The organism is Bacillus sp. VA15, from assembly GCF_055721145.1.
In genome coordinates this window covers 1-57671 of record NZ_JBVQPQ010000010.1, presented here as the reverse complement: position 1 = coordinate 57671, position 57671 = coordinate 1, and the positions used below count along the sequence as shown (strand labels likewise).

General features: G+C 42.6%; 51 protein-coding genes, 5 tRNA genes and 3 pseudogenes (1 of these 59 running past the window's edge). 35 read left to right on the top strand and 24 right to left on the bottom strand.

What is annotated here, in order from left to right; translation table 11 throughout:
- From AC0DBE_RS19960 to AC0DBE_RS19910, 11 genes are all read right to left on the bottom strand, one after another.
- A protein-coding gene (locus AC0DBE_RS19960) for a FecCD family ABC transporter permease (RefSeq protein ID WP_072565644.1) crosses the window boundary here: on the bottom strand, nucleotides 1-829 show its 5' portion. Its footprint begins 176 nt before the window's first position; the window shows 829 of its 1005 coding nt (coding positions 1-829); its start codon is at nucleotides 827-829; the stop codon falls past the left edge of the window.
- A gap of 18 nt (nucleotides 830-847) precedes the next feature.
- On the bottom strand, nucleotides 848-1801 hold the full coding sequence (gene feuA / locus AC0DBE_RS19955) for an iron ABC transporter substrate-binding protein FeuA (RefSeq protein WP_242735078.1): 954 nt from the start codon (nucleotides 1799-1801) through the stop codon (nucleotides 848-850).
- A 90-nt stretch (nucleotides 1802-1891) separates the two neighbouring features.
- Entirely contained in the window at nucleotides 1892-3481 is a 1590-nt protein-coding gene (gene btr / locus AC0DBE_RS19950) for a bacillibactin transport transcriptional regulator Btr (RefSeq protein WP_472963501.1), read from the bottom strand.
- Nucleotides 3482-3670: 189 nt separating this feature from the next.
- Nucleotides 3671-4915 carry an exo-beta-N-acetylmuramidase NamZ family protein gene (locus AC0DBE_RS19945; protein ID WP_079288269.1) on the bottom strand — a complete coding sequence of 415 codons (1245 nt, stop codon included), beginning with the start codon at nucleotides 4913-4915 and terminating at the stop codon, nucleotides 3671-3673.
- Between the two features lie 13 nt (nucleotides 4916-4928).
- On the bottom strand, nucleotides 4929-6857 hold the full coding sequence (locus AC0DBE_RS19940) for a glycoside hydrolase family 3 protein (RefSeq protein ID WP_014112441.1): 1929 nt from the start codon (nucleotides 6855-6857) through the stop codon (nucleotides 4929-4931).
- A 27-nt stretch (nucleotides 6858-6884) separates the two neighbouring features.
- Complete coding sequence (gene amiE / locus AC0DBE_RS19935) at nucleotides 6885-8210, bottom strand: N-acetylmuramoyl-L-alanine amidase (protein ID WP_014112442.1); 1326 nt, start codon at nucleotides 8208-8210, stop codon at nucleotides 6885-6887.
- Between the two features lie 55 nt (nucleotides 8211-8265).
- Nucleotides 8266-9633, bottom strand: coding sequence for a PTS transporter subunit EIIC (locus tag AC0DBE_RS19930; protein ID WP_014112443.1), 1368 nt, complete (start codon nucleotides 9631-9633; stop codon nucleotides 8266-8268).
- Between the two features lie 25 nt (nucleotides 9634-9658).
- Complete coding sequence (locus AC0DBE_RS19925; RefSeq protein WP_014112444.1) at nucleotides 9659-10510, bottom strand: MurR/RpiR family transcriptional regulator; 852 nt, start codon at nucleotides 10508-10510, stop codon at nucleotides 9659-9661.
- A gap of 13 nt (nucleotides 10511-10523) precedes the next feature.
- Nucleotides 10524-11441 carry an N-acetylmuramic acid 6-phosphate etherase gene (murQ, locus tag AC0DBE_RS19920; protein WP_114151478.1) on the bottom strand — a complete coding sequence of 306 codons (918 nt, stop codon included), beginning with the start codon at nucleotides 11439-11441 and terminating at the stop codon, nucleotides 10524-10526.
- Nucleotides 11442-11550: 109 nt separating this feature from the next.
- Nucleotides 11551-12033 carry a GNAT family N-acetyltransferase gene (locus tag AC0DBE_RS19915; protein ID WP_003223640.1) on the bottom strand — a complete coding sequence of 161 codons (483 nt, stop codon included), beginning with the start codon at nucleotides 12031-12033 and terminating at the stop codon, nucleotides 11551-11553.
- A gap of 13 nt (nucleotides 12034-12046) precedes the next feature.
- Complete coding sequence (locus tag AC0DBE_RS19910) at nucleotides 12047-12502, bottom strand: 2-thiouracil desulfurase family protein (RefSeq protein ID WP_472963494.1); 456 nt, start codon at nucleotides 12500-12502, stop codon at nucleotides 12047-12049.
- A 180-nt stretch (nucleotides 12503-12682) separates the two neighbouring features.
- Between AC0DBE_RS19910 and AC0DBE_RS19905 the strand changes: the two genes are divergently transcribed.
- The 20 genes and pseudogenes from AC0DBE_RS19905 (at nucleotide 12683) to skfG (ending at nucleotide 30322) form a co-directional block, all read left to right on the top strand.
- Nucleotides 12683-12757 (top strand) — tRNA-Glu (locus AC0DBE_RS19905).
- 3 nt (nucleotides 12758-12760) lie between these two features.
- Nucleotides 12761-12836: transfer RNA gene (locus tag AC0DBE_RS19900), tRNA-Val, on the top strand.
- Nucleotides 12837-12840: 4 nt separating this feature from the next.
- A tRNA-Thr gene (locus AC0DBE_RS19895) sits at nucleotides 12841-12913 on the top strand.
- A 20-nt stretch (nucleotides 12914-12933) separates the two neighbouring features.
- Nucleotides 12934-13018 (top strand) — tRNA-Tyr (locus tag AC0DBE_RS19890).
- Between the two features lie 4 nt (nucleotides 13019-13022).
- A tRNA-Gln gene (locus AC0DBE_RS19885) sits at nucleotides 13023-13094 on the top strand.
- A gap of 228 nt (nucleotides 13095-13322) precedes the next feature.
- Nucleotides 13323-13886, top strand: a complete 564-nt coding sequence (gene sigW / locus AC0DBE_RS19880; RefSeq protein ID WP_003223646.1) for an RNA polymerase sigma factor SigW — start codon at nucleotides 13323-13325, stop codon at nucleotides 13884-13886.
- Nucleotides 13887-13899: 13 nt separating this feature from the next.
- A complete protein-coding gene (gene rsiW / locus AC0DBE_RS19875) occupies nucleotides 13900-14526 on the top strand; it encodes an anti-sigma-W factor RsiW (protein WP_014112447.1) in 627 nt (208 codons plus the stop codon).
- A 160-nt stretch (nucleotides 14527-14686) separates the two neighbouring features.
- Entirely contained in the window at nucleotides 14687-15508 is an 822-nt protein-coding gene (gene cdaA, locus AC0DBE_RS19870; protein WP_003223651.1) for a diadenylate cyclase CdaA, read from the top strand.
- A complete protein-coding gene (cdaR, locus tag AC0DBE_RS19865; RefSeq protein WP_072565650.1) occupies nucleotides 15501-16955 on the top strand; it encodes a CdaA regulatory protein CdaR in 1455 nt (484 codons plus the stop codon). The genes cdaA and cdaR overlap by 8 nt, the downstream gene beginning before the upstream one ends.
- 18 nt (nucleotides 16956-16973) lie before the next feature.
- Complete coding sequence (glmM, locus tag AC0DBE_RS19860) at nucleotides 16974-18320, top strand: phosphoglucosamine mutase (protein ID WP_014112449.1); 1347 nt, start codon at nucleotides 16974-16976, stop codon at nucleotides 18318-18320.
- 431 nt (nucleotides 18321-18751) lie between these two features.
- A complete protein-coding gene (gene glmS / locus AC0DBE_RS19855) occupies nucleotides 18752-20554 on the top strand; it encodes a glutamine--fructose-6-phosphate transaminase (isomerizing) (protein ID WP_472963487.1) in 1803 nt (600 codons plus the stop codon).
- Between the two features lie 924 nt (nucleotides 20555-21478).
- Nucleotides 21479-22996 (top strand): NADH dehydrogenase subunit 5, encoded by a 1518-nt coding sequence (locus AC0DBE_RS19850; RefSeq protein WP_472963484.1) that lies wholly within the window; start codon nucleotides 21479-21481, stop codon nucleotides 22994-22996.
- A gap of 14 nt (nucleotides 22997-23010) precedes the next feature.
- The gene (locus AC0DBE_RS19845; RefSeq protein ID WP_472963482.1) at nucleotides 23011-25635 is read left to right on the top strand and encodes a DUF2309 domain-containing protein; all 2625 of its coding nucleotides are present in this window, start codon (nucleotides 23011-23013) and stop codon (nucleotides 25633-25635) included.
- A gap of 54 nt (nucleotides 25636-25689) precedes the next feature.
- Nucleotides 25690-26224: pseudogene (locus AC0DBE_RS19840) on the top strand (carbonic anhydrase).
- A gap of 59 nt (nucleotides 26225-26283) precedes the next feature.
- Nucleotides 26284-26574 (top strand): DUF6407 family protein, encoded by a 291-nt coding sequence (locus AC0DBE_RS19835; RefSeq protein ID WP_014112454.1) that lies wholly within the window; start codon nucleotides 26284-26286, stop codon nucleotides 26572-26574.
- A gap of 55 nt (nucleotides 26575-26629) precedes the next feature.
- Nucleotides 26630-27004, top strand: coding sequence for a Na-translocating system protein MpsC family protein (locus AC0DBE_RS19830; RefSeq protein WP_014112455.1), 375 nt, complete (start codon nucleotides 26630-26632; stop codon nucleotides 27002-27004).
- Between the two features lie 567 nt (nucleotides 27005-27571).
- The gene (locus AC0DBE_RS19825) at nucleotides 27572-27874 is read left to right on the top strand and encodes an ArsR/SmtB family transcription factor (protein WP_014112457.1); all 303 of its coding nucleotides are present in this window, start codon (nucleotides 27572-27574) and stop codon (nucleotides 27872-27874) included.
- Between the two features lie 129 nt (nucleotides 27875-28003).
- Entirely contained in the window at nucleotides 28004-29176 is a 1173-nt protein-coding gene (locus AC0DBE_RS19820; protein WP_061186956.1) for an MFS transporter, read from the top strand.
- Nucleotides 29177-29308: 132 nt separating this feature from the next.
- Nucleotides 29309-29549: pseudogene (locus tag AC0DBE_RS19815) on the top strand (glutamine--fructose-6-phosphate transaminase (isomerizing)); the annotation flags it as partial.
- Between the two features lie 257 nt (nucleotides 29550-29806).
- Nucleotides 29807-30322, top strand: a complete 516-nt coding sequence (gene skfG / locus AC0DBE_RS19810; RefSeq protein ID WP_472963479.1) for a sporulation killing factor biosynthesis/export protein SkfG — start codon at nucleotides 29807-29809, stop codon at nucleotides 30320-30322.
- Nucleotides 30323-30533: 211 nt separating this feature from the next.
- On the opposite strand, the gene AC0DBE_RS19805 is transcribed toward skfG, so the two are convergent.
- On the bottom strand, nucleotides 30534-31529 hold the full coding sequence (locus tag AC0DBE_RS19805; protein ID WP_472963477.1) for a serine hydrolase domain-containing protein: 996 nt from the start codon (nucleotides 31527-31529) through the stop codon (nucleotides 30534-30536).
- Nucleotides 31530-31534: 5 nt separating this feature from the next.
- Complete coding sequence (locus AC0DBE_RS19800; protein ID WP_014112461.1) at nucleotides 31535-32365, bottom strand: MerR family transcriptional regulator; 831 nt, start codon at nucleotides 32363-32365, stop codon at nucleotides 31535-31537.
- A 135-nt stretch (nucleotides 32366-32500) separates the two neighbouring features.
- Here AC0DBE_RS19800 and AC0DBE_RS19795 point away from each other — a divergent pair, with 135 nt between their 5' ends.
- The 4 genes and pseudogenes from AC0DBE_RS19795 to AC0DBE_RS19780 all read left to right on the top strand — a co-directional run bounded on the left by AC0DBE_RS19795 (nucleotide 32501) and on the right by AC0DBE_RS19780 (nucleotide 35455).
- Entirely contained in the window at nucleotides 32501-33478 is a 978-nt protein-coding gene (locus tag AC0DBE_RS19795; RefSeq protein WP_242735055.1) for an alpha/beta hydrolase, read from the top strand.
- 1 nt (nucleotide 33479) lies between these two features.
- Nucleotides 33480-34151 (top strand): two-component system response regulator YbdJ, encoded by a 672-nt coding sequence (gene ybdJ, locus AC0DBE_RS19790; protein WP_072565656.1) that lies wholly within the window; start codon nucleotides 33480-33482, stop codon nucleotides 34149-34151.
- On the top strand, nucleotides 34148-35134 hold the full coding sequence (ybdK, locus tag AC0DBE_RS19785) for a two-component system sensor histidine kinase YbdK (RefSeq protein ID WP_472963475.1): 987 nt from the start codon (nucleotides 34148-34150) through the stop codon (nucleotides 35132-35134). Before ybdJ ends, ybdK begins: the two co-directional genes overlap by 4 nt.
- Nucleotides 35135-35192: 58 nt before the next feature.
- A pseudogene (locus AC0DBE_RS19780) lies at nucleotides 35193-35455 on the top strand (hypothetical protein).
- Here the strand turns inward: AC0DBE_RS19780 and AC0DBE_RS19775 are convergent.
- Nucleotides 35440-36210, bottom strand: a complete 771-nt coding sequence (locus tag AC0DBE_RS19775; protein WP_061186963.1) for a serine/threonine protein kinase — start codon at nucleotides 36208-36210, stop codon at nucleotides 35440-35442. The pseudogene AC0DBE_RS19780 and the gene AC0DBE_RS19775 overlap by 16 nt on opposite strands.
- A gap of 108 nt (nucleotides 36211-36318) precedes the next feature.
- Entirely contained in the window at nucleotides 36319-37176 is an 858-nt protein-coding gene (locus tag AC0DBE_RS19770; RefSeq protein WP_061186964.1) for a hypothetical protein, read from the bottom strand.
- Between the two features lie 131 nt (nucleotides 37177-37307).
- Here AC0DBE_RS19770 and AC0DBE_RS19765 point away from each other — a divergent pair, with 131 nt between their 5' ends.
- The 4 genes from AC0DBE_RS19765 (at nucleotide 37308) to AC0DBE_RS19750 (ending at nucleotide 40771) form a co-directional block, all read left to right on the top strand.
- Nucleotides 37308-38492 carry a DUF4885 domain-containing protein gene (locus AC0DBE_RS19765; protein ID WP_457895617.1) on the top strand — a complete coding sequence of 395 codons (1185 nt, stop codon included), beginning with the start codon at nucleotides 37308-37310 and terminating at the stop codon, nucleotides 38490-38492.
- A gap of 323 nt (nucleotides 38493-38815) precedes the next feature.
- Nucleotides 38816-40204 carry an amino acid permease gene (locus AC0DBE_RS19760; RefSeq protein ID WP_072565660.1) on the top strand — a complete coding sequence of 463 codons (1389 nt, stop codon included), beginning with the start codon at nucleotides 38816-38818 and terminating at the stop codon, nucleotides 40202-40204.
- Nucleotides 40205-40316: 112 nt separating this feature from the next.
- Nucleotides 40317-40565: a sigma-G-dependent sporulation-specific acid-soluble spore protein CsgA gene (gene csgA, locus AC0DBE_RS19755; protein WP_014112471.1), complete on the top strand. Its 249-nt coding sequence runs from the start codon at nucleotides 40317-40319 to the stop codon at nucleotides 40563-40565.
- A gap of 14 nt (nucleotides 40566-40579) precedes the next feature.
- Complete coding sequence (locus AC0DBE_RS19750; protein ID WP_041521120.1) at nucleotides 40580-40771, top strand: DUF5370 family protein; 192 nt, start codon at nucleotides 40580-40582, stop codon at nucleotides 40769-40771.
- A gap of 26 nt (nucleotides 40772-40797) precedes the next feature.
- Here the strand turns inward: AC0DBE_RS19750 and blaOXA are convergent, their stop codons facing one another.
- Nucleotides 40798-41601 carry a class D beta-lactamase gene (blaOXA, locus tag AC0DBE_RS19745; protein WP_472963470.1) on the bottom strand — a complete coding sequence of 268 codons (804 nt, stop codon included), beginning with the start codon at nucleotides 41599-41601 and terminating at the stop codon, nucleotides 40798-40800.
- 172 nt (nucleotides 41602-41773) lie between these two features.
- Here blaOXA and AC0DBE_RS19740 point away from each other — a divergent pair, with 172 nt between their 5' ends.
- A complete protein-coding gene (locus AC0DBE_RS19740; protein WP_326201872.1) occupies nucleotides 41774-43027 on the top strand; it encodes a cytochrome P450 in 1254 nt (417 codons plus the stop codon).
- Between the two features lie 39 nt (nucleotides 43028-43066).
- Here the strand turns inward: AC0DBE_RS19740 and AC0DBE_RS19735 are convergent, their stop codons facing one another.
- Nucleotides 43067-43327, bottom strand: a complete 261-nt coding sequence (locus AC0DBE_RS19735; protein ID WP_014112476.1) for a hypothetical protein — start codon at nucleotides 43325-43327, stop codon at nucleotides 43067-43069.
- A gap of 372 nt (nucleotides 43328-43699) precedes the next feature.
- Here AC0DBE_RS19735 and AC0DBE_RS19730 point away from each other — a divergent pair, with 372 nt between their 5' ends.
- Nucleotides 43700-45328 carry a Na/Pi cotransporter family protein gene (locus AC0DBE_RS19730; protein ID WP_472963467.1) on the top strand — a complete coding sequence of 543 codons (1629 nt, stop codon included), beginning with the start codon at nucleotides 43700-43702 and terminating at the stop codon, nucleotides 45326-45328.
- A 25-nt stretch (nucleotides 45329-45353) separates the two neighbouring features.
- Here the strand turns inward: AC0DBE_RS19730 and AC0DBE_RS19725 are convergent, their stop codons facing one another.
- Nucleotides 45354-46244, bottom strand: coding sequence for a glycerophosphodiester phosphodiesterase (locus AC0DBE_RS19725; protein WP_061186970.1), 891 nt, complete (start codon nucleotides 46242-46244; stop codon nucleotides 45354-45356).
- Between the two features lie 98 nt (nucleotides 46245-46342).
- Nucleotides 46343-47677: a glycerol-3-phosphate transporter gene (glpT, locus tag AC0DBE_RS19720; protein WP_014112479.1), complete on the bottom strand. Its 1335-nt coding sequence runs from the start codon at nucleotides 47675-47677 to the stop codon at nucleotides 46343-46345.
- A 293-nt stretch (nucleotides 47678-47970) separates the two neighbouring features.
- On the opposite strand from glpT, the gene AC0DBE_RS19715 reads away from it, so the two are divergent.
- The 3 genes from AC0DBE_RS19715 to AC0DBE_RS19705 all read left to right on the top strand — a co-directional run bounded on the left by AC0DBE_RS19715 (nucleotide 47971) and on the right by AC0DBE_RS19705 (nucleotide 50479).
- Nucleotides 47971-48219 (top strand): YbeF family protein, encoded by a 249-nt coding sequence (locus AC0DBE_RS19715; RefSeq protein WP_079288282.1) that lies wholly within the window; start codon nucleotides 47971-47973, stop codon nucleotides 48217-48219.
- Between the two features lie 92 nt (nucleotides 48220-48311).
- Complete coding sequence (locus AC0DBE_RS19710) at nucleotides 48312-49229, top strand: bifunctional helix-turn-helix transcriptional regulator/GNAT family N-acetyltransferase (protein WP_472963464.1); 918 nt, start codon at nucleotides 48312-48314, stop codon at nucleotides 49227-49229.
- Nucleotides 49226-50479 (top strand): MFS transporter, encoded by a 1254-nt coding sequence (locus AC0DBE_RS19705; RefSeq protein WP_014112483.1) that lies wholly within the window; start codon nucleotides 49226-49228, stop codon nucleotides 50477-50479. The genes AC0DBE_RS19710 and AC0DBE_RS19705 overlap by 4 nt, the downstream gene beginning before the upstream one ends.
- 31 nt (nucleotides 50480-50510) lie before the next feature.
- Here AC0DBE_RS19705 and AC0DBE_RS19700 read toward each other — a convergent pair whose 3' ends face one another.
- The 5 genes from AC0DBE_RS19700 to AC0DBE_RS19680 all read right to left on the bottom strand — a co-directional run bounded on the left by AC0DBE_RS19700 (nucleotide 50511) and on the right by AC0DBE_RS19680 (nucleotide 55776).
- Nucleotides 50511-50939, bottom strand: a complete 429-nt coding sequence (locus AC0DBE_RS19700) for a hypothetical protein (RefSeq protein WP_472963461.1) — start codon at nucleotides 50937-50939, stop codon at nucleotides 50511-50513.
- Between the two features lie 63 nt (nucleotides 50940-51002).
- Entirely contained in the window at nucleotides 51003-53183 is a 2181-nt protein-coding gene (locus tag AC0DBE_RS19695; RefSeq protein ID WP_472963459.1) for a glycoside hydrolase domain-containing protein, read from the bottom strand.
- A gap of 73 nt (nucleotides 53184-53256) precedes the next feature.
- On the bottom strand, nucleotides 53257-54177 hold the full coding sequence (locus AC0DBE_RS19690; protein ID WP_472963457.1) for a DMT family transporter: 921 nt from the start codon (nucleotides 54175-54177) through the stop codon (nucleotides 53257-53259).
- Entirely contained in the window at nucleotides 54174-55001 is an 828-nt protein-coding gene (locus tag AC0DBE_RS19685; RefSeq protein WP_014112486.1) for an AraC family ligand binding domain-containing protein, read from the bottom strand. The genes AC0DBE_RS19690 and AC0DBE_RS19685 overlap by 4 nt, the downstream gene beginning before the upstream one ends.
- A gap of 634 nt (nucleotides 55002-55635) precedes the next feature.
- Nucleotides 55636-55776, bottom strand: a complete 141-nt coding sequence (locus AC0DBE_RS19680) for a hypothetical protein (protein WP_014112487.1) — start codon at nucleotides 55774-55776, stop codon at nucleotides 55636-55638.
- 474 nt (nucleotides 55777-56250) lie between these two features.
- Between AC0DBE_RS19680 and AC0DBE_RS19675 the strand changes: the two genes are divergently transcribed.
- Both AC0DBE_RS19675 and AC0DBE_RS19670 read left to right on the top strand, forming a co-directional pair.
- Complete coding sequence (locus AC0DBE_RS19675) at nucleotides 56251-56682, top strand: hypothetical protein (protein WP_014112488.1); 432 nt, start codon at nucleotides 56251-56253, stop codon at nucleotides 56680-56682.
- A 179-nt stretch (nucleotides 56683-56861) separates the two neighbouring features.
- Entirely contained in the window at nucleotides 56862-57107 is a 246-nt protein-coding gene (locus AC0DBE_RS19670; RefSeq protein ID WP_041520842.1) for a phage holin, read from the top strand.
- Nucleotides 57108-57671 lie beyond the last annotated feature (564 nt).

Sequence of the window (57671 nt, the reverse complement as noted above, 5' to 3'; positions counted from 1 at the left end):
TGTAATCAGAGCCGACGAGAAATCGCGTGATATGCGGAACAACCAATCCGACAAACGCAATTTTTCCGGCCAGCGCTACTGCACTGCCGGTTAAAATGATGACTGAAAACATCGCCATGATTTTAATGGTCTTTTTCTTTTGCCCCAGACTTTTAGAAATGTCGTCGCCTAATGATACAGCGGTCACCTTTTTGCTGAGAGAAATGGCCATTACAATGCCAATTAGGAAAAACGGAGCGGCTAGCTTCAGGAAATCCGGACTCATTTGGTGAAGTCTGGCGCTGTACCAGAAACTGAGATCCTGTGAAATTTGAAAATATATCGACATGGCCGCTGATAAACTGCTGAGCAGCATGCTTGTGACTGTGCCGATGATGGCAAGCTGTACGGGGGAAAACCCGTTAGGCATCATGGCGGCAAGGCTGAATACTAACACAGCTCCTAATGCTGAGCCGATAAAAGAGTAAATGATCATTTCAAACGAAGACGATTGCGGAAGCAGAACCATACAAAGCGTGATGATAAACGCGGAACCATCCGAAACGCCCATAATGGAGGGCGAAGCTAAATAATTGCGCGTAATGCCTTGCATAAGCGCTCCAGAAACAGCAAGGGCTGCCCCTATGAGCAGAGCGCCGGCAGCCCTTGGAATCCGGGAATGCCATATAATTTGATGGTCTGTGTTTCCCGGATCAAAATGAATAAGAGATGTAAAAACAATATCTGTGCTTAGATGCTTTGCGCCATATAGGATCGAAAGCAGCAGCGACAGTGCAATAGCAAATGGAGAAGTAATCAATATGATACGTGTCCACTGTTTTGAATACATACAAAAACCTACTCTGAATTAGTTTTGTGTCAATTTTTCAGCAGCCGCTTTCAGGAAGCGGACTTTGCTCCAAGCTGTGCCGCCTTGTGCGAGAGGATCCACTGAGTTGACGTACACATGATCTTCCTTGACTGCTTTAAGGCTTTTCCAGATTGGATTTTTCTCTAAATCTTTTAAGGCATCAGGTTTGTCTGCATTTTCATCATCAGAAAATTGGACGAAGATATGGTCCGGATTCATTTCACTCAATTTTTCTAATGAAATCAGCTCTTGAGCTTTTGCAGCTTTTACTTCGTCCGGCGCTTTAAGGCCTAAATCACCATATAGTGTGGAGTTGAAGTACACCTGTTCAGGGTAAATGTAAATGTTGCCTTGTCTGATTCTGATGACAAGCGCTTTTGAATCTTTTGCTTTTTCGTTGATTTTTGTTTTTGTTTCTTTTAGATCCTGTTCATAGTCTGCAATGATTTTTTTCGCCTTTTTCTCTTTTCCAGTCAGCTGGGCAAGCAGCATCATGTTTTCCTTCCAGTATGAAGAGATATGAGAAACTGGGATTGTCGTGCCGGCTGTGCTGATTTTTTGCAGCGTTTTTTCCGGAAACTTTGTTGAAGCAAGGATTACATCTGGCTTCATTTCAAGAATCTTTTCAATGTTTGGCTCCATTTTTTCTCCGGTTGCTTCGGCTTTATCAGTGATGTCTTTGAACATATCAGGGAATTTGCCGGAGAATGAAATCGCGCCTTGCGGATGAACGTCAAGCAGTTTCGCGTCTTCCATTGATTCTACGCTTCCCGTAATGGCAATTTTGTCTGTCGGTACAGTTACTTCATATGTTTTATCCAGGTATTCAATTTTCTTCTTCTCAGACGCTGTGCCGCTTGCTTTACTGGCAGTCGATTCATTTTTGCTGCCGCAAGCTGCCGCCGTCAGCGCGAGAAGCAAGATTAATAAGGTAAGAGATATCTTTTTCATCTATAAAGCCTCCTGTTCAATTGATAACTATTATCAATTGGAATTATAGAGAATGAACAGATATAACACCATGGACAAATTCCAAATTTATCATGGACAATCACCGGATAGTAAAGAAATGGTTTGCTGAACGATCCGTTCGTGCCCGCAAGCTGAGTATTCATTCCAAGGGTCAAAGGATAGAAGATAAACACGGTTATTCCGTACCGCGCTTAGGTTTTGCCACGCCTCTGTCTGTAGCAATTGCTGGTAATAAGCAATGGTTTCAGGCTCTTTAAATAGAAAAAGCATTATGCAGTCAGCTTGGTAATTTGCGATATTATCTAACGAAATGGCTTGATCTGAAGACGTGTCTTCCATTTTTGCCGAACAAAATCCTAAATCTCCGAAGAAGACTTCACGGACGCTTCGAGTATGTGCCAGATAGAAGTTTTGCTTATGCAGCCTCAGAAAGAGAAAACGCAGCTCTTGGGTGTGCTGAAGTGTTTTTTTGGCGGCCGCCGCCTGCTGGTCATAAGCTGTGAGCCACTTTTCTGCTTCAGACTCTTCCTTTAAGAATGAGGCAGTTTGCAGAAAGTGAGTTCTCCAGCTTTCTTCTGAAGGAAGGTAAATGACTTCTGCGATGCGATTCAGGCAATTTTGTTCTTCTGGTGAAATAGAATCCATGCTGAAAATCACATCTGGTTCAGTCTGAGATAACGTGTTCAGGTTTTCTTCCCACTTTTCATTAAACCGGTATGCGCTGAGCTGGACGGGTATATCTGTCGAATAATGCTGATAGTAGTAGGACGTCCATTTTGGATGCAGCGCGGCCGCAAACGGTATGTGATTCAGAGGGATGAGATGGCCCATTGTGCCCCTTCCGTATGCAGCAATTTTTTTTCGGCGTTTTTTCATATAGCTTGTAGGTGAACAGCCTGTATGCTTTTTAAAGATTCTGCTGAAATAAAATTCATCTTGATAGCCTGTTTGGTGGGCAATTTCCTTCAATTTGCAGTTTGATCTTGCCATGAGCCGTTTTGCTCGGGTGATTCGCGTTTTTGTGATGAACTCTGTTACGCTCTGACCTGTCCATTTTTTAAAACTTTCGCTGTAGTGTTTAGCGCTGATTCCTGCCATTTGCGACAGCTGAGCAAGTGTAATTTTTGTATCGGCATGGGTTTCGATGTATTGTTTTGTTTTTTCGATTGCTGAATGTGTATCCGTCTGTTCAGATAAACTGGCAGTAAAGAGGTCATAAATCAGGCTTTGTACTTCAATCACACATTTTAGCTGAGAAAGCTGAGACGATTCATTCCATAGCACTGCAAGCTCTTGAAGCCGGACTGCAAGGTTTTCTATATGTGAAATATTCACAAGCTTCAGTTTGGCTAATTCCGTTTCTGTACAAGGTGTTAAGATATCTTGCCCGGTTTCCTTGACATAGCTTTGAAGCCTGATCAGACAGGCATCTATATGACCTTCGGCTGCAGGCGTAAAGCCAAAGGTCTCGTTAGGCGGACAAACATAAAGCGTCTTTTTTTGCAGAGGGCTGATGTTTGTTCCGATTGAAATATGGCCGTTTCCTTTTAAATGAAAGATCAGCACGAATGAATCGGCTAATTGCTGCTCTGAGAAGAGATCACTTGATTTTTTTAGATATTCAATTTGTATGGGATGATAAATCACTGTATGTTGCAAGAGTAGACCACCTTTTCAGAAACATTCAATTGATAATCATTTTCAATAAAATTGTACCAAATAAATGAAAGTTTTCCTATATAAAGCGGGTGGGTTTTTGTCATGAAAAAAACCCTTACTCAGATAGAAAAGTAAGGGTCTTTTGTTCGGTAAGAAAATGTTACACGTGTAACATACGATGCTTACGTCTTAATAGATAAGATATTTCTTTCTTGTTTTGCTGAATTGTTGGAGTGGTTTTTCATAGCTATCTATGATGTCTTCAATAGATGCACCGTTTTCTATTTTTGTCCTGATCCAGCCGTTGCCTGCCAGTTTATCAAATGAACCTGTTGATAGGAACTCAAAATGTTCAGGATAGAGGTCGTGTATTGTTTTAATGAGTGACAGTCCTGTTTTAACCGCTTCAAACTTTTCTCTGTCTGTCACATAGAGCTGCACACCGTGGCAAAGCGTTCCTTGATGTTTAGAAAATGTCGGCGTAAAGGAAGCTGCCCTGAATGTCACGCCCGGCAGATTGAGGCTGTTTAATGTTTCTTCAAGCTCTGTACTTTTGATAAAGGGAGCCCCAATCAATTCGAATGGCTTTGTTGTACCTCGCCCTTCGGATAGATTTGTTCCTTCAATCAGCCCGGTTGCAGGATAAACAAATGTGCTCTCCACCGTCGGCATGTTAGGTGAAGGGAGGACGAAAGGCAGTCGGGTATCGTTAAAATCCATTTTTCGTTTCCAGTGTTTCATTTTCACCACTTTCAGATCGGCATCGATGTCAAATTCCTTGTTGAACAGTAAAGCCAATTCGCCTATGGTCATTCCATGCTTTAACGGAATGGGATACAGTCCGACAAATGAGGCGTATTCAGGTTCTAAGACTGGTCCTTCAATATGACTCCCGCCTTGAGGATTCGGGCGGTCCAGCACCATAAAAGGAATGCCGTTTTCTTTAGCGGCTTCCATTGCGTATGCCATTGTATAAATGTACGTGTAGTAACGGGTCCCGACATCCTGAATGTCAAACATAAGAACATCGACATTTTTCAGCATCTCTGGAGTCGGTTTCTTCGTTTTTCCGTAAAGGCTATATACGGGAATCCCGGTTTTTTCATCAATGTAAGAGCCGACTTCGTCTCCCGCCTGAGCGTCGCCGCGGACGCCGTGTTCAGGACCGAATAAAGCTGTTAGTTTGATATCAGGGTTCTCGTAAAGAATATCGACACTGCTTTTCAGAGATGCGTTTACGCCGGTTGGATTGGTGATCAATCCGATTCGTTTTCCCTTGAGCTGTTTTTTATAATCCGGGAAAAGCGTGTCTATGCCGGTCTGGACTTTAGGTTTTTTAGCCGTTTGATTTTTAGAATCGGGTGATGCTGAGGCAGCTGTTATCGTTCCAATCATCATGAGCCCTGTGAGAAAAGCGAATATTGTTTTTCTCATGTGTCCCTCCTTATTAGAGCGGTTTTCCCGTTTTGATATTTAATCCGTAGCCATATGGATAAAGGATGTCTCCCGGTTTCGTGACTGACGGAATGTCAACTGGAAGTGTGCCTTTAGGTTTTGCCTGGCCGAATATCGCCATAACTCCGGCGGGAATATTTGGTTGTAGATAACGGCCATTCGCGTATCCTTTAAAGCCATAGACAGCAATGAGTGCCTTAGCTTCTTCAAAATTGGCGGCATCATATGGGTTGCGAAGGCTCATTAAGACAAATGGTTTGTTGTGCTGCAGTGCGGCTTTCATCACAGCTCTCGGAAATACGGTGGCCCACTTGCTTGAATCTGATATGGTATCGTCGATGACACCGTCGTTGACGACAGGGTCATTTTTCACGACATAGGAGCCGGTAATGATATAATCAGCCTCTTTTACTTGTTTTTCATGCTCGGCATTAAATACTTGGTTGGCAAAATTCATTTTGCTGAGGGACACGGGTTTGATTTTCTTTCGCTTGACGAGATCGCGAATGGTTTGTTCAATTGAAGCAGTTTGTTCTTCGTAGGGCGCGACAATTAAGATTCGGCTGTCTTTTTTAGGCTTGAACGGCAAGGTGTGCTGTTCATTTTTTAATACCGTCACTGCTTTTTCAGCTATTTTTTTCTCCGCTTTCAGGTGACGCTTGCTTCCTACGATTTTCTGGGCTTTGGCTATTTTTTCTTTTATGCTGTCGTCGTTTCGATCTGGATACATACCGCGTTTTATTTTCAGGGAAATGATTCTTTCAACCGATTTGTTGATTTGATGTTCAGGAATGTCTCCGTTTTTCACTGCTTCTTTTAAAGCTTGAATAACACGTGCGTATTTCTGTTCTTCTTTCAGAGAAGTAACTGAGGCAGGCATTAATGCAATATCGACACCGGCTTTTATAGCCATGACTACAGCCTCTTCCTGGCCGAAATGATCTGCGATTGCTTTCATATTGAGAGCGTCAGTAATGATGACGCCATTAAAGCCCATTTCCTGACGAAGAAGACCTGTCATCACTTTTTTCGAGAGTGTAGCCGGCACCAGAATGTCCGATCCATCGAGTTTGCTTTTGTATGTGGTGTCGTCAAAGGCAGGAAATTGAACGTGTGCTGTCATCACCATATCAGCACCGTCATCGATTGCTCTTTGAAAAGGATAGAGCTCGACCTCACGAAGCCGTTCTTGGCTATGGGAAACAAGCGGCAATCCGTAATGGCTGTCAACGTCAGTGTCTCCATGTCCCGGGAAATGTTTGAGGGCAGAGGCGATATCTTGCCGCTGCAAACCCTTCATCGTATATAAACCGAGTCGTGCTGTCAGTTCTCGATTAGAGCTGAATGACCGTACGCCGATTACCGGATTATCAGGATTATTATTAATGTCCATTACAGGGCTAAAATCTGTATTAATGCCTAAGGCAGAGAGCTCCTTTCCAATAAGGGTGCCGGTCTGATAGGCATTGATTCTGCTTCTGGCTGCGCCTAGCGCCATATTCCCTGGGAAATTAGTGCCCTCCCCTAATCTCGTTACGATGCCGCCTTCCTGATCAATACTCAGCATGAGCGGGATTTTAGGGCTCGCCTTTTGGTAAGCGTCTGTCAGCTGTACAGTTTGCCTCGTTGTTTTTACATTTTCTGCAAAAAGGATGACGCCGCCGAATTGATACTTCTTGATAAGGCCGGCGACTTCCTCATTCATTTCTGTAAGGGCTTGCGGAGAGGACTCGCCTTCCTTTTGCCAATTTCTGAAATCTGGCATCAGCATCTGGCCGAGTTTTTCATCTAACGTCATGTGATTGACAATCTGCTTGGCGTCGGCTGAGCCGCTGGATGAAGCGGCTTTTGTCTGACTGGTGCCAAAAAAACATGAAAGAAAGAGAACGGCTGAAAGGATAAGCGGAAATACAGGTTTCATATAAACTTCCTCCTATCGTCGAATCATTCATTCCATCGCTTCATAGATCGCGGTAATGACGCTCCCATAACTGCCTGTTGGAAATTGATCCCCCTCAAACACATTTGGATTTTCCTCTGGATCAGCAACTGGTGAATGCTTTTTGTTTGTTAATAAGGCAATGCCTAAATTGTATGTTGGATCAATGATAGTAACTGTCCCTGTCCAGCCGGTATGTCCGTAAGCATTTTCGCTGGCATAAGGGCCAAACATCCATTCCATGCTTTTACTTCCGTTTCGACGCCAGCCAAGAGCGAATGTCGGATCTGTTGCTGAAGGTGCTGTAAATAGGTCGGTTGTTTTCTGATCAAATAAAGAAACGTTTCGGTATGATCCTTTGTTTAACATGACCTGCAGCAGAATGGCCATATCATCTGCATTTGAGAACAATCCGGCATGGCCAGACACGCCATCCATTGAGTAAAACGCTTTTTCGTCATGCACTTCTCCTTGCAGCGTGTTTGTACGGATGCTAGGGAAATGAATAACGCCGTCCCGTGTATTGCCCATACGTTCAGTAGCTGCGAACTGCTTTGGTTTAAAGCCTTTTTGCAGCGGATTGTACAAGGTATGCTTCAGCTTCAACGGCTTGTAGAGCTCTTGCTCCGCGTAGACATCAAGCGGTTTGCCTGTGAGTTTTTCGACAATACAGCCGAGGAGCATATATCCAATGTCACTGTATACGTGTTTTGTTCCTGTTTGATAATCGAGCGGAATTTTCGTTAAATATTCAATCGTTTTGTCCCGCTCCTGAGAATAGTACATCCCGGCTTTTTCCGGCGTGTAAAAGTAAAAGCTTGAGGGGAGTCCTGATTGGTGCTGGAGGACATCAATGACTCGAATCTTGTCTTTTCCTTTAATAAGGTCTCCCGGCTGATCCTTGAAATCTGGCAAATATGCAGAAACCTTTTCATGAACATCGAGTTTTCCTTGGCTGACTAAGCGCTGCAATGCAAAATTAGTTGCGTACATTTTTGTATTTGAGGCCAAGTCAAACATCGTGCGGGTTTTCATTTTTGCCGGACGGCTCAGCAGTTCTGATCCTTCGTACTTTTTACTGTAGCCGTATGCTTCTTTTTTTATGATGCGGCCATCCTTCACGACGACAAGAACGGCGCCTGGAAATCCTGCTGCAATATCCCGTTCTATCATCTGATCAACCTTCCTTAGTTTCTTCGACGAGAATTGTGCAGTTTCTGCATTTATGGTTTTCGGCTCAACCAAGTTGTCTGCTGTTTGCGCGAAGGTTTCATTTGGCGTCAATATAGATAGGGTGAAAATGGCACTGAATAAGAACAGTATCTTTGTTTTCACTGGCTTGCTCCTTTCCGTGCTTCTATCCGTTTACTATCCCTGAAACAGAAACCATTTAATCGAACTGAGAAGCCATTTCTTCTTTATATCCGAATGCATAGGTCAATAAAAAGCCGGCCGCATAGGAAATAAAGAGTCCGATAATATATAGGATGATTTGCGAAGACAGGACGAGAAAGGAAAGCGGCAGCCCGGAAACACCAATGGCAATGGTGGCTACCTGAAAATAAGCTTGAAAGGCGCCGCCGATTCCAGCACCTAAGCACGCTGTTAAAAACGGACGGCCAAGTGGCAGCGTGACTCCGAAAATAAGCGGTTCACCAATACCAAGCAGCCCCGACGGAAGCCCACCGGCGATTGCTTTCCTCAATGTTGATTTTTTTGTTTTCACAAAGATGGCAAAGGCGGCGCCTACCTGTCCCGCGCCTCCCATAGCCAAAATAGGAAGCAGAGGATCATTGCCGATTGAATTGATCAGTTCCATGTGCACAGGCGTCAAGCCTTGATGCAGTCCGGTCACGACGAGAGGTAGGAAGGTAGCGCCCAGAATAAAGCCTGCAGCGATGCCGCCGATGTCCAGGATGGACAGAAGGCCGGATGTAATAGCATCAGAAATGAAGCCGCCTAAAGGCATAAATATGACATACGTTACGATTCCGGTGATTAACAGTGAAACGGTTGGGGTGACAATGATATCAAGTGATTGAGGAATAAAACGGCGGATAAATTGTTCGGTGTAAGCAATGAATATGGCTGCGAAAAGAACTCCGATCAGACCTCCCCTGCCCGGAAGAAGCTGTTCTCCGAATAAACTGATCTTTGCGATCTCCGGATTCATAATCAAGATCCCCGCCAGAGCTCCAAGAGCGGGTGTCCCGCCAAATTCTTTCGATGCATTAATGCCGACGAGAATGCCGAGATAAGTGAACAATCCTGATCCAATGACTGTCAGGATAACAGCGGTTTGTGATTCTGCAGAGAGCCAGCCGGCTTGAATGATTGCTTTGGTAATCCCAGTGATTAAACCGGAAGCGACGAGTGCGGGAATAAGAGGGATAAAGATGCTGGCAATTTTACGTAAGAAAAGTTTAAAAGGAGTGGCGTTTTTTCGGTTTATGTCGGCTTTCTTTTTGGCCGCAGCTTCTTTGACGTCGACACCTTCTTCTGCTGACACGAGCTTTGAGAAAGCGGCTGTGACATGGTTGACGACTCCTGTGCCGAGGATGATTTGTATGGTTTCAGCTTCGACGACCCCCAATACGCCGTCAAGCTCTCTTAAAGCCTGAGCATCTGCTTTGCTTTCATCGTAAGGCGTAATACGCAGGCGTGTCATGCAATGCGTATACGAGGAAATATTGGATTTTCCTCCGCATAGTTCAAGGATTTTCTTTGCGAGATGATCGTAGTTATTTTCTTTGCTCATCAAAACCCCTCCTCTTCCAGATGCCTTATTTTTTTCTCATAGATTGTATGGCTGCTCTCGTTTTATCGATATAGCCGGTTGTTTCTTCATACTGCTCAGCCGCCATGCCTAAAAACAAAACATCAATCATAAAAAGCTGGGCGAGGCGGGAGGAAGTGGCTGCACTTCGAATCAGGGCTTCGTTGGAGTGCGCTGTGTACAACGGGACATCAGCCAGCGCGGAGACGGATGTCTGGCTGAATTGTGTCAGACTGATCGTTGTGATGCCTTTTTCCTTAGCCATCGTGAGCAGTTCAATGATTTCCTGCGTCTCTCCCGAAAACGAAATAGCGAATACGATGTCATCCTTATCTGCATTTGCGATTAATGATGCCACAAGATGAGTGTCTGTGAACGCGGTTGCTTGTTTATGAATGCGAAGCCACTTTTGCTGGGCGTCCTTGGCGACAATGCCGGAAGCCCCGACCCCGATAAAATGCACGGTTTGAGCTTTGAGAAGCAGAGAAACCGCTCGTTCAAGCTCTTTGTAGTCCATCAGGTCTGAAGTATCCTGAATGGCTTGAATGGCATTGCCGGCCGCTTTTTCAGAAATGGAGGACAGCGGTTCGTGAGGCGCAATGTCCCGATAGCCTTGTACAGCTGGCTTTGCCAGATCGCCTGCCACTCTCATTTTTAAATCTTGAAATCCCTTTAGTCCGAGTGATTTGCAGAGCCTGATGACGGCAGCGTCACTTGAATTGGCTAAGGCACTGATTTCACTGACAGTGCTTTCTATAGCTTTGTGGGGATGAGTTAGGATGTAATCTGCAAGTTTACGCTCGGATGGAGGGAGCTTGTGCTTCATTGATTGGATGATCGCTAAACCGCCTGTTGCCATTCTTGGTCTCTCCTTATCTTGAATGGTAATTTTCGATTGCTTTGTCTATAAAACCGTTTGTTTCATCAAGCAATGTTTTAGCTTGTTCCTGATCTGTGCTTGTTTTGAGCATGACGATTGCTGTTTTGACGTGATGATTGGCTTGTTCCAGAGTGTGTCTGGCTGTGTCGTATGAAGCGTTTGTGAGGCTTTGGATAATGCTGATGGCTCGTTCTTTTAGTTTTTTGTTGCTGACATTGACGTCTACCATCAAGTTTTCGTAAACCTTGCCGATTTTGACCATGACTGTCGTGGATATCATGTTTAGAATCATTTTATGAGCAGTTGCGGCTTTCATACGTGTTGATCCTGTAATGGCCTCAGGTCCGACGACAACCTCGATGCTGTGATCCGCCTCCTTGCTGATGGCGGAATTTTCATTACAGGTAAGGGCGATGGTGTGGGCTCCGACTTTACGGGCGTATGTTAGGGCGCCTGCGGCATAAGGTGTACGGCCGCTTGCTGCGATGGCAATGACGGTGTCGTTTGAAGTGAGTTGTATGTTTTTTAAATCTTCGGCTCCTGCTTTTTCACTGTCTTCAATGCCCTCTGCTGCCTGCAAAAATGCTTTAGGTCCGCCAGCCATGATTCCGATAACCTGATCTGGGCTTACGCTGTAGGTGGGAGGACATTCAACAGCATCCATGACACCGAGTCTGCCGCTTGTACCGGCGCCTGTGTATATAAGCCGGCCTCCATTTTGAAACGAGTCGTAGGCGCAGTCTACAGCTGTTTTGATATCGGGGAGAACCTGCTGAACGGCGGCTGCGACTTTCAAATCTTCGTTGTTGATCATTTTGAGGATGCCGAGTGTGTTTGCTTTGTGGATTTCAGCTGTTTGGCTATTGCGTGATTCCGTTGTAAGACGGTGAAGGTTTAATGATTTTGACATGAGGAGGCCCCCTGTTTAAAAATAATATATCCCAATATTCAGTATATTCATTTCTGTTATGATATTTCAACTATGTTTTAAAATTTTTGAAATTTTATTTCACCCAAGACTATAAGAAGTAATGAAGGATCAGCTGCTCTCCAAGCGGTCCGATTCTTCGCCGTCCTTTATCAAGGAACCCGCTTTTCATATAAAGGTGCTTTGCGCGTGTGTTGAGATGATTGACGGCCAAAATAATTTCATCGCACCATGGAAAATAACCGCTCACAAAAGAGGGAAGCTGAAGCATTGCTTTTTTTGCATAGCCTTTTCCGTGATGCACTGCGTGTAAGGACAGGGAGCTGAGCAGTAAAGCAAATGGATTGTTAGAATACGGAGCAAGCGTTTCTTTTGATGTATGTAAAATGAAAAAACCGACTGGCAAATCGTCTTTTAAGATGACAACCGGATACCGGTCCCGTATGCTCAGGGCCTGAGTCAGCACCTCTTTGGGGAGAGAGGTAAAGCGTTTGTCATCGTTTTTTAGCGTAAATGATTGGAGCTCCGGCAAATGTTCAGGCTTATAGAAGGATAAAGAAATGTCTTGAGTCATGTGGTTGCCCTCCTTACAATATGTCGTCTAACTGGTTTTCCGAAATGACATGGTAGCCCGCTCGTTTTAACAGTGCGGCGGTCACTCCGCTGCCGGCGATTTTTTGGCCGGAGAAAGTGCCGTTATAGATAAAACTGCTTCCGCACGACGGACTGTTTTCTTTTAATATGACGGCAGAGGCATTGATTTCTTTTGCGTAAGCTAATGTTTTAGCGGCGCCTTCCATATATAATTCTGTTACATCTTCTCCTGAAGCTGTCACGATTTTTGCGGTTCCATTGAGAACATCCTCGCCGGTGCCTCCGATGATTTCTGCAGGTTCACGAGGAGTTGAAAAGCCGCCGAGAAGCTCAGGACAAGCCATGACTGCTTCATTTTCATAGATGAGTTTTCTGATTTTCTCTGATGCGGCGTGAGAGCCGTTATATCTGCATTCAATGCCGCCAAGGCAAGAGCTGACTAGTATCATATTGGTTTCTCCTCTCTTGATTCGCTTGTCTCTATCATAAAAGAAATGATAAATGTTGGGAGGCTTTTTCAGTTAAAAAAGGAGTTAAAAAGTTTGAAAATAAAAAATTTAATTTTTCTCTTTACAAAGGGGGTGTAACCTGTATATAATAACTTTTGTCAGCTCGACGAGAACACAAACGGCCCGTTGGTCAAGCGGTTAAGACACCGCCCTTTCACGGCGGTAACACGGGTTCGAATCCCGTACGGGTCACCATTTGGAGGATTAGCTCAGCTGGGAGAGCATCTGCCTTACAAGCAGAGGGTCGGCGGTTCGAGCCCGTCATCCTCCACCATCTTGCCGGTGTAGCTCAATTGGTAGAGCAACTGACTTGTAATCAGTAGGTTGGGGGTTCAAGTCCTCTTGCCGGCACTCTTTTCTTACATTAATATGGAGGGGTAGCGAAGTGGCTAAACGCGGCGGACTGTAAATCCGCTCCCTCAGGGTTCGGCAGTTCGAATCTGCCCCCCTCCACCATTATTGGGCTATAGCCAAGCGGTAAGGCAACGGACTTTGACTCCGTCATGCGTTGGTTCGAATCCAGCTAGCCCAGTCACAGACACCTTTGACCAAAAGGTGTCTTTTTTTCTTTTTAAAATCATTCCAACTTCTAACTGTTCAGTCTGTATAATAATTTTAAAAATATGTTAAGGTAGTTTATTCACGAATTACCATCTACACCCTGCCAAAAATTTGATAAACTTATTTTATAAAAAAATTGAAACCTTTTGAAACGAAGCTCGTATACATACAGACCGGTGAAGGCAGAGGTTAGATAAATATGGAAATGATGATTAAAAAGAGAATTAAACAAGTCAAAAAAGGCGACCAAGATGCATTTGCGGACATCGTAGATATTTACAAGGATAAAATTTATCAGCTTTGCTACCGTATGCTTGGCAATGTGCATGAGGCAGAGGATATTGCACAGGAGGCTTTCATCAGAGCGTACGTTAATATCGACAGTTTTGATATTAACCGGAAATTTTCAACTTGGCTTTATCGAATCGCGACCAATTTGACTATTGACCGCATTCGCAAAAAGAAGCCGGATTATTACCTCGATGCAGAGGTGGCTGGTACGGAAGGCTTGACCATGTATTCACAAATCGCCGCAGATGGGGTTTTGCCTGAAGATGCAGTTGTGTCGCTGGAGCTCTCAAACACGATTCAGCAGAAAATTTTAAAGCTTCCTGACAAATACAGAACAGTTATCGTATTAAAGTATATTGACGAACTCTCATTAATTGAAATCGGCGAGATTCTGAACATTCCTGTGGGGACTGTGAAAACGCGGATTCACAGAGGCAGAGAGGCTCTCAGAAAACAATTAAGGGATCTTTAAGTGGGGTGATGAAATGAGCTGTCCTGAACAAATTGTGCAGCTTATGCATATGCATCTTGATGGAGATATCCTTCCAAAAGATGAACACGTATTAAATGAACATCTGGAGACATGCGAGAAATGCAGAAAGCATTTTTATGAGATGGAAAAATCTATAGCGCTCGTCCGGAGCACATCGCATGTCGAAGCCCCCGCGGATTTTACCGCTAATGTCATGGCAAAATTGCCTAAGGAGAAGAAAAGAGCTTCTGTGAAAAGATGGTTCAGAACCCATCCCGTTATCGCAGCTGCTGCGGTATTCATCATTTTGATGGGCGGAGGATTTTTTAACAGCTGGCATAATGACCAAAATTTCAGTGTGTCCAAGCAACCGAATCTTGTGGTGCATAACCACACTGTGATCGTGCCAGAAGGTGAGACGGTCAAAGGCGATGTGACTGTCAAAAACGGCAAGCTGATCATTAAAGGCAAAATAGACGGGGATGTAACTGTCGTAAACGGCGAAAAGTATATGGCCTCTGCTGGACAAGTCACCGGTCAGATTGAAGAAATCAATCAATTATTCGATTGGACATGGTACAAGATGAAGTCTGCGGGGAAAAGTGTAGTCAATGCATTAAATCCGAAAGGAAAAGAGTAAAGCGCGTCAGTCGCTTTGCTCTTTTTTTACGGGCTGAGAGGGCTGGCACATTTCACTTGCCAAATCGAAATGTGGTATAATGGGCTCGCTATGTAAAGTACATATGCGTAACACGTACAACACAAAATACGAAATGACTGAAATCTTGGAGGACGAGGAAATGGCTTTTGAGGATATCCCTTTTTTGCAGTACCTCGGCAATGCCGTTGATATTCTCCTTGTTTGGTATGTGATATATAAATTGATTATGGTGATACGCGGCACGAAAGCGGTTCAGCTGTTAAAAGGAATTGTAGTGATCGTGCTTGTTCGTATGGCCAGCCAATATTTGGGCCTCAGCACGCTTCAATGGCTGATGGACCAAGCGATAACATGGGGATTTTTAGCAATTATTATTATTTTTCAGCCTGAGCTGAGAAGAGCGCTTGAACAGCTTGGCCGCGGCCGCTTTTTTTCAAGGAGCGGCACGCCTGTGGAGGAAGCGCAGCAGAAAACAATTGAGGCCATCACAAAAGCAATCAATTATATGGCGAAACGCCGTATAGGCGCCCTGCTGACCATTGAGCGGGATACCGGTATGGGAGATTATATTGAGACTGGCATACCTTTGAATGCCAAAGTCAGCTCTGAGCTGTTGATCAATATTTTTATTCCAAACACTCCGCTTCATGATGGTGCAGTGATTATGAAGAATAATGAAATAGCCGCGGCCGCCTGTTATCTGCCGCTTTCAGAAAGCCCGTTTATTTCAAAAGAACTGGGGACGCGGCATAGAGCGGCTGTCGGCATCAGTGAAGTAACAGACAGTTTGACGATTATTGTGTCTGAAGAGACCGGCGGCGTCAGTGTGGCGAAGAACGGAGACCTTCACAGAGAGCTGACGGAAGAAGCGCTGAAAGAAATGCTTGAAGCCGAGTTTAAGAAAAACACCAGAGACACTTCTTCTAATCGCTGGTATTGGAGGGGCAAGAAAAATGGATAAATTCTTAAACAACCGCTGGGCTGTGAAAATTATTGCTCTGCTTTTCGCGCTCTTGCTTTATGTGGCGGTTAACAGCAATCAAGCACCGACTCCGAAAAAACCGGGTGAATCTTTCTTTCCGACATCAACAACTGATGAAGCAACACTGACCGATATTCCGGTCAAAGCGTATTATGATGATGAAAATTACGTCGTGACAGGTGTTCCGCAAACGGTTAATGTCACGATAAAAGGCTCGACAAGCGCCGTGAAAAAGGCTAGACAGACCAAGAACTTTGAAATATATGCCGACATGGAAAATTTAAAAACCGGCACACATAAGGTGGAGCTAAAGGCCAAAAACGTGTCAGACGGGCTGACAATCTCAATCAACCCGTCTGTTACGACAGTGACCATTCAAGAACGGACGACCAAAAGCTTTCCTGTAGAAGTGGAGTACTACAATAAAAGCAAGATGAAAAAAGGCTATTCTCCGGAGCAGCCGATTGTCAGTCCGAAAAATGTGCAGATTACCGGATCTAAAAATGTGATTGATAATATTTCTCTTGTAAAAGCTTCAGTGAATTTGGAAAACGCAGATGAAACGATTGAAAAGGAAGCGAAAGTGACTGTCTATGATAAAGACGGAAACGCGCTTCCTGTCGACGTAGAGCCTTCGGTCATCAAGATTACCGTTCCGGTAACAAGCCCGAGTAAAAAAGTGCCCTTTAAAATTGAACGGACAGGAAGCCTTCCTGACGGTGTCAGCATAGCGAACATTGAATCAAGTCCCAGTGAGGTAACGGTTTACGGCTCACAGGATGTGTTGGATTCTCTTGAATTTATTGACGGCGTCAGCTTAGATTTAAGCAAAATTAACAAGGATTCCGATATCGAGGCAGATATTCCGCTTCCTGACGGCGTCAAAAAAATCTCGCCGTCAAAGGTGACTTTGCATATAGAAGTAGATAGTGAAGCGGATCAGAAGTTTGAGAATGTCTCTATTAAGACTGTAGGGCTGAGCAGCTCGCAAAACATTGAATTTCTAGATCCTGAATCGCAAGCGATAGACGTGACGGCTAAAGGCTCTCCCGCCAATATAAAAAAACTGGAGAAATCAGATATTGAATTGTATGTGAATGTTTCAGATTTAGATGACGGGGAGCATAGCGTGAAGCTTGAAGTCAACGGGCCTCAGAATGTAACCTGGTCCTTGGGGCAGAAAAACGCCAAAATCAAGCTGACATCTAAAAAAAGCAATACATCAACTAATGACAACAGCAGCAATACATCAGGAAACCAGGATGACACAGATAAGCAAACGAATGATCAAAAGAACAACCAGCAAGAAGATACAACGAACACTGATAAAAACAGCAATGATCAAAAACAAGACGAAAATAAAGATCAAAACCAAGATCAGGATGAGGACGAATCCACTGCGGATTCGCAATCCTCATCAGAATAAAAAAGGAGCGATTATAAAATGGGCAAGTATTTTGGAACAGACGGTGTAAGAGGTGTCGCCAATAGTGAGCTTACACCTGAGCTGGCCTTCAAAGTCGGACGCTTCGGCGGATATGTGCTGACAAAAGACAAACAACGTCCGAAAGTGTTGATAGGCCGCGATACACGCATCTCCGGTCATATGCTGGAGGGAGCCCTTGTCGCCGGACTTTTATCCATTGGCGCAGAAGTCATGCGTCTGGGTGTCATTTCTACACCTGGTGTATCTTATTTAACAAAAGCGATGGATGCAGAGGCAGGCGTCATGATTTCTGCTTCTCACAACCCAGTGCAGGATAACGGCATCAAGTTCTTCGGGGGAGACGGCTTTAAGCTTTCTGACGAACAGGAGGCTGAAATTGAGCGCCTGATGGACGAACCGGAGGATAAGCTGCCAAGGCCAGTCGGAGCCGATCTTGGGCTTGTAAACGACTATTTTGAAGGCGGGCAAAAATATCTGCAATTCTTAAAACAGACTGCTGATGAAGATTTCACAGGCATTCATGTGGCACTTGACTGCGCACATGGTGCAACGTCGTCCTTGGCGACACACCTGTTTGCTGATTTAGATGCAGATGTTTCAACAATGGGGACTTCGCCGAATGGATTAAACATTAATGACGGCGTCGGATCGACTCATCCTGAAGCGCTCAGCGCGTTTGTCAAAGAGAAAAATGCCGATCTCGGCCTTGCGTTCGACGGTGATGGCGACCGCCTGATTGCTGTCGATGAAAAAGGAAATATCGTTGACGGCGACCAAATCATGTACATATGCTCAAAACACCTGAAATCAGAAGGCCGTTTAAAGGATGATACAGTGGTTTCGACTGTAATGAGCAACCTCGGCTTCTATAAGGCGCTCGAAAAAGAAGGCATCAAAAGCGTACAGACGGCTGTCGGTGACCGTTACGTAGTAGAAGCGATGAAAAAAGACGGCTACAATGTCGGCGGTGAGCAGTCAGGACATCTTATTTTCCTTGATTACAACACGACAGGGGACGGATTATTGTCTGCTATTATGCTGATGAACACTTTGAAAGCAACAGGCAAGCCGCTGTCAGAGCTTGCAGCTGAAATGCAGAAGTTCCCGCAGCTGTTAGTCAATGTGAGAGTAACTGATAAATATAAAGTCGAAGAAAACGAAAAAGTAAAAGCTGTTATTTCTGAAGTTGAAAAAGAAATGAACGGAGACGGCCGGATTTTGGTCCGCCCTTCAGGCACTGAACCGCTAGTCCGTGTTATGGCTGAAGCGAAGACGAAAGAGCTGTGCGATGAGTATGTCAATCGCATTGTTGAAGTCGTCCGGTCAGAAATGGGATTAGAGTAACGAAGTCTATGATCAGAGAGCGAACAAGACGAGCAAGATTTACATATGATAATTGTGAGACATACGGCAAAGTTGTTTAAAAAACAATTGACCGTTTATGCCACATGCTGTAAAATCAAGCTTGTCTTGTTCTTATTTTCTCTACAGGAAAGAAGACGGGATTATTGCTTCACCTATAATTATAGCGCCCGAACTAAGCGCCCGAAAAAAGGCTTAGTTGACGAGGATGGAGGTTATCGAATTTTCGGCGGATGCCTCCCGGCTGAGTGTACAGATCACAGCCGTAAGGATTTCTTCAAACCAAGGGGGTGACTCCTTGAACAAAGAGAAATCACATGATCTTCCAAAAACATGTAGGAGGGGACGATTGAAAGTCCCCTTGAAATTTGACTTTCTTCGTCTCCTTTTACAATCTTAGGAGGAAGAAAAATATGTGTGGAATCGTAGGTTATATCGGTCAGCTTGATGCGAAGGAAATTTTACTGAAAGGGTTAGAAAAGCTTGAGTACCGCGGCTATGATTCTGCTGGTATCGCTGTTGCCAACGAACAGGGAATTCATGTGTTCAAAGAAAAAGGACGCATTGCGGATCTTCGTGAAGTTGTGGATACCAATATAGAAGCGAAAGCTGGAATTGGCCATACTCGCTGGGCAACACACGGCGAACCAAGCTATCTAAACGCTCACCCGCATCAAAGCGCACTTGGCCGCTTTACACTTGTTCATAACGGCGTGATCGAGAACTATGTTCAGCTGAAACAAGAGTATTTACAAGATGTAGAGCTCAAAAGTGACACCGATACAGAGGTAGTTGTTCAAGTAATCGAGCAATTTGTCAACGGAGGTCTTGATACAGAAGAAGCGTTCCGCAAAACACTTACACTGTTAAAAGGCTCTTATGCAATTGCTTTATTCGACAACGAAAACAGAGAAACGATTTTTGTAGCGAAAAACAAAAGCCCTCTATTAGTCGGTCTTGGAGATAAATTCAACGTCGTAGCATCTGATGCGATGGCAATGCTTCAAGTAACCAACGAATACGTAGAGCTGATGGATAAAGAAATGGTCATCGTCACTGATGATCAAGTTGTCATCAAAAACCTTGATGGTGACGTGATTTCACGTGCTTCTTATATTGCTGAGCTGGATGCCAGCGATATCGAAAAAGGTACGTACCCTCACTACATGTTGAAAGAAACGGATGAGCAGCCTGTTGTGATGCGCAAAATCATCCAAACGTATCAAGACGAAAACGGCAAGCTGTCTGTGCCTGGCGATATCGCTGCCGCTGTAGCGGAAGCGGACCGCATCTATATCATTGGCTGCGGAACAAGCTACCATGCAGGACTTGTCGGTAAACAATATATTGAAATGTGGGCAAACGTGCCGGTTGAAGTGCATGTAGCGAGTGAATTCTCTTACAACATGCCGCTTCTGTCTAAGAAACCGCTCTTCATTTTCCTTTCTCAAAGCGGAGAAACAGCAGACAGCCGCGCGGTTCTTGTTCAAGTCAAAGCGCTTGGACACAAAGCACTGACAATCACAAACGTACCGGGATCAACGCTTTCTCGTGAAGCTGACTACACATTGCTGCTTCATGCAGGCCCTGAAATTGCTGTTGCGTCAACGAAAGCATACACTGCACAAATTGCGGTTCTTGCGGTTCTAGCATCTGTAGCTGCTGACAAAAACGGCATTGATATCGGATTTGACCTCGTCAAAGAACTCGGTATCGCTGCGAACGCAATGGAAGCCCTTTGTGACCAGAAAGACGAAATGGAAATGATCGCCCGTGAATACCTGACTGTATCCAGAAATGCTTTCTTCATTGGACGCGGCCTTGACTACTTCGTATGTGTCGAAGGCGCACTGAAGCTGAAAGAGATTTCTTACATCCAGGCAGAAGGCTTTGCCGGCGGAGAACTGAAGCACGGCACGATTGCCTTGATCGAACAAGGTACACCAGTATTCGCACTGGCAACACAAGAGCACGTAAACTTAAGCATCCGCGGAAACGTCAAGGAAGTTGCCGCTCGCGGAGCAAACACATGCATCATCTCACTGAAAGGCCTAGATGATGCGGATGACAGATTCGTACTGCCGGAAGTAAACCCAGCGCTTGCTCCGTTGGTATCTGTTGTTCCATTGCAGCTGATCGCTTACTATGCTGCACTGCATCGCGGCTGTGATGTAGATAAACCGCGTAACCTTGCGAAGAGTGTTACTGTAGAGTAAGTTGTTTAACCCCTTTGGTTATTTTAGCCAAAGGGGTTTTTATTTTAGAGGTGATTTTTTGTACGGATCTCATTTATCAAAGATGAGGACAGGCGCCTTATAATGGTGCAGCAACGAGACATTTATCAACGTCAAGATTCATAAAAATGATGTATCGTGCGTGTCTTCTTTTTTCACAAGCAAATATGTGGGTTCAGTTAAGACATCGATGCAAGAATTACCTTCTTATGTAATTTCTCTAGCTAACAAAAATGTAGTAGATCAAGAGAAACAGTATAAGAAGAGACTGGTGATTGATAAGTTCCGATAAAAAAGGTTTTAAAGGAAGTGACATCTACGGGGAGTTTGGGCAAATTGTAAGCGGTGAATATTGTCATATTAAAGATAGATCGTCAAACTCCATATTCCAACATCAAATTATACTCCACTGAATTAGAAAATGAGTTTTTGTTGACAATGTTTAAAATTTAGCATATCTTATACTTAACTTAATAATCGGTTCAGATGTTTATTTTCGTTTGTTAAATTATTAGGTCTTTAGCATTCTTTCAACTACTCTTGACAGGATGAAAAAGTATCCTAATTTAAATGAAAGAGAAACATAAGTCGATTCGTTTGATAATCAGGCACTATATTAAAATGTAACGATGATTTCATTCTTTTAGAAGGAAGTTAAAACATAGCATAAAGTAAAATGACCAATAATAAGGTAGCTCTTCAAAAAACTTCGCAGAAGTTAGTTGAAGTGAAGCCGACAATTTTCAAGATTCAATGATCTAAAATCATCATTGAAATTTTGAAGTTGTCGGTTTTTTTGTTGGGAAAAAATAGAGATACTTAAAATTTGTATTAAATTATAGAAAAATAGGATCTGGTTTAAAGGTCTTTTGAGCAATAACGACATTTAAAAAGGGAGAATTTGAAATGTTAGTTTCACTGAATTTGTCATCATTGTTAACATTATTTTTTATTATGCTGATTGCTTCTGGGATAAGTGGACTAGTGTTTTTACATCCACGCGTACCCTTGAGTTTTGTTCGCATTCATATTGGGATCTTGGCTTTACCACTTTTGGTTTCCTTAGTGATTCTTGCCAATAGGAGTGTGAATGGAAATATTGGCCCTTGGCACTTAGATTCCTTAGCTTGGTTAATGACTTTCTTTGTTTTGGCAATTGGTCTCATCATTCAGCGTTTTTCTGTACGGTACTTAATGGGTGATCGATCTTATCGCAAATATTTTACGCTTTTTACTTTCACTACAGGTGCTGCTTCACTTGCATGGTTAAGTGGTGATCTCCGCTTGATGGTTATATTTTGGGGAGCAACTCTTGCCGGTTTAACCTTACTTATAAGATTAAACAGTGCTTGGCAAGTGGCTAGTGAAGCAGCCAAGGTTTCCGGCCGATTATTTTTGTTAAGTTGGTTTTCTTTGTTTTTGGCGATGATGTGGCTTTTTTATGCCACAGGTCAATGGCAGTTATCATTGGTTTTAACAAATGAAAGTTTAGCTGAGCTGGGGGAATGGAAGAGAACAGGGATTCAGCTATTGATTGTATTAGCAGTAATCATTCCCGCAGCTCAATGGCCATTCCAGAGATGGTTAATTGAGTCTATTGTTGCTCCAACTCCTGTTTCTGCGATTATGCACGCAGGTTTAGTAAATGCAGGCGGGATTATACTAGCTCGATTTTCACCTCTATTTAATGGTGGTATAGCTTCGATTATTTTACTTCTGCTTGCTAGCATCTCTGTATTGATTGGAACTGGTATTAGTTTAGTCCAGGTTGACTATAAACGCCAGTTAGTAGGCTCCACGATTGGACAAATGGGGTTTATGCTCATTCAGTGTGCATTAGGAGCCTATACAGCAGCCATTATTCATCTTATTTTACATGGTTTATTCAAAGCTACGTTGTTTTTACAAGCTGGTTCAGCAGTAGGGCGTCATGAAGGATTGGCTCGTGCTAATAAAGGAACATCCTATTTATGGATCATGGCTGGTTGGATTTTATCCTTAGTTATAGGTGTTGCTTTTTGGCTCGTTGCTCCTGGAGAAGGGTATCAATTAATTAGTGCGCTAATTTTAGGGTGGTCATTGTCCGTTTCTTGGACTCAGCTCGTAGCTTTTGGTGAGGGAAGAATTGGCCGAATTGCTGGCTTAACATTTTTAGGAGGAGCAGCCTTTGTATATTTTATCATTCATAACCTCTTCTATAAGTGGCTGCATACAACCGTTTTTCAAAGTGTTCAACCTCCAATGCCAGCTGTCATTATTGTCGTATGTCTCTTGCTATTTGGTAGTGCTTTAGGTACGTGGGTTGCTCGTCATCGTTCTTCCGTTTTTTTCGCGGTACTCTATCTTTGGTTAGTTCGATTAGGTGAAGCAAAACCAAAGTCAGTAGAGAGTCACCCAGACTACCTTAAACAATATATATCATAAGGAGCTAATCTGAGATGGGCATTACATCCGTATTAACGAAAGAAAATGTAAAAAAGAAAGATACAGATATTGATGTTCAAGAAAGTGATCTTAACGTTTTCATTGAATCTGCCAGCCGAGTGATTGCACCACTTTGGCCTATTTCTACATTTGCTGCACGTAATCCGTGGATGGGACTTGAAAACCAACCTTTTGATCAGGTTGCAAGTTGGTTGAAACATACTCGTGATGTTGATATATACCCTAGTGCGTCTATGATCCGTTCAGCAAAGAATAAAGGTGAGATAGATGAAGATTTTGTAAAAATGGGGCTGCAGCGTTGGCTTGATTCACATTCCTTTAACATCCCGCGGGACGTGGCAGAACGATTTTGTCATGCTGGATTAACATTAGATCCGCTTCCTTCCACCCTTTTATCATCACATCAGCTGGAGAAATTGGTGAATGAATGTAGTGGACTGAAGACGGATCATATCGAGAATTTTTTTATGCAACCAATAAGTTCGTATATAGAGAATCAAGACGGAGAAAGGTTAGTTAATATACTTGATCATCATGTTATCAAGTGGTGTAAATTATATCTGGATGACTCTCAAGCAGGTTGGACAATGCCTAATCGTGAGGAAGGTTTTTATCGTGCCTGGCAGCATCTCATTCAATATGATCCAGCACTTAGTAAAAAGCAGCGTAAAAGGTTAAAAGGTTGGCCACAAGAGGCGCATTTGGCTTTACAAGAAGCCTTATTCGCACTAGAAATCCCAGAATCAAAAATCCAGACTTATCTTGAAGGTCATTTACTTTCCTTACCTGGATGGGCAGGGATGATGCTTTGGCGCTCCCAACAATCGAGCCATGAACATGCACTCCTAACAGAATATTTAGCGGTTCGAATATCCATGGAGTGGGCTCTTATAAATCCATATTTACCTTTGAATAATCAACGGTCTGAGAAAAAAATGTCGATTACTCCCCTTTTAGCAGCTTGGATTCATTGGGGGGGCCTTACATTAGAGGAATGGTCACAGATGTCGGCCAATGAACAAAACGAATATTTATCATTTGCCTATAGTTTTGATGAGAAACTTCGCAGGAAACTTTGGCTAGAAGCTTGGGAACAAACACACACAGATCGATTAAGTCAAAAGATCGTCTCGAAACAACGTGAAACCAACGGTAAAAAATCTGCATTAGCTCAATTAGCATTCTGCATCGATGTACGATCAGAACCTTTTCGTCGTCAACTAGAAAAAGAAGGCCCGTTTGAAACGATTGGTATTGCTGGTTTCTTCGGGGTGCCGATTGCAACTTGTGAACTTGGCAGTAAACATAGTCATGCCTCCTTGCCGGTCATACAAAAACCACAAAATAAAATAAAAGAGTTCGTAGATGACGAGGTACTCGAAAAATACAACCAACGCAAGCAAGCAGTTCATTCCGTAAGCCATACATTTAAAACGATGAAACAAAATGTACTTACGAGCTTGCTTCTACCTGAGTTAAGTGGACCTTGGCTTAGTCTGCAAATGGTAGCACGCAGCTTTGTACCAAGAAAAACGGATCGTTTCATTCGTCATCTCCGTGAGACTTGGTTACGTAAACCTGATACAAAACTCTCGCTTCATCATGATTATGACACAGAGGCAAAAATACCTGTGGGTTTTACTGAAGAAGAAAAAGTGAACTATGCTCGGCAAGCACTAAAAATGATGGGATTAACAGAGAATTTTGCACCCTTAGTCGTGATTTGCGGGCATGGTAGTCAAAGTACCAATAATCCTTATGCTGCGGCTCTTGATTGTGGTGCCTGCGGTGGAGCGGCCGGTGGATTCAATGCAAGAGTTTTAGCTGCTTTATGTAATCTTTCAGAGGTAAGAGAAGCTCTTTTAACTGAAGGAATTAAAATCCCTGAAGATACGGTTTTTGCTGCCGCTGAACATAATACAACGGTGGATGAATTACATTGGCTTTATGTACCAGAACTTTCCGAAACTGCACAGGAAGCATTTGACCGTATCGAAGCTATTATGCCGAAAGTGAGGCATAACGTAAATGCAGAACGTCTAGCCCAATTACCGAATTTCCAATCGAAACTTAAAAATCCGAAGGCAGAGGCACACCGATTTGCGGGAGATTGGAGTGAGATACGTCCGGAATGGGGATTGGCTCGTAATGCCGCTTTTATTATCGGCCAACGTGAACTAACTAAGGATTGTGATTTGGAAGGTAGAGCCTTTCTTCATAATTATGATTGGAAGCAGGATGAAAGCGGTGAACTCCTAGCAAATATTATTGCAGGGCCTGGAACTGTGGCCCAGTGGATTAATTTACAATATTACGCATCAACGGTAGCACCTCATTATTATGGCAGCGGAAATAAAGCAACTCAAACCGTTACTGCAGGTCTCGGAGTTATGCAAGGGAATGCAAGTGACTTGTTAGCAGGACTGCCTTGGCAATCCGTCATGCAATCAGACCATGAGGCTTATCATTCTCCTCTACGTTTGTTGATCGTCATCCAAGCACCTAGAGAACATGTAGAACGATTATTAAATAAAGACTCAGTATTTCTGCAAAAAGTTCAAAATGGATGGGTTCGACTGGCTAGTGTTGATCCAGAAGGACATTGGGAAAACTGGTAACTGCTAAAATGATTTCAAATATATTTGTTACTAAATCAAAAAGAGGTGGGCAATATGAGTGTAGATAAAAATAAAAAAGTATTATTTTTGACGGACATGGAAAACGGGCTGGAGCCCATTCTACAAGAAGTGACTCATACTCCAGCAGAAAATATGTTGACGATACAAAGCTATGGTGCCGATATCTCACATCCTTATGGAGAAATCATGAGGTCTGTTATTATTGCAATTTATCAGGAAGATGTTGAGGAGGTTTTTGTTGTAGGAACAAAAGATAAGAGAACTTCCACAGATCATGTACGAACTCAACTTGAAACAATGAAAGATAAACTACAAACATTGGATTATCTTTTTCAAAATTGCAGGCCTGAATTTTCAGGCGGTACATTCGATAAATGGCTAAATGGAAATGAAAATAGCAGTGACGCTATTGAAAAAAGTGTTGATATCATTCGTCATCATCCATTAGTGCCGTCATATGTTAAAGTTCGAGGTTTAATCGTTAATCAAAAGGATGGACAATCCTCAATTGAGGAGGTCCCTGCTATTAAAACAGCGTCAAGCGTTACCTGATCATTGCTTGTCATGATGAAATGATAGATGAGATGTGCACCCATGTATTGAAAAAAGCAGTTCTAAGGAGAATGTATGGACTCTAATTTAACTGATTTTGTAATGAAAACAATAGAGGAAATGAATCCGTTTGATCGTGAAAATATAGAATGTATGAAAAAAGTAATTAGAAAAGCAATTGATTTTTATCATTTAAAATCGTATGAAGAAGTTGAGGAAACTCATGTAGGAAGCGTTCGATTTTTGCATGTACACTCTATGATGGAAGAAAATATGTTATCCAAAATTGTAGTGGTCACAAGAAACGGTAAAACTGATTTGGATATTGAAGGTGTATATGAAGGACATGTTGTAAGAGAATATTAATGAGACGAAATAACAATAGAAGATGCCAATTTTTTTGCCAGGAGATGTTTTATATATGAAAAAGTCGAAGGGTTCTTTTGAATCAGAGATCAGTAAGTCCATTACTCAATGGGAGAAGGATTATCTTGGGCGTGGATCTGTATCTGTTAAGACTGATATACTGCGGGATATGATCATCGTTAATTTAAAAGGAATTTTAACACCAGCTGAATATGCAGTTTGTGGATCAAAAGAGGGTATGTTATCTATCAAACAAACGCGTTCGGAGTTAGTTGAATCAGGTATAGAAGGTCTTAAGGATATCATCCTAACGATAACTGGAGAAGAAGTGAAAAGTTTTCATACTGATTTAAGCTCTCGGACAGGTGAACGAGTGATGGTATTTAAATTGTGTAATGATCTAGAGAAAAATTTGGAAAAGATCTTATAATATAAAAAAGTGAAATGTTTATGAACACTACTATTCAAGCCTGATAGAGGGCTGAAACATTCTGGTTATTCATATGTTGTAATATTTTACTTTTTTAAACAAGACGGAATTTATTGTGAATTGAATATTACTGCCGCTTCTTTTGTTTTACAGTTATGGCATCATTGATGATTTTTTATTCATAACCTAAGCGGACGTGAAGAGAAATCAATTAATAATACACTGTCTTGTTATTCCTGTCGAAAGATCTAACATCCGCCTTTGTTACGAGCGGATGTTTTTTTACATCTATTTAAAATACATGAATTTGATGCTGGTGATTAGTCACTTGAACATATTAAATTCATTTTAACTGAAAAACATCCTTGTCACCTGCCGGGTTCTCCCAATAGTTTAATGACATGATTATGAGACCAATTTCGTAAAGCTTGATGATAAATTTAAGCGGGGAACAAAATTGATATGCTGTCTTCAGTTTCATTTAACGGAATTAGTCAGAGATAACCTTTAATTATGTATATCCAAAAAACGTATTGACGTATCGTAATTTAACGATATAATAATCGTATGGAACCAATTGAAGTATTCAAAGCCTTATCAAATGAATCAAGGCTGCAAATTTTGCAATGGCTGAAGGAACCGGATCGTCATTTTGCGCCCCATGAAGGGATTGATATGAACACAATCGGGGTATGTGTCAGTCAAATAACAGACAAATTGAAAATGACGCAATCGACAGCTTCTCAATATCTTACCATCCTTTTAAGAGCCGGCTTGATTAAGGCGGAGCGTATTGGAAAGTACACATATTACAAAAGAGATGAAGAAGCCATTGGGAAACTTGCTGACCTTCTTAAAACAGAGATATAAAAATAAACATCAAAAGATGTTTATTTTTACACCATACATATCGACATATTGCGATTTGTTTATTTTTTAAATTAATATATCGATATTTCGTGATATGTTGTTCTATTAATGATTAAGGAGTGAACGTTTATGTCTAACACTTGGAAAATTTATATTTTAGCCATTGTCAGTTTTTTAGTCGGAACTTCAGAGTACATCATTTCCGGAATTTTGGATCACATTGCTCATACACTCGGGATAACCTTGGCTGCCGCGGGCCAGCTCATTACAATTTTTTCACTTGTATATGCTCTTTCCACACCCGTACTTATGGCGTTGACAGCAAGTATGGATAGACGCAAATTGATGATGTATGCCCTCGGTTTGTTTGTGTTCGGCAATGTCCTGGCTTTTGTACTGCCTGGTTATGGATGGTTTATTGCAGCGCGGATCATTATGGCGATGGGAGCAGGCGTGGTTGTTGTCACCGCATTAACGATTGCCGCTAAGATTGCATCAGAAGGAAAGCAGGGCAGTGCCATCGCTACTGTCGTGATGGGATTTACCGCTTCTTTAATCATTGGTGTTCCGCTTGGAAGAATGATAGCAGTAGCATTAGGCTGGAAGTCTGTATTTGGTGCAATTGCTTTGTTGGGGTTGATCGCAATGGCCGTTATTTTCTTTACTCTTCCGCATACTGGAGGAGATAAACCTGTACCTTTGCTTCAACAGCTTGCTCTTTTCAAAAAACGGAAAGTGGCTATGGGATTATCAATCACTTTCTTCTGGCTCGGGGGATATTCTGTTGCTTATACCTATCTGTCACCGTATCTCTTGAACATCTCAGGTATAAACGGCAAGCTGCTTAGCGGTGTTTTGCTTATATTTGGAATTGCCAGTTTGGTTGGATCGAAGTTTGGGGGATATAGCACCGATAAATGGGGAGTTCCTTTTACACTCATTGGCGGGATGACATTGCATATCGTCACACTGATTCTGCTGTCACTTGTCACCCATTCATATATCGGAGTGTTGGTGATTCTCATATTATGGTCGTTTGCCGCATGGTCAACCGGTCCGACACAGCAATTTCACCTGGCTACAATAGAACCGGAAATGTCAGGTGTTTTGCTCAGTATTAATCAGTCCATGATGCAACTCGCCATGGCGGTCGGCGCAGGAATAGGAGGGGTTTTTGTGGAAAACGTATCATTAGCCTCGATTACCTGGATTGGTGCGTTAGGGGTTATGATTGCGATTATTGCATCATTGATGATTTTTCATTCACAACCGAAACAGACGCTAAAAGATATCAATCAATAATACAATGCTTTGTTTTCATCCTTAAAGTTCAATGGTTTCATTTCGATAGATCTAACATCCGCTCGTTATACAAGCGGGTGTTTTTTTACAAGCTGTTCAAAGTCCATCCATATGCCTTCCAAGGGCAGACATCGTTCTGTATGTGTCGAAGGCGCACTAAGCTGAAAGAGATTTCTTAAGGCTTTGCTGGCGGAGAGGTGAAGCACGGCACGATTGCCTTCATCGAACACTGGCAACACAAGAGCACGTAAACCTAAGCATCCGGGGAAATGGCAGAGAAGTTGCCGCTCGCGGAGCAAACACTTGCACCATCTCACTGAAAGGCCTAGACGATGCGGATGACAGATTTGTATTGCCGGAAGTAAATCCAGCACACAGCAGATGCGAGATTACATTTAAAATGGCAGCCGAGTTTCTTATAGTAGTAGGACTGATACTAACTGATAAACTAGTTAACACTAGTATATGATGTCAAAATGTTCAGTTTGTTAGGCGTTTTATTAGCTCCTTACAGGAATATTTACAGTGTTTGTGGTATTTATACGTTAATTGGAAGTTAATGCGCTTACTGATATATCTTTGTGGAAAATATGCTGAGTGTCTGTTATCAAACGAGAGAGGGGCTCTTTTATGAAATCAAATGGGGATGAATTGTCGCTGTCTGTTCAGAATTTAGCGAACACAAATGAGATCACGATTGTTCAAGCGATAGGGGAGTTAAAGAAATCAGGAAAAGATGCAATACCTGTTTTGGTTGAGGCCTTAAAAGAGGAAGGCTCTTTGCGTAATATCGCTGCGGCTGTTTTAGGTGAGTTTGGGAAAGATGCGGGTGAAGCGGCGGAGGAGCTGTCATGTTTATTAAAAAGTCATGCAGAAGATACAAGAATGGCTGCGGCCATTTCACTCATGAGAATTGGGAAGCCTAGTCTGCCGTTTGTCATCAAAATCGCTCAAGAAAGTGAAGGGCAATCAAGCTTTTGGGCATCCTGGTGTATTGCATGGATCGATCCGTCTTGCATTGAACCGAAGATGTATGAATGCCTAAAACGCGAGCATGAACATCCTTCAGGAATGGTTGCTCCGTTTGCAGCTGAAGAGGCATTAGGAAAGCTGATTGCTTTTCAGCTTAAAGATAAGGAGGGTTGAAAGTAGGATAGTAGGTGTTGTAGTTTTGTATCGATAAGCTGTAAAAATGAGAATGAGGAACTGTTATTCTCTATTTAGTTCCCGTGAAATTAGGGGAAATGAAAGGACGATAGAAATTCTTATTGGAGGTTGGCAGCCTTTTCTAAGTGAAAGATATGGAGAGAATTTCGAGGCTGCCGCTTATTTTTATTCTTATTTTTCCTGAAAAAGTTTAATCTTTCACTGACAGGACAATACATTCCTTAATGAGTTCCCACCTATCAAGAGCATTTATGGTGAATTCTGATGCGATCACTACGACTAGATCTTTCTCCGGAACACAGCAAATCACATTCCCGGCATCGCCTAGTGCTGAGTATGAGAAAACGCCATCCTCATCACGAAGCCACCATAGATAACCGTAGTTATTGGCGTTCAGCGCTGTTGATTCGTCAATCCATGATGCGGGAACAATCTGCTGATTGTCCCAACAGCCGCGGTTTATATACAAAAGACCAAAACGCGCCATATCCCGCGGAGTCAGCGTAAGCCCCCATCCTCCGGTTGAGTTTCCATCCGGGTCGTTCACCCACCCCCTCACATGTTTACCGAATAAATCGTCAAAGCCGAATGATTTCATTTCATAATTCGGGATTTCTTTCATGCCACTTGGTTTAAACAAGTGTTCGTTGGCAAATTCGCGGGCGTTTTTGCCTGTGCTGCGGGTGACGATGGCTGACAGCAGATGCGCGCCTGCGGTGGAGTATTTAAATGTGCCGATTGTGCCTTCTTGACCCAGCATATTCAGCGTATAGGTGATCCAATCAGGCTGCATACACATCTTGTCGAGTGGTTCGTGCCAGTCTTCAAATGGATAGGGAGCTGTCATCGTGAGAAGGTGGCGTATGGTGATGTCTTGTATTTGTTTATTAGGAGGATCCGGGAAAAAGTCCAGAACGTTTTGGTCGACACTTTTGATGTATCCTGCATGTATTGCAATCCCAATAAGGGCCGACATGATACTTTTGGTTACTGATGCTACATGATGCGTATCAGTCGGTCCATAGCCATGATAATAGCGCTCATAAGCGATGTGTCCATTTTTCACAACTACAATAGCGTTAATATTGCTGTATCGGGACTTTATTTCAGGGTCAAGCTCAGACAGTTTTTTGGCGTCCATCCCCAAGGCTTGCGGGTCTGCAGTTGGCCAGTCGTTTCTTTTCATGACAGTTACCTCTCTTTTTTCTTGATTGGAAAATACACTTCAGTCACGATATCCTCTGGCACACCAGCTTGCTGGTGATCGGTTACATACACTTCATACGGTGATTGGGCCAAATCATAGCCTTCATCATCGACCCATTCCCTCAGCTTAGCGTATACCGAGGTCAATTCTGCATATGGGCCCTTTAAAACAGACTTTGCGCAAAGGCTGCCGTGCAGATATCTTGTCTCCCTTACCGTCTCCTCTATTGGAATCGCAAACTCTGTATCATTGCCGGCAGGGTTGTACTCAGGGCTGTGATAAATGGTCATGGGCGTACCGAGCAAGGTAAGTTTATTAACCGCAATTCTTTCATATAGTCTGCTAAAATACTTCTCATACCCTAAGGCGTAGTCATCACTGCTCATCATTTGGCGTATATAAAGGATGTTCATTGGCTGGGTTTCGGAAAGCTCTACTTCTATATCGTCAAGCCATGACATCATTGATTTGCCCATATCTGCACGCAGAATGTCTTGGTTCAATTGTGTAAGCGTATATTCATAAGCATGGATCTTTGCCTGTACTTCTTTTCTTTTTCTCTGAAGTCCGAAAATTAGTTTTTCTTCTGCCTGGTTCTCTTCTACATTGATCATGGTTTTAATTTCTTCCAGAGAAAAATGATACGACTTTAAACGGTTAATCAAGAGCATTTCCTTCAGCTGCCTGATAGAATAATATCGATATCCATTTTCAGGATTAATGTCTTCGGGGTGAATGAGCCCGATTTCATCATAGTATCGCAGTGTTTTTGTTGATACTTTGCATATCTTTGAAAATTCACCGATCGATAGCAAGTGATCACCTCCATGCTCCAAATGTACACCTTTCCGTAAGGGCAAAGTCAAATGTCAAAATAAAATCTTTCCATAGTTAATCAGAAATTTATTTTCATATCGTATCCTTTCCGTATCACGTGAAAGGAGCATCATATGAAAACATTATGGAAAGTCTTAAAAGTCTTTTTTGGCAGCCTGGCTGCTTTGGTTTTACTTGTATCCGTCTCCGTTTTTATTTACCACCATTATCAATTAAATAAGGAAGCAGCACTGTTAAAAGGCAAAGGCACAGTAGTCGATGTTGATGGTAAAAAGATAAATGTATATGAAGAGGGAAGCGGGAAGGATACGTTTGTGTTTATGTCCGGTTCGGGGATCGCTGCGCCTGCTTATGAGATGAAAGGTTTGTACAGCAAGTTTTCAAAAGAAAATAAGATTGCTGTTGTTGATCGGGCTGGTTATGGATACAGTGATGTGTCTCACGATGACAGAGATATTGATACGGTACTGGAACAGACGAGGAAAGCGCTTATGAAAAGCGGAAATAAGCCTCCTTATATTTTAATGTCTCATTCCATATCCGGGATTGAAGCCATTTATTGGGCTCAGAAATACCCTAAGGAAATCAAGGCCATTATTGCGATGGACATTGGATTGCCCCAGCAGTATGTCACGTATAAATTGAGCAGGATCGACAGACTGAAAGTGAGAGGGTTCCACCTGTTAACCTCGATTGGTTTTCATCGGTTTATGCCTTCTGCTGTATATAATCCTGAGGTGATTCGGCAGTCGTTTTTAACTGATGAAGAAAAAGAAATCTATAAAGCCATTAACTTTAAGCAATTTTTTAATGCAGATATGGAGCATGAGCTTTTACAGTCTTACCAAAATGGCAGCAAATCTGTGAATCTGCCGGCGCCAAAAGAAACTCCCGTCTTGATTTTAGATGCGGTCTCTGACCAAAATAGAAATTCAAAGTATGCCATACAAAACCGAAAAGATTATGAAGCGTTTGCGGCTCAATTCAATACAGCCGAAATAAAGGAACTAAGGGGAACACACAGTATTTATTTATATCAGCCTGATCAAATATATAAACTTTCCATGGAGTTTATGAGAAAGGTTCGCTAGGATGAAGGGTTATCATATTTTAATCGTGGAAGATGATGTGACGATTGGTGATCTACTGCAAAAGATTTTGCAGCGTGAGGGATATCATGTGATGTGGAAAACAGATGGAGCGGATGTGCTTTCGGTGATTCAGAAGGTGGATTTGGTCATTATGGATGTGATGCTGCCGGGTGAAGACGGATATCAAATGTCTGCTAAAATCAAAAAGCTGGGGCTGCGCATTCCGGTCATTTTTCTCTCGGCCCGCAATGATATGGACAGCAAGCTCCAAGGTTTGCAGATCGGTGAGGATTATATGGTAAAGCCTTTTGACCCGCGAGAGCTGCTATTAAGAATGCAGAATATGCTTGAGCATCATTATGGCACTTTTACGCAAATCAAACATTTGTATATTGATGCGGAAACCAAAAAAGTGTTCAATGAAAGCCTGCATGATGAGGTGCTGTTTACTGCGATTGAGCGGAAAATTTTCTTTTATTTATATGAAAATAGAGACAGCACCCTGACAAAGGAACATTTCTTTGAATATCTGTGGCAGCTCGAAGACAGAAACCCGAATATCGTCAATGTGCACATTAAAAAAATCAGAGGCAAAATCAAGGATCAAGCGGGTGAGATTATTGAAAATATATACGGAGAAGGGTATCGGCTGAATACCGTTGTGAAGAAATGAAGCTAAAGACAAAATATCAGTTGTTATTGTTTACAGCCGTCATTAGTGTTCCGGTACTGTTGCTGGCGGTTAGCATTTTGATGTCGGTGATTTATGACAGCATGTTTAAACCGATGAATCATGGTATGCCTTTTCACAGGTCGTTTGCGTATCCCGCAATGATCGTTGTATTTTTGCTATCACTCTTATTGTTAGCTTTTTTATTTTCAAAGTCGATTCATTCTCTGCTGCATAAAATCAATCTGTTAAATCAAACCATTCGACACCTGGCGAGTGATCAAAAGGTGCCAGATAAAATAGAAGTGAAACGTGCTGATGAAATCGGGGAACTGATCAAGTCGGTCAATTTGTTAATTGAACGAACGACATACCGTGAACTGGAACTGAGGCAGCAGGAGGAAATTAAAAAGGAGCTTTTGCAAAAACTGCGGCATGACATTAATACACCTTTAACCGCTCTCAGGCTGCAGTTATTTTATTTGGAAGGCCAATGTCATGATCAGGCCGTATTTGAATCATTGTATCAGCAAATCCACTATATCGCGGAATTAACAAATGAATTCAATCTATATTCCGCTGAGACGTTAGAAAGTTCTTATATCATAAATGAAGAAGTGAGTCTAAACGAGCTGTTAGAAACAGCAGTTAAAAAGTGGGATTATTTATACAGTATGAATGGGATTGGGCTGCGCTATAAGCCGGCAGATCAAGATGTGATATGGATGAGCAACCGGTTATGGATGCAAAGGCTGTTCGATAATATTTTTCAAAACACGTTAAAGCATTCAAAAGCTAAAAAAATGGAAGTCACGATTGAACATGGGACTGTTTCTATTTGCGATGACGGTATTGGATTTGATCGGAATGAGAACAGTGAGGGGCTTGGATTAAAGATTATTGATGATATATGCAGGCTGCTTGCGATTACTTATGAGTTGCAGACAAATGAGAATGGAACGAGGTTCTTGCTTTCAAAAGAGTGACCCCGCTGATGTTTTTCTTTCTCCTATAAACTCTATATAATAGGAAGAAAGAAATGGGGTGATCAGCGTATGTTTAAAAAAATCATTAAAACGATCAAGCACCTCTCAAGCAGCTCGAGTGATCGCTATCGCAAACACCGGCATTACAGCAGCAGCCGGCGCCGGCATTACCGAAGCTACAGCAGCAGCTCAGGCAAAAGAAGGAACTACGACCGTTATGGCGGCAGTCATCGCTACAAGCGCCGGAGCTACAGCAGCAGTTAATCTCAAAAAAGTTCTTGTTCCGTCTTGGGACAAGGGTTTTTTTATGTGACTGATTGAATCGCGCGGTTCAGGTCTTCGCGAATCAAAGCGGTGTGCTGGTACTCTTCATCGATGCCCAATAATTTTTTCAGCAGCAAGGTTACTTCTTTCGTCAGCGTTAATTCCTCCAGCCAAGTGCCGTTTTTCTTCTTTTTTCCTTTATATTGAGAGTACAGCAGGAATAACAGTGTTTCTCCGAGATCGAAGAAGTCATCCTGTTTCCTCACCTTTACTTCCTCCGTTTCTTCAGGAGTCAATTGTTTTGCAAGGCCGAAATCGATGAGGCAGAGCCTGCCGTTATTGATAATCATATTAGGCGTTCTGATGTCGCTGTGAAAAATCAGGCGTTCATGCAGGTATTCTACAATCTCAAGCAGCTGTGAAATCAGCTGTAACGCCATAAGCTCTGTAAACGGCTGTTTTCGAAAAAATAATAATTCTTCTATATTATTTCCCTCAACCAGCTGCATGACATAATAAGCCTGTCCGTCTATGATGAAATCTTCTATGAAGGCCGGGATTTGCGGGTGGTGAATGCTCTGGAGCAGTTTTATTTCCTGCTGGAAACGGACTCTTTCTTTTTCCTTTTTCGCTTTTGTCGGCCGGAGCTGTTTTAAGACATAAGATGTTTGAGTATGGATATCGGTGCACAAATAAACCAAGCCATAGCCGCCCATTCCGAGGCATTCTTCGATTCTGTATTGATGATTTAGGATAACGCCGTCCTTTAGAGGGCGGTCAAAAAGTAGCTTTTTGAGCTGTTTTAATGCCATGTCTGCACTTCCCTTGGTTGTACTGATTACAGTTTATCAAAACAATTGTATTCTAGGCTAAAAATAAAAAAGAGCCGGCTCATGGAATTTGAACCAGCTCAGTATGAATTAAAACTGCTTTGTGACATCGTATTCATAATCTATTTTTGCTTTTACATTACTCATCGTCGATCTAGCAGTCGCTAATGTATTATATTTAAAACTCCATACCTTAGCGACACTGAGTTGATCTGACAATGATATATCATAAGACCCTGACGTCGAGCTATTCACAAGTGCACGGCGCCATTCGTTATTTTCACTCGTCATGATGAAGTGGCGTGTATTTCCCTGGCTTGGTGTTTGAGTGGCGGTTGTTTGGACTCTAGTTACAATGGCATCGCGCGGTATTCCAGATTGGTTTGTTAAATCAACCTTGATCACGCTGGAGTCAGAACCTGAGGGGCTAAGGGTAGTATTTCCTTTATTTTCAGCAACGCCGCTGAATTGGAACGTTCCGCTGCCGGATTTGATTCGGTCTTCAATTGAAAGTGTGAAATACATGTTCCCGGTATAGGTGCCGCGTGACACTTTCACATAGAAGGTATCCGTCGTGTTTTGGGCGTCAGCATTGGCATAAATAAAAGAAGAGAACGTATTAGGATTAATCACTTCTGTGCCTTGTGAAACAGGTGCTCTGTTCTTATCGTAAATTTCAATTTTCATCCCTGTGTACGCGCTCTGGTATGTACTTCTCACGTATACTTTTTCTCCCTTATAAGCTGTAAAAGTGAAATAGGCTTCATCTTGTCCGGCTTCCAGTATCGTTGTATCGATATTCTTATATTTCCAATATCCGATTGGTGCTGCGGTATCAAATGAATTGTTTCCTGTAATAGCAGTGACTCCGGCAGCTGATGCCGAATAAGTAAAGGTGAATAAGACAGCCAGCATAATAGCGAATGGAAAGAGCCATTTTTTCATCATGTAAACAACCTCCTTTTATTTCCATCATACATAATAATATTTTAAGTGTAAATAAATGTTTTTTGAGGTTAATATATACATTGGTGTTGCCGATAAAAAGAGTAAGAGAGAATTGTTCAGGAGGGAACCCAATGCGTCTGAATCGGCAATTTATCCGTACCCAGCTGATGGCACAGAACATATTGAATAGGAATGCGGCTGTTACACGCGAGAATACGTCTGAAAATACAGCAGCGGTGCTGGAAAAGGCATACAGCAGGCTTGAGTCACGATCTTCAAATGAGGGAATCAAACAGTTCAATTATTCTAAAACCAGCGTGGCGGGAAACAGCGGGACTTTCAGCAAAGTGTATCAATCAGCGAATGATCGAACAGTGACAGATACAGGGGAGGAAACAGTGATTCAATCCAAGAACCCCTATGTATCTGAGAGTGATATCAGAATCAAAATACTAGATGAAAAATACAGCAGGATGAATGCGATTAACAAAACGAAGTCTGATCCATTAGGCTATATAAAGGATAAGTACCAAAATGCAAAGTCTCCTTATTACAGAAGTGATCTGTCAGCTGCAGAAAGACAGGCTGCTTACGATAATGAAACAGAATGGCTATTCAAAGGTAAGGCCCAAAACTATAATCTGCAGGATGCCGCATTTCGCAATGTCACGTTTAATGGGGAAGTGGAGGCTGAGAATGCTAAGGTGTATCAGCGAAGCCAGGTTAACCAGCAGCTGCAAGTGCTGTTGAACCGAAACCATATTCACATTCCGCAGGGGACAGAGCTGACGTTTACGATTACGCCGATTGACTATAAGGTACAGGTGAGCGGGACAGGCGATCAGGCACTGATTGAGCAAATTGAGCAAGTGCTGCAATCTGGAGACAACAGCAAAGAGCTATTTTTACATATCATGAAAAGCCTAAGCGGTGATTCAACACAATTTTCCGAAGAGGCATATCAAAAGTATCAAGCTGCTCGTGAGATGTATGAAGTCACAGGCTATCATTTGAAGGATTTAGAAGTGATTGATGGGCGGTACGTAACGCCTGATGGACGTGACTTATTAGACGTATATAAAGAAGAGCTTGAAAAAGATCCTGTGCAAAAACAAACGGCTTCTTATGCTATATCCCACTATCGTTCAGAGCTCAGTAAAATGGCGAAAGCCGGGTATGATGCCATTCCGGATTTTATCCTATCAATTGATTACAGCAATGGATCTCTGAGAGATGTGGGGCAAAGCAAGAGCTATGGCACCGGAGATACCGATTGGCTTAAGACATTAAGGCACCAAAAGGGTGTGAATGATTAGAAAGCTGTTCATTGTGAACAGCTTATTTTTTATGAGAATTTAAGGTAGAAATATGATATTCATATTTAAATCATTTCATTATATTTATATAAAATATTTTAAGCGAAGTTTTAATTAAAAACTCTGAATAATGTGTTTGCCTGAAAAAAACAATTGTATTTTCTAGAGAAATTTATTATGATGAAATAAGTAATTTTGGAGATTATATAACAATTTTAAGTTTGAATTTTCTGATTGTTATAACTGATTGGTGAGAAAGATGTGGAGGCAAGCAGGCCTGCTGTTTTCTCATTTTCGAGTATTTTGTAAGAGGGGGAAGAGGAATGGCAAATAAAGAATTAAAGAGGGGCCTGGGCGCGCGTCATATTCAGATGATCGCCTTGGGCGGTACGATCGGTGTCGGCTTGTTTATGGGCTCAGCCAGCACCATTTCATGGACTGGCCCGTCTGTCCTTCTGGCTTATGCAATATGCGGAATTTTTATCTTTTTTATTATGCGTGCGATGGGTGAAATGCTGTATGTCGAACCGAGTACGGGTTCTTTTGCGACATTCGGCCATCAATATATTCATCCGCTGGCAGGTTATATGACAGCATGGAGCAACTGGTTCCAGTGGATTATCGTCGGCATGTCAGAAATTATCGCTGTCGGTTCATATATGAAGTATTGGTTCCCGGATTTGCCTGCTTGGATACCTGGTATCGTGGCAATGGTGATTCTTGGTGCGGCGAACTTAATTTCTGTTAAGTCGTTTGGCGAGTTTGAATTTTGGTTTGCGATGATTAAAATCGTGACGATTATCTTGATGATTATTGCGGGATTCGGGATTATTTTCTTCGGGTTTGGCAACGGCGGAGATGCGATCGGCTTGTCGAATCTGTGGTCTCATGGAGGATTCTTTGCAGGCGGTTTCTCTGGATTCTTCTTTGCTCTGTCTCTCGTCATTGCGGCCTATCAAGGGGTTGAGCTGATCGGGATTACAGCCGGTGAAGCGAAGGACCCGCAAAACACGCTAAGAAGTGCGATTCAAAGTATTATCTGGCGTATTTTGATTTTCTACATTGGCGCTATTTTTGTAATCGTGACCGTGTATCCTTGGGATGAGCTCAACTCACTCGGAAGTCCGTTCGTGTCTACGTTCTCGAAAATCGGAATTACGGCAGCGGCCGGCATTATTAACTTTGTCGTCATTACTGCGGCAATGTCCGGCTGTAACAGCGGTATTTTCAGTGCAGGACGCATGCTTTATACACTGGGTGTAAATGGACAAGCACCGAAATTCTTTAAGAAGATCTCACGCAATGGTGTGCCGCTGTATGGGACAATTGCGGTGCTGATCGGTTTGGCTGTCGGTGTTGTGCTGAACTATATCGCGCCTCCGAAGATCTTTGTCTATGTATACAGTGCAAGTGTGCTGCCGGGCATGATTCCTTGGTTTATCATTTTGATCAGCCACATCGGATTCAGAAAAGCGAAGGGTGCTGCATTAGATAAACATCCATTCAAAATGCCGTTTGCACCTTTCACAAACTATGTGACGATTGCTTTCTTGCTGATGGTTCTGGTCGGTATGTGGTTTAATGATGATACTCGTATCTCTCTGATTGTAGGCGTGATTTTCTTAGCGCTTGTGGTCATTAGTTATTATGTGTTTGGGATTGGCAAACGTACGCAGGCCAATTTGACCAAAAGCGGCCGAGCGGCTGAATAACCATAGAAAAAGAGACATTCACGGATGTCTCTTTTTTTATTTTTCGTGTATGGATTTTCCCCATTTTAGCAAGCTATAGGATAAAGATAGCAGAAGGAAAGGTGTGCATAAAATGGATGTTACACTCGGTTATTTGCGCGAATCACTTTCAAATCATCTTGAAAATGAAGTCTGCCAGCAGATTTGCAAGAAGATGCTAGCGAAGCGGTATGTGAATGAAGAGGAATTTGTAAAAGACTTAGATGACAATGAAATGTCTTTTTTGAACCATGTATTAGAAAAAGAAATTAAGTATGCGCAGAATGAACAGGATCAAAAACGGGCTAAGGAATTAAACGAGGTGTATGAATTACTGCTTTGAAAGGCGGGGAAGAAATGGGAGCAATTGAACGAAGCGGATATACATTTCAGCCGGAGTTTAGCGTCGTCCGACAAAATGGAGCCATCCATGTGTACCATCACGGAGAGTTTGTGGAAGAAATCGAATTTGAATTTAATGGGGAATATCCTGATCATGATTTGATTGAAGAGCTTGTGAATCATTATTGTTTCGAGCATGACATTTAGAGCCCTGCCTTGCAGGGCTCCTTCATTTATGATGTGATCAGGCCATACTTTTTCAGGATATCCACTGTGATGTTTTTGGCTTTTGTACCGGAATCATCGACATTGGTGACAAAAATATACGAGCCATGCTCTGTTTTGATGAATCCGACAAACCAGCCTAATCCCATATCTGTCAGGCGGGTTCCGGTTTTTCCGTAGAGCGTGTAGTGCTCTCCTTCCTCTTGAATCATCATGCGCTTGACGGTTTTCATCACCGATTTGTCAAATGGAAGCTCCTCTTTTACAAGCTTCTCCAAAAAGGCCTCTTGTTCCAGCGGAGATATTGTCAGCGAGCTTTGCAGCCAAAACTGGTCGATCCCCCCGCTGATATCCTTATTGCCGTATGACAGAGTATGAAGCCATGTTTTCATCCTTTCATCACCGATATCTCTCGCTAATGCTTGATAATACCAGATGGCGGATTCCCGCATGGCCGAGCCTAGCGTATGGTCGCGGTTCCATGATTCGAATTCGCGCTTGACCCCGTCCCACCGTTTGACATCGTATTCATCCCGAACAGCTTTCACCTGTAACCCGATTAAGGCGTTCACGACTTTAAAGGTGGACTGCGGAGTTTGTCTTTTGTTTGCCCGTTCTCTGTTGTAGACAAAGGTCTTGTCCTTTTGCACATCGTGAAGAATGAAGGTTCCGTCCGTATCCTTGAATTCGTCATCGACATTCATTTGGCCGACATTCAGATGTTTCTCATGGGCAGACGATGATGCCTGAACGGAAAAGCCGCCGACCCCTGCAATACTCAGCACAAGCACAACATATATCCATTTCTTCATTTTGTTCTCCCCTTTGTTTTGATCAACTACCTTTTCTCTATTTCTTGTGTTCTTCCTTTGAAAATTAAGAAAAAAGCGCTTAAATTTGGTTTTGTAAACAAATACTGTTACTGGGTTTATATTCGGAAGATAACGTGAAAATAGAGGGTAAAAAGGAAGGCAGGGTAATCGTATGAATGAGCAGATTCCACACGACAAAAGTCTTGATAACAGCCTGACGCTGATGCAGGAAGGATATTTATTTATCAAAAACAGAACAGAGCGCTATCACTCAGACCTGTTTCAGGCCCGTTTATTGGGAAAAACCTTTATTTGCATGACCGGTGCTGAGGCAGCGAAGCTGTTTTATGATACGGAGCGGTTTCAGCGGCAGAATGCTTTGCCGAAGCGGGTGCAGAAAACGCTGTTTGGCGTAAATGCGATTCAGACGATGGATGGCGACGCGCATATCCATCGGAAGCTGCTTTTTCTGTCATTAATGACACCGCCGCATCAAAAGCGTTTGGCTGAGCTGATGACAGAGGAGTGGGAAGCGGCAGTCACGAGATGGGAGAAGGCGGATCAGGTTGTGTTATTTGAGGAAGCAAAAGAAATCCTATGCAGGGTGGCGTGCTATTGGGCTGGCGTTCCGCTGAAGGAAACGGAAGTCAAAGAGAGAGCGGATGACTTCATTGATATGGTCGACGCGTTCGGTGCTGTAGGGCCGCGGCATTGGAAGGGAAGAAGAGCAAGGCCGCGTGCGGAAGAGTGGATTGAAAGAATGATTGAAGATGTTCGTGCCGGCTTGCTGAAAACACCTGCCGGAACAGCACTGCATGAAATGGCGTTTCACACACAAGAAGATGGCAACCAGCTGGATTCCCGGATGGCCGCCATTGAGCTGATTAATGTCCTGCGGCCTATCGTCGCCATTTCTTACTTTCTTGTGTTTTCAGCTTTGGCGCTTCATAAGCATCCGAAGTATAAGGAATGGCTGTGTTCTGGAAGCAGCCGGGAAAGAGAAATGTTTGTGCAAGAGGTCCGCAGATATTATCCGTTCGGCCCGTTTTTAGGGGCGCTTGTTAAAAAGGATTTTGAATGGAATAACTGTGAGTTTAAGAAGGGCACATCGGTACTGCTTGATGTTTATGGAACGAATCACGACCCTCGCTTATGGGACAACCCTGATGAATTTCGGCCTGAACGATTTGAGGAGCGGGAGGAAAATCCGTTTGATTTGATTCCTCAAGGCGGAGGTCACGCGGAGAAAGGGCATCGCTGTCCAGGGGAAGGCATTACTATTGAAGTCATGAAAGCAAGCCTGGATTTTCTCGTCAAACAGATTGAATACGACGTTCCGGAACAATCGCTGCATTACAGTCTCGCGAGAATGCCGTCATTGCCTGAAAGCGGTTTTGTGATGAGCGGAATCAGACGGAAAAGTTAAATATAAAAGCTCTCTTCCTTATCGAAGAGAGCTTTTTCATTACTTCTTTTTTTCATCGTAATATTGGACGGGATACATAGAGCCTTCGGATACCATTTTGTTGTCCTCAATATCTTGCGGGTGCGGATGTCCTGCTTTATCGACTGGGAACGTTTCCATATCCGGCTGTTTGGTCATTTTCATTTTCATGCTGTGAATGAATTCTCTAGCTTTTTGGCGATTTGACGGGTCTTTTAATAGATAAGAAGTGATGCCGACGGTTGAAACAGCGAGACCTGAAAGTAACAGTTTTTGTTTCATGGTGATACTCCTTTCTATTTTAAGAGTAGTGTTTCCTGTATCATTCCCGTTTTGGGTATGGCTAAACCTTTGCCGATTTTCTTAGGGAAACCGTTCAGCGGCTGTGCCTGTTATTCTTTGGGCGGGTATACTGAAAGCTCTGTGGGAAAGAATAACTGTGGTGAGAAAACCTTGCGCTATCACGCAAGGTTTTTTGTAGTCGATTGGTCATGTTCATCGCAAAAATGTTACACCAATGTAAACGTTTAATAGGACCATAAGGCTTATTGTTAAGTTATTGTAAATTAAGCGGATGTTTTATTTACAATCATCTGAACTTGAAACATAATCGAAGAGAGTTTGCTGAATAATGTCTAAACAGAGGTGAACATGTTGGCGATTGACATACAAACATTACTGTTCGAATTTCTCGGGGGTCTCGGTATTTTCCTGATTGGGATTAAGTTCATGGGAGACGGACTTCAGAAATCGGCTGGAGATAGATTAAGAAATATTTTAGACCGTTTTACAAGCAATCCGCTAATGGGCGTATTGGCGGGGATTATTGTGACGGTTTTGATTCAGAGCAGTTCCGGAACCACGGTTATCACCGTTGGGCTTGTCAGTGCGGGCTTTATGACGCTTCGCCAGGCCATTGGCGTCATTATGGGAGCCAATATTGGAACAACGGTTACCGCGTTTATTATCGGAATCGATATAGGGGCCTATGCGTTGCCGATTATTGCTGTCGGCGGATTTTTACTGTTTTTCTTTAAACATAAAAATGTACAAAACGCGGGTCAGATAGTGTTTGGGTTCGGGGCTCTGTTTTATGGGCTGGAGTTAATGAGCGGCGGCATGAAACCGCTCCGTTCACTTGAGGCCTTTCATGATTTAACGGTTAGTATGAGCTCCAATCCGGTTCTAGGTGTTGTCATTGGGACTTTGTTTACGGTTCTCGTGCAAAGCTCCAGCGCCACGATTGGTATCCTGCAAGGTTTATTTTCAGATGGTCTGATTGATATTAACGGTGCGCTGCCGGTGTTATTCGGTGACAATATCGGAACGACGATCACCGCGGTTCTTGCGTCTTTAGGTGCATCTGTTGCAGCGAGACGTGCTGCGGCCACTCATGTGCTGTTTAACCTTATCGGGACAACGATTTTCCTGATTTTGCTTAAACCATTCACAGCATTGATCTTATCGCTTCAGACATCGATTGGGCTTGATCCGAAGATGACGATTGCATTCGCACACGGAATCTTTAATACGACCAATACGATTATACAGCTTCCTTTTGTCGGGATATTGGCTTTGATCGTAACAAAACTGATTCCGGGCAAGGATTCAATGGTCGAATACAAGTCGCATCTTGATCCGATTTTTATCGAGCAATCCCCATCTATTGCTCTTGGACAAGCAAAAGAAGAAGTGCTGCAAATGGGGAATTTTGCGGTGCAGGGGCTGGAAGTTACAAAACAGTTTTTAGTGACAAAACAGCCAAAATACGCGGCAAATGCTTATCAGATAGAGGATGCGGTTAACAATCTTGATCGGAAAATTACCGATTATTTGATCGAGCTTTCTTCAAGTTCTCTTTCAGAGCACGAGTCTGAGGAGCATCATATGCTGATGGATACCGTCAGAGACATTGAAAGAATCGGCGACCACTTCGAAAATGTAATTGAACTGATTGAATATCAGCAGGCGCATCGTGTGGTTATCACTGAATCTGCCATGGCGGATTTAACGGAAATGATGGATTTGACGATTTCTACTGTGAAAGCGTCCATGGAAGCATTGCACCACAATGATGTGAAGATAGCTGAGCAAGTCATTGAAAAAGAAGATGAAATTGACAAAATGGAACGGAAGCTTCGCAAAAAGCATATTATCCGTCTGAATGAAGGGCTGTGCACCGGACAAGCGGGCATCATCTTTGTCGATATGATCAGCAACCTTGAGCGTATCGGCGATCATGCGGTGAATATTGCAGAAGCTGTTATTGGTGAAAATCGATAAGAAAAAGCTGAGAATCCTAAGATTCTCAGCTTTTTTTGTAGTCTTTTTTAACGTGCTGGAAGACATCGGGGTAGTTTGTAAACACTCCTGTCACTCCCCAGTCAAGCAGGCGGCGCATATCTGCTTCTGTATTGACCGTGTAAGGATGAAGCAGGAGGCCATGGCTGCGGATCATACTGACGTTTTCTGCATTTAGCGCTTTATAATCTGGACCCGCGCCGACAGCGTATGTTTTGATTTCGTCCAGGTCAGCATCTGTCATTGACGCCATTTGTTTGGCTTCCAGCAATTGAACGGTTGGCAGGTTTGGCTGTAATTGATGGACTTTTACCAGGCTTTCTTTGCTGAACGATTGAATAATCACTTGACCGCGCTTAGCATGTTTGCCTAGTAATTTATGTTTCTGTAAAGAAGCGATCAGTTTTTCTTCCATGCCTGGGTAGGTGTCAGGCGATTTTGTTTCAATGTAGTAGTTCGCGTGTTTTCCGAAACGGTCTAATACCTCGTCTAATGTAGGAACTTTAAGGCCGGCGTACTGCGGCTTTGCTTTTTCCGGATAGGCTTTATTAAACCAAGAACCGGCGTCAAGTTTCTTAATGTCTGCGAGCGTATGGTCTTTCACCCAGCCCGTTCCGTTTGTGGTGCGGTCCAGTTTTTCATCGTGCATGACAATCAGTTTGCCGTCTTTTGTCATTTGCAGATCCAACTCAATATAATCTGCTTTCATTTTCTGAGCGGTTTCGTAAGAAAGGATCGTGTGCTCAGGCACATATCCGGAAGCCCCTCTGTGCGCGACCGTCAGGATACGGTCAGGTGACAGCAGGTTTCCTTTTGACGCTGCCGACACTGGTGTTACCATAAATGAGAGTAAGCCCAGCGACAGAAGAACCAAGGCTAGTATTCTATTTTTTCGCATGATTTCTCCTCCTTATAGATAAACAGTACCTGTCTTTCATATTAAAAAAATGATGTAAACGGCGTGTTAGAAAATGATTAATCTTTTATGTTTCTTTCTTAAACGTGCTCCGCCCGTTTTCCTGTATTCCATGTCAGAGCCAAGAAGACGATAGCAAGAATGCAGGAAGAAATCAGCATGATAAAGCCGCCGTTCCAATCAAACTGGTCAACGACAAAGCCCATAATGGCGTTTGCGAAGGCAGATCCGCCAATGTATCCGAAAAATCCGGTCAAACCGGCTGCAGTTCCTGCCGCTTTTTTCGGCGCGAGATCAATTGCTTGCAGGCCGATCAGCATAACAGGTCCGTAGATTAAGAAGCCAATGCTGATCAGGGCGATGTTGTCTACGAGCGGATGGCCCGCGGGATTCAGCCAATACACCAATACGGCAATGAATACGCCCGCCATAAACAAGACGCCTGCCGGTGCCCGGCGGCTTTTGAAGAATCGGTCACTGATCCAACCGCACAGGATCGTTCCCGGTATGCCGGCGTATTCGTAGAGAAAATACGACCAGCGCGAATCTTCAGGAGAAAAGCCTTTTGCTTCTGTTAAGTAAGTAGGCGCCCAGTCAACCACGCCGTACCGCACGAAATAAACAAATACATTGGCAAACGCGATGTACCAAAGAAATTTATTGTTCAGCACATATTGAAAAAGAATTTCTTTTGTTGTTAATTCTTTTTCCTGATTTTTAAAAGCGTGTTTTGGATAGTCATTCCGATACTCTTCAATTGGCGGGAGTCCGCAGGATTGAGGCGTATCGCGAACCAATAAAACAATCAAAAATGAAATGATAATGGCGATGATGGCAGGGAAGAAAAACACGCTTTTCCAGGTCACGAACATCGCGATGCCAAGAGTAACAAGCGGTGCAAGAATCCCGCCACCTATGTTATGGGCGACATTCCAGATCGACATTTTGGTGCCCCGTTCACTAATGGAAAACCAATGGGCCATCGTCCTTCCGCATGGCGGCCAGCCCATTCCTTGAAACCATCCGTTGATAAACATAAAAATAAACATGATGGTGACGCTCGAAGTCACCCAAGGCATTGAAACAAATAGGATATTAACAATTGCTGATAAAAATAGGCCTGTCGCGAGAAAATACCTCGGATTACAGCGGTCAGACACCATACCCATGATGAATTTGCTGAAGCCGTATGCAATGGACACAGCGGCCAGCACCAATCCCAGTTCCGTTTTTGAAAACCCCTGTTCCTGCAGATAAGGAATGGCGAAGGCAAAGTTTTTCCGCAGCAGGTAGTAGCCTGCGTAGCCAATGAAAATACCAATGAATACTTGCAGCCTGAGCCGTTTGTAAGCCGCATCCATCTTTGAATCGTCCAGTCTCTCAATGTGAGGAGCCGGTTTAAATATATTAAGCATCAAAATCATCCCCCTTTGCTGTTAGTGCTGGATGTGTGGCGTGCCTCCTTTCTGAAAAACAAAAAGAGCCAGAAAACACCCCTTGTCAAAAAGGGGTTTGATTCCTGGCTCTCCTCATCTCCATCCAAGCTATTAACTTATCATGATAGCGCTTTCTTAAATTATCATAGTCCGGAGTGAATGTAAACGGGTAATTTAAAATTGGATCTTGAAAAAAGTGAATATTATCCTTTTCATATTGCAGTTATGTTTTTTTACGAGCCGCATAAAAATCTGGAGGGAGGCTGTTGCAGGTGGATGAATTAGATATCGCATTTGGTATTTTGCCTTTAGGGATTATATTGTTATCGGTAGCCGGGACTTGTGTTTATAAAAACGTGTATCTGATGCCGGTGCTTAGTTTGATCATTTCGCTAGTGTTCACTTTTACTATTTTTAACGAATCATTTTTAGGGTGGGCTGTTGTCTATAGCTTGGTTTCACTGGCTTTATCCTCTATCACATTGATTGTGATCAGGAAAAGGAAAGCATCAGGAAAATAAAAAATGCCCCACTTTCCAACATATCGTTGACTAAGGCAACTATCATTGATTATAATTGGCTTAATCGACGATATAAGAAAGTGGGGATGAGTTTGAAAACCAGTGAATCAACTGTCGGATTAAAATTCAGAAAGTTCAATCGATTTTATACAAATGTCCTTGGTTTCCTTAATGAGCACATTTACGACAGCCCGTTTTCCTTAACAGAAACACGGATTTTATTTGAGATTTATAATACGCCTAATTGTACGGCAAAAGCCCTTCAGGATAAGCTAGGGCTTGATCGGGGATATGTCAGCAGGATTTTGAAGCAGTTTGAAAAAGAAGATTTGATCTATAAACAGAAAAGCAAAGATGACGCTCGCCACCACTATATTTATGTCACGGAAACGGGGAAAACGATTTATAAAAAGCTGGAGGAGAAAGCCAACGAACAAGTAGAACTGATGCTGAAGGAAATTGACCAAAAGGATCAGCACAAGCTTGCGGAGGCGATGGCAGAAATTGAGGCGATCCTTTCACAGTCGCTTTCTTCCAGAACGTCAGACATATCGATTAGAGATTATTTTCTTTCGGATGATCTTCAGCTTCTCATTGAAAAACAGAGACACTTTTATGAGGAGGTTCATGGCTGGGACGACACGTTTTTAGCTTATCTTCATGAGACATTTGATGCTGAAATCGAAAAAATATGGATTGCAGAAAGCGGAGGGAAATTTGCCGGCTCTGTCGGGTTGGTCAAACATGATGAAAAGACAGTGCAGCTCAGATGGTTTCTTGTTGATGCCGCTTTTCGAGGAAGGGGGCTCGGCACTCAATTGCTGGAGCATCTGGTTGCATACTGCCGGGACATGAGATTTGAACGCATTTTTCTTTGGACGGTGAGCACCATGGCTGAGGCCCGTCCGCTCTACGAAAAATTTGGATTCAAGGTAAGTGAAGTGAAAAAAGAAGCGCCATTATGGGGACAGCGTCTGACAGAAGAACGGTGGGATCTGGAGTTGTCATGAAAAGACTGCACTATGCTTGGATCATCGTTTCCATCACCTTTTTGATCTTATTGGCCGTTCAGGGGGTGCGCCTGTCGTTTGGTGCATTTGTGGAGCCGTGGGAACGGCAGTTTTCAATGGATAGAGGCACCATCTCGCTGATTTCAACGATAAGCTTTATTGTCTACGGCATATCACAGCCGGTGATTGGGCGTCTTGTGGACAAATGGGGTGCTCGGGCTGTTTTGTCATGGAGTTCGTTACTGACAGGGGTCAGCATTTTCTTAACATGCTTTGTCACCTCGCCTTGGCAGCTGTTTCTGCTTTACGGGCTGGGCGTCTCGCTTGGAGTGGGCGGAGCATCGAATGTGGCAGCAAGTGTGTTGGTTGTCAATTGGTTTAGCAAAAAGAGGGGACTAGCCTTTGGAATCATGGAAGCAGGCTTTGGGGCTGGGCAAATGCTTCTCGTTCCCGGCTCACTCATGCTGATCCATTGGTTTAGCTGGAAGCTGACGGTGGTGGTGTTGGGCTTGCTGTTAATCGTGATTGTCTTTCCAGCTGCACTGCTGATGCTGCGGAACAATCCTTCAGAAAAGAATGCAGAGCCGATCGGCGGGCTGGCTGCTGTGGAAAAAGAAACAGCGCCTAATACAACTGCTCTTTCAGTGACCGGAATGTTTCGGATGAGGCAATTCTGGTTTTTGATTTTGCCGTTTTTGATCTGCGGATTTACGACCGTGGGGCTGATGGATACCCATTTGATTCCCTTTTCTCACGATCACGGCTTTTCAACGACAGTCACAAGTGCCGCTGTCAGTCTGCTTGCCGGCTTTAATATCGCTGGCATCTTACTGTCTGGAATTGTAGCGGACCGGTGGAGCAGCCGGAAAATCCTGTGCTTTTTATATGCGGTACGCGCGCTGTCGATCGTGATTCTGATTTACAGCCACGAGCCCTACTTGCTTTTAGCCTTTGCGATTCTGTTTGGATTAGTGGACTTCGCCACGGTAGCGCCGACTCAAATGCTCGCTACCCAGTACTTTCAAAACTACTCGATCGGCCTCATGATCGGCTGGCTGTCGCTTGCCCATCAAATCGGATCGGCACTCGGCGCGTATGTGCCTGGCGTCATCTATACTGTAACGGGTGAGTATACAATGGCTTTTTATGTGTCGATTGGAATGCTCGTGCTGGCGAGTGTGATGAATGTGTTGCTGAGGGAGCCCGCAGCGGCCACGCGTGACAGTGTGGCTGTGATAGAGAAGGGATGAGGGCAGAGATTGAGCATCTCTGATTTCGGGATTATTCAGAGATGCTTTTTTTGTATTTTTGTTCTAATACGAAGTCAATCATTCCGACAATGCGGGCGTTTTCGGATTTTTGTTTGAAGCGCTCAGAAATTTGAACTTTTCTTGAAAATGGGAAAACACCAAATACCCAGATAAGGCCAATTAACACAAAAAACATTTGTACACCCATCTCTATTAAATCATTATAATGAGAACTGAAAACATAAATATATAACGTTATTAATGTCACTGTAAATACGATTTTGACAGTGTGTTTGAATGTGAGCTGTGGTTCAATTAAACACACTTTCATTTGGTTGAGTGTGAAAGAGTCTTGTTTCATTAGGTAAGAAAGTAAATCATTGTCGTTTTGACTGATAGGGTACAAGTCGGTTTCTATTTTTTTTGTGATCTCCTGATACTTATGTATATTACTTTTCATACAGTATCCCCCCTTTTTTAGAAGAACTCCATGAATCCCTAAAGGACTCATGGAGAAACAATATTATTTAAAAAGTGCTAAAAATGTACGGAAGAGTACTGCAGCAGCTCCCATTTCAGGGCCTACCGTTAATACTAATGCACCAATACCAGCAACAATCAAGATACCTGTACCTGCCACAACCATGTTGTTGACAATAGTATCCCAATTCGGTGAGTATACTTCCTCAGTATCTGGTAAAGTAAAGTGCTTCTGTTTTATTTTAAACGTAATCGTAGTCGTAAGTCCAGTTGTAGTACTGTCACCTACTGGAATATCAGGGGTATAGATTTTAATTTGAATGTTTAACGATTCAGCAGTTGGATTAATATAAATCTCCAAATATCCATTGCGCACTGATAAGCTAAGACTGTTTAGTAGGTTTTGATAAGAGTCGATTTGTGACGCAGTGAGAGACGTTTGTGTGTCGCCCAATAAACCTGTGATATAGGCACCTGGTTTACCATTTGTAATGGTAATCGTATTTGGTGATCCTTCACTTGGTATGGTTGCCAGTAGTGAAGTGGATAGAATGATATCCAACTCAGGTGATGTAAAAATGGTTTCTGTCGTATCAAATTCAAACATCGCGTTTGCAAGATTTGATAGATTTTCTAAAGCCGGAATGGTAGATAAAATGTCTGTCAGTGTACGCAGTCTTGCATCATATACCGGATCAGACGGCGGATTCACGTGGCTTACGCCTGAGTCTCTTCCTGAAAAGCCGTCTTTATCAATCCCGATGCTTCCAGAGCCGCTTCCGATTGTTCCTTCATAAAATTGATCAAAGGCCCAGTTGTTTGGCATCGGATAGCCGAGATTGCCGCTAAATTCAGTTGACATATTTGCCACAAAACTATATTTTGTCAGTCCTGCTTCTGAAGTACGGATACAAATGTTTCTGGGTCCGTAAACTCCAATTTCATATTTAGGTGCGGTTGAAAATGTCTGCATTTTTGTAAACGCTGACTTGATCTCTTGAAAATAAGGGATGATTTTATCGGTTACTTCATAATCGTATGCATCAAAGTCGACGGCAAAATAAATGGTCGTGCCTGACGGGAATCCTAATCTTCGAGCCGCTGAAGCAGCACTGTATGCATCTCTTGTGCCTTGGTCTTTTACAAAATAAGAAGATTCATAACCGCCGTCTTGATAAATTGGAAAGACCTTTAATCCGGCATCAAGAATAACTGCAAGTTCTTTAGATGTCAGGGCTTTTGATGTGAGGCCATTGCTTGTCCGCACATTTCCGGTCAAATATCTGCCAACCGTTTTATAACCGCTATTCCGCAGTGTTTGAGCTTTTTCTGCCGTTATAATTGTTGCAGTGTCACAAGCTGAAGCGGCGCGTGCTGTGTCTCCTGAGCTTGATAATAAAGCTTTAATGGTCGGCATATCTGCATAACCTGTTTGCGGCAGGCACATGAACTCTTGAAATGCTTTAATGGCTGAAACAACACCGACACCATATTTGCCGTCAAACTCACCAGGGTTGAATGATTTTCCGTTGCAATAAAGGGCGTACTGAACAATTAAAACAAAGCCTGTTCTTGAATCGCCGGGAGTTAAAGTAGGGCATAAACTTGTTGTGCCGTTTCCGAAAAATCCATTGGCAACACTTGTGCTCATGCCTTCTTCTTTTTGTAGGGCATAAATAAGAGCTTTGTTTGTATCGCGGCCATATAGTCCGTCACAAGGCATTAACCCGATGTAGTCATTGTAGTCCCGGTTTAAGTTTTGTTGAATCTGGCGGATTCTTGAATCGCCCCCAGACACCAGCTTAAAAGCGCTCATGTCCAATAAGGCTTTCATAATCAACGTGGTGACTATCCCATCCTGTGTTGTCAGTCCGGCAGCTTTCTGAAATTCCTTCACCGCATTTTCTGTTTTTTCATAAAAGACGCCTGTAAAACCGCCGGGATTAAAGCCTTTGCACCATAAAGCTCCCTGTAAAATAAAATTCATGTTGCTTGGTTCTGAATCTGGAGCTTGGCGTTTAAGAGGCTTAAATAAGCGCTGTGTTGTCGGCCCGAAGTTATCAGCTGGTTCTGAGATACCCAGTTCAATTTGAAGAGCCCGAGTCAGACCGTAGATCGTATCCCACCCAGTTTTCCCGCTCTCTTCTACTGGGTTATACCCATGCTTTCCGCTGTACGTTTCGTTCAGCCATTGCTGTGTGATTAAGACCATTTCATCAACCATTTTGATTCCTCCTTTATTAGATCGCGTTCATTTATAGGTGGCAAACGTAGGACAAAATAAAAAATGGATGCCGTTAAGCATCCATAGTACTTCCGTTCTCCATCAGCTTCGCTTTCGGTTTCAGCTCTGAAATGTAGAGCCCTAAAAGCGTAAGTGTACCTCCTAGAAGAGCGATCCATGTCATGTTTTCGTGCAGGATCAGGATGGAAGCTGTGATTGTGATGACCGGGACCATGTAAATATACGCGCTAGATTTTACGGCACCGAGCACACCGACTGAGTAATTCCATGTTGCGAAACACAGGGCGGAAGCACCGATGCCGAGGAAGAGCATGTTGAGTACATTTGAAGCGGATGAAAATCGGCTCAGGTCAAAATGGAAGTCGAACAAAAATAAAGGGGGAACCATAAACAACAAACCGTATAAAAACACTCTCTGTGTCAGCTCGATGATGTGATAATCGTAAGCGCTTAATTTTTTCATGAAAATCGAGTAGCCTCCGAACACGAGAGCGGCCCCGACTGCCATGATGTCTCCGAACGGATTCAGACGCAGTACGACATTGCCGTTGAACGTAATCAATAAAAGCCCGATCAGTGCTGCCCCAAATCCAATGAAAAAAGTCAGCCGCAGTTTTTCGCCTTCAAGCAGAAAATGGGCCAGCACCGCAGTGATCATCGGAATAACGGATACGATCATGCCGACATTGGATGCATATGTATAGGTGAGAGCTATATTTTCTAATAGAAAGTATAAGGTTACGCCAAATAAACCTGCCCCGGCAAATAACAGCTCCTGCCGCCAATTTTTGAACGGAATTATTTTGGGGCGTACGAGAATAAGCGCAATAAAGCCCATCAAAAACCGATAAAATAATATTTCCATTGGAGTGAAGTCAGCCAGAAGAACCTTTGTCGAAATAAAGGTCGTCCCCCAAATCAGAATGGTCACAATGGCTGCGATATGCCCGGAAGTTTCTCTTTGTATGCTCATCTTTGAAGCTCCTTTTCAAAAATCTTCATGTATTGCTTCGGCGTCAGCCCCACCTGCCGTTTGAAAAACTTCGTCATATGGCTCTGATCGCTGAATCCTGTCTGAAATGCCGCATCAATTGGTCTAACCCCTTGTTCCAGGAGTTTTTTCGCTTGATTAATCCGGATTGTCTCCAGGTAGCTATTAGGCGTAATTCCTTTTTGTTTTGTAAATGAACGCAATAAATGATACTTGCTCCAGCCTGTTAGTTCACTCAAATCGTTGAGCGTAACGTTCTCGGTATAATGCTCTTCTAAAAATTCGCAAACCATTTTGACTTCGTCGGACGGTTCGGGAATGCTGCTGAGGAATGTGACGTCAGAATAATGGCGGATCAGCTCTTCAAGAAGATGAAGAAACAGCTCCTCTTTGCGCAAAGCCTGTTTTTCCTTGGATATCAAAATATGCAATTCCTGCAGGCTGGTTGTCAGCTCGTGGCGGAATAACACATGCTGGGAGAAATATGGGAGATGCCCGGCACCAGTAATCTCTTTCACCGCCTTCTCCATGACATCCGGCATCACATTGATACACCGATAATCAAGCGTCCGCCCGTCAATCTGCTCACAGCTATGCGTGTCACGGGGGTTAAAGAGGAGAAGATCACCTGGATTGATGATATATTCTTGATCCTGACAGGCCAGATACCGCTGTCCTTTTTCAATAAAGCCAATCACATAATAATCGTGAAAGTGATTCGGGAATTTTTGCATAATCCCTTTGAAACGGTAGGCTTCTATATTAAGGTGCGGATCAAGCTGCAGTGTTCGGGTTTCGTTTTGCATGGGATGCCTCCTGTCGGTGTGGTGTCTTGGGTTAAGTGTAGCATGGTTTTTGGGGATTTCTTGTATGATGTTGCTGTTTGGAAAAGAGAAAGCAGACCTTTACTGGTCTGCTTTCTTTTCCATCAGTAGGGCTTGTGATGTCCATCTCAACTAATGTCAACGTAGCCATATTGCGCCGCTAATAGGCGGGCATCTGGATTCTTCCAACTCAACAGGGCTTTAAAATTTAAACTGTATTTCTATGAGAACGAATTCTGTCAACGGTTAGAAGAAAACAGGAGGTCATAAAATATTCTCTTATGTGCATTGATTTCACCTACGGCGTTATAACTCTGTATTTTAAGCATCTGGTAAAGAAGGAAATCAACACAAATTTCCAAGAAGGTTTTAATGATGAATGATTCAAATTTGTTGTGAACGCACTATGTCACGGAGGACAAGATATTAGTCGTTCACATTTGCTGCTAGCCACCAGCCGCTAGGAAACCCGATTAAATCCTTTAGAAAGTCAGTAAGTCAATTGATGCCCCTTTTCTACAAAATCACTGCCGCGTCGTAGGCATATTATCAGTAAGCGCCCGTGTCTCTAATACCTTACCCTACCTTGGCTGACAGGATGACTTTTGTTACTATGTCAATCGTCCATTTTGAATGAGCCACCGTCTTTTTCTCTTTTTCTTACTCTTCTGCTATTAAAGTCCATGAGATCATTTGTGTCAGCAATATTAATCAATTCAGCAAAATTGACTTCTAGAAGAAGTATATATTCATTCATGATTTTTGCCCTTAGAAAGAGATGAACTAGAAAAGTTCCGTATGTTTGATTACTGTTTTTCCTCTTCAACGGTTTGTCGAAAGTCCGGATAGTAACCGAGTTTTCAGTTTTCATAAGGAGTGAGTGCAGGCTGTTCGACGCACTATAAATAAAAAGTCCTGATGTAATAGATTAAGACTCGTGAAAGCCTTTATAAGCTTTTTCCAATTCTATTAGGTCTTTTGTTTATGAGAAATAAACATTTGGATTATTTTTAGAGTTTTCAGCCAGAAAGAGGTTACAAATATTAGAGATGAAAGAATTTTTTACAATTAAAATAGGTATATAGGGATAAATCTAAAAACAAATGAAAGGATGAAAGTAGGTTTCTTTTAACAAAAATTCCTTGTTTTTTACACCACATATTTTCGGGTACAATTAATCAAAATATGGAACTCATGTTCGATTTTTCTAGGAAAAGAAAGGTGATTGCATATGTATACACTTCAAGAAATTAGTAAATCTAAAAGAAAAAAACTAGTGAAGAATATCGAGAAGCACTTAAAGAACTACAATAATTACAAAGTTGCCATCCTTAATCTAAGTAAACAGCTTGAATTCATAGCTACAAATGATAATTTGGAAATCTTTAAAGAAAGCGTCGATGATGACTGTGAGTTTCAGGAATCTGTAGATAAACTCGCCAGCGAGTTACAGCATATCAAACTTGTTAAAGATTCAATCGATATTTCATTATCAGAATTAACAGAACTAGAGTACAAATTCGTTCAATACCGGTATTTCAAGAATTGGACTATCGAAAAAAGTGCGCTAGAGATCGGTTATAGTGATAAAGCCCTGTTTGTAATACGTAACCAGGTAATGGATAAATTATTGATCAGCTTAGGAAGCGTTGTTTACATGTAAAACTTGATAGGGTTGTGCGAAACCAGATTTGTACATAAAGTCTTTGAAGTTGAAGATAGAAGTATAACTAAATATAAAAAAATACTTCTACCTTTTTCTTTAAAGTAATCTATTATTACTTTTAAAAATATAGCTCGAAAACTAATAGCGATAGATTTCATAATAAAGGAGATTTGATGATGGATAAAGGGACATTTGTTAGAACGTTCGTCTTGATCATAGCACTTATAAACCAACTGCTTACAATATATAACAAGTCACCTCTTCCTCTAGACAATGAACAATTGGAACAATTCGTATCCGTGGTATTCACCACAGTAGCAGCATTGGTAGCATGGTATAAAAACAATTATGTTACAAAAAAAGGGCACTCACAAAAACAATTATTGGAGGAGAAGAATTTAACTAAAGTCAAAAAAAAATAATCATAAGATCTGGAGCTCTCCTAAATAGGGGAGCTTTTTATTTATTACCTAGAATGAGGTACAGAAAAAATACAAAACTGAGGATTTAAAGACTGGGTTTCCAAAATATTATTACTGCCCATTGGTAAGGAATACACATCATCTTTGACAGAGCCTACCAAAGAGAGTAAGTCTATTATCTATCTAAAGGTATGAACTTCATAAAATGAATGAGAAGGAACACAAAAGTCAATTAGAGCATACTGCTTTTTTAACCTGTGCCTAAGAACCCAAGGTCAAATACTTTTTAGGTTCTTTTTTTTATTTTTATAGGATTTTTAGCTTACTTAATGAGTACTCTCAAACCTCATTTTAGTTTTAAGATAATTATGTACTCTTCCTCATGGGGACAAATAAAAAATTGGAGGTTTATTATGGCAACAACATATTCTACAACTACTTATACTGTTAAATCTGGTGACAATTTGGGAAGTATTGCCCAACGCTTTGGGATGACATTGTCAGAGATCCAATCACTGAATAACATTAGCAACCCAGATAAAATTCAAGTTGGTCAAGTATTGA

Bases quoted from the DNA above. Each gene is read 5' to 3' on its own strand.
- feuA (WP_242735078.1), bottom strand. From the start codon at position 1,801: ATGAAAAAGATATCTCTTACCTTATTAATCTTGCTTCTCGCGCTGACG.
- AC0DBE_RS19945 (WP_079288269.1), bottom strand. From the start codon at position 4,915: ATGAGAAAAACAATATTCGCTTTTCTCACAGGGCTCATGATGATTGGA.
- AC0DBE_RS19940 (WP_014112441.1), bottom strand. From the start codon at position 6,857: ATGAAACCTGTATTTCCGCTTATCCTTTCAGCCGTTCTCTTTCTTTCA.
- AC0DBE_RS19930 (WP_014112443.1), bottom strand. From the start codon at position 9,633: ATGAGCAAAGAAAATAACTACGATCATCTCGCAAAGAAAATCCTTGAA.
- AC0DBE_RS19925 (WP_014112444.1), bottom strand. From the start codon at position 10,510: ATGGCAACAGGCGGTTTAGCGATCATCCAATCAATGAAGCACAAGCTC.
- murQ (WP_114151478.1), bottom strand. From the start codon at position 11,441: ATGTCAAAATCATTAAACCTTCACCGTCTTACAACGGAATCACGCAAT.
- AC0DBE_RS19915 (WP_003223640.1), bottom strand. From the start codon at position 12,033: ATGACTCAAGACATTTCTTTATCCTTCTATAAGCCTGAACATTTGCCG.
- AC0DBE_RS19910 (WP_472963494.1), bottom strand. From the start codon at position 12,502: ATGATACTAGTCAGCTCTTGCCTTGGCGGCATTGAATGCAGATATAAC.
- sigW (WP_003223646.1), top strand. From the start codon at position 13,323: ATGGAAATGATGATTAAAAAGAGAATTAAACAAGTCAAAAAAGGCGAC.
- rsiW (WP_014112447.1), top strand. From the start codon at position 13,900: ATGAGCTGTCCTGAACAAATTGTGCAGCTTATGCATATGCATCTTGAT.
- cdaA (WP_003223651.1), top strand. From the start codon at position 14,687: ATGGCTTTTGAGGATATCCCTTTTTTGCAGTACCTCGGCAATGCCGTT.
- cdaR (WP_072565650.1), top strand. From the start codon at position 15,501: ATGGATAAATTCTTAAACAACCGCTGGGCTGTGAAAATTATTGCTCTG.
- glmM (WP_014112449.1), top strand. From the start codon at position 16,974: ATGGGCAAGTATTTTGGAACAGACGGTGTAAGAGGTGTCGCCAATAGT.
- glmS (WP_472963487.1), top strand. From the start codon at position 18,752: ATGTGTGGAATCGTAGGTTATATCGGTCAGCTTGATGCGAAGGAAATT.
- AC0DBE_RS19850 (WP_472963484.1), top strand. From the start codon at position 21,479: ATGTTAGTTTCACTGAATTTGTCATCATTGTTAACATTATTTTTTATT.
- AC0DBE_RS19845 (WP_472963482.1), top strand. From the start codon at position 23,011: ATGGGCATTACATCCGTATTAACGAAAGAAAATGTAAAAAAGAAAGAT.
- AC0DBE_RS19835 (WP_014112454.1), top strand. From the start codon at position 26,284: ATGGACTCTAATTTAACTGATTTTGTAATGAAAACAATAGAGGAAATG.
- AC0DBE_RS19830 (WP_014112455.1), top strand. From the start codon at position 26,630: ATGAAAAAGTCGAAGGGTTCTTTTGAATCAGAGATCAGTAAGTCCATT.
- AC0DBE_RS19825 (WP_014112457.1), top strand. From the start codon at position 27,572: ATGGAACCAATTGAAGTATTCAAAGCCTTATCAAATGAATCAAGGCTG.
- AC0DBE_RS19820 (WP_061186956.1), top strand. From the start codon at position 28,004: ATGTCTAACACTTGGAAAATTTATATTTTAGCCATTGTCAGTTTTTTA.
- skfG (WP_472963479.1), top strand. From the start codon at position 29,807: ATGAAATCAAATGGGGATGAATTGTCGCTGTCTGTTCAGAATTTAGCG.
- AC0DBE_RS19805 (WP_472963477.1), bottom strand. From the start codon at position 31,529: ATGAAAAGAAACGACTGGCCAACTGCAGACCCGCAAGCCTTGGGGATG.
- AC0DBE_RS19795 (WP_242735055.1), top strand. From the start codon at position 32,501: ATGAAAACATTATGGAAAGTCTTAAAAGTCTTTTTTGGCAGCCTGGCT.
- ybdJ (WP_072565656.1), top strand. From the start codon at position 33,480: ATGAAGGGTTATCATATTTTAATCGTGGAAGATGATGTGACGATTGGT.
- ybdK (WP_472963475.1), top strand. From the start codon at position 34,148: ATGAAGCTAAAGACAAAATATCAGTTGTTATTGTTTACAGCCGTCATT.
- AC0DBE_RS19775 (WP_061186963.1), bottom strand. From the start codon at position 36,210: ATGGCATTAAAACAGCTCAAAAAGCTACTTTTTGACCGCCCTCTAAAG.
- AC0DBE_RS19770 (WP_061186964.1), bottom strand. From the start codon at position 37,176: ATGATGAAAAAATGGCTCTTTCCATTCGCTATTATGCTGGCTGTCTTA.
- AC0DBE_RS19765 (WP_457895617.1), top strand. From the start codon at position 37,308: ATGCGTCTGAATCGGCAATTTATCCGTACCCAGCTGATGGCACAGAAC.
- AC0DBE_RS19760 (WP_072565660.1), top strand. From the start codon at position 38,816: ATGGCAAATAAAGAATTAAAGAGGGGCCTGGGCGCGCGTCATATTCAG.
- csgA (WP_014112471.1), top strand. From the start codon at position 40,317: ATGGATGTTACACTCGGTTATTTGCGCGAATCACTTTCAAATCATCTT.
- AC0DBE_RS19750 (WP_041521120.1), top strand. From the start codon at position 40,580: ATGGGAGCAATTGAACGAAGCGGATATACATTTCAGCCGGAGTTTAGC.
- blaOXA (WP_472963470.1), bottom strand. From the start codon at position 41,601: ATGAAGAAATGGATATATGTTGTGCTTGTGCTGAGTATTGCAGGGGTC.
- AC0DBE_RS19740 (WP_326201872.1), top strand. From the start codon at position 41,774: ATGAATGAGCAGATTCCACACGACAAAAGTCTTGATAACAGCCTGACG.
- AC0DBE_RS19735 (WP_014112476.1), bottom strand. From the start codon at position 43,327: ATGAAACAAAAACTGTTACTTTCAGGTCTCGCTGTTTCAACCGTCGGC.
- AC0DBE_RS19725 (WP_061186970.1), bottom strand. From the start codon at position 46,244: ATGCGAAAAAATAGAATACTAGCCTTGGTTCTTCTGTCGCTGGGCTTA.
- glpT (WP_014112479.1), bottom strand. From the start codon at position 47,677: ATGCTTAATATATTTAAACCGGCTCCTCACATTGAGAGACTGGACGAT.
- AC0DBE_RS19705 (WP_014112483.1), top strand. From the start codon at position 49,226: ATGAAAAGACTGCACTATGCTTGGATCATCGTTTCCATCACCTTTTTG.
- AC0DBE_RS19700 (WP_472963461.1), bottom strand. From the start codon at position 50,939: ATGAAAAGTAATATACATAAGTATCAGGAGATCACAAAAAAAATAGAA.
- AC0DBE_RS19695 (WP_472963459.1), bottom strand. From the start codon at position 53,183: ATGGTTGATGAAATGGTCTTAATCACACAGCAATGGCTGAACGAAACG.
- AC0DBE_RS19690 (WP_472963457.1), bottom strand. From the start codon at position 54,177: ATGAGCATACAAAGAGAAACTTCCGGGCATATCGCAGCCATTGTGACC.
- AC0DBE_RS19685 (WP_014112486.1), bottom strand. From the start codon at position 55,001: ATGCAAAACGAAACCCGAACACTGCAGCTTGATCCGCACCTTAATATA.
- AC0DBE_RS19680 (WP_014112487.1), bottom strand. From the start codon at position 55,776: ATGAATGAATATATACTTCTTCTAGAAGTCAATTTTGCTGAATTGATT.
- AC0DBE_RS19675 (WP_014112488.1), top strand. From the start codon at position 56,251: ATGTATACACTTCAAGAAATTAGTAAATCTAAAAGAAAAAAACTAGTG.
- AC0DBE_RS19670 (WP_041520842.1), top strand. From the start codon at position 56,862: ATGGATAAAGGGACATTTGTTAGAACGTTCGTCTTGATCATAGCACTT.